The sequence below is a fragment of the Aeromonas sp. R2-2 genome (assembly GCF_040908355.1).
Lineage (GTDB): Bacteria > Pseudomonadota > Gammaproteobacteria > Enterobacterales > Aeromonadaceae > Aeromonas > Aeromonas veronii.
This window is the reverse complement of record NZ_JBFODQ010000075.1, coordinates 107,168-156,422: the sequence shown is the minus strand read 5'-3', so window position 1 is coordinate 156,422 and position 49,255 is coordinate 107,168. Positions and strand designations below refer to the sequence as shown.

At 59.2% G+C, this 49,255-nt stretch carries 60 protein-coding genes; 13 read left to right on the top strand and 47 right to left on the bottom strand.

The window, feature by feature from the left end:
* Positions 1–144: 144 nt before the first annotated feature.
* The 28 genes from rplQ to rpsJ form a co-directional block, all read right to left on the bottom strand.
* Positions 145–528, bottom strand: coding sequence for a 50S ribosomal protein L17 (rplQ, locus tag AB5Z09_RS16580; RefSeq protein ID WP_005307999.1), 384 nt, complete (start codon positions 526–528; stop codon positions 145–147).
* 43 nt (positions 529–571) lie between these two features.
* On the bottom strand, positions 572–1,561 hold the full coding sequence (rpoA, locus tag AB5Z09_RS16575; protein WP_005307997.1) for a DNA-directed RNA polymerase subunit alpha: 990 nt from the start codon (positions 1,559–1,561) through the stop codon (positions 572–574).
* Between the two features lie 25 nt (positions 1,562–1,586).
* Positions 1,587–2,207 carry a 30S ribosomal protein S4 gene (gene rpsD / locus AB5Z09_RS16570; RefSeq protein WP_005340600.1) on the bottom strand — a complete coding sequence of 207 codons (621 nt, stop codon included), beginning with the start codon at positions 2,205–2,207 and terminating at the stop codon, positions 1,587–1,589.
* Positions 2,208–2,246: 39 nt separating this feature from the next.
* Entirely contained in the window at positions 2,247–2,636 is a 390-nt protein-coding gene (gene rpsK, locus AB5Z09_RS16565) for a 30S ribosomal protein S11 (RefSeq protein ID WP_005307993.1), read from the bottom strand.
* A gap of 14 nt (positions 2,637–2,650) precedes the next feature.
* The gene (gene rpsM, locus AB5Z09_RS16560) at positions 2,651–3,007 is read right to left on the bottom strand and encodes a 30S ribosomal protein S13 (protein ID WP_005307991.1); all 357 of its coding nucleotides are present in this window, start codon (positions 3,005–3,007) and stop codon (positions 2,651–2,653) included.
* A 139-nt stretch (positions 3,008–3,146) separates the two neighbouring features.
* Positions 3,147–3,260 carry a 50S ribosomal protein L36 gene (rpmJ, locus tag AB5Z09_RS16555; RefSeq protein WP_005319705.1) on the bottom strand — a complete coding sequence of 38 codons (114 nt, stop codon included), beginning with the start codon at positions 3,258–3,260 and terminating at the stop codon, positions 3,147–3,149.
* 27 nt (positions 3,261–3,287) lie between these two features.
* Positions 3,288–4,616 carry a preprotein translocase subunit SecY gene (gene secY / locus AB5Z09_RS16550; protein WP_005340602.1) on the bottom strand — a complete coding sequence of 443 codons (1,329 nt, stop codon included), beginning with the start codon at positions 4,614–4,616 and terminating at the stop codon, positions 3,288–3,290.
* Between the two features lie 8 nt (positions 4,617–4,624).
* Positions 4,625–5,062: a 50S ribosomal protein L15 gene (gene rplO / locus AB5Z09_RS16545; protein WP_005340604.1), complete on the bottom strand. Its 438-nt coding sequence runs from the start codon at positions 5,060–5,062 to the stop codon at positions 4,625–4,627.
* Between the two features lie 2 nt (positions 5,063–5,064).
* Entirely contained in the window at positions 5,065–5,244 is a 180-nt protein-coding gene (gene rpmD, locus AB5Z09_RS16540) for a 50S ribosomal protein L30 (protein WP_005307985.1), read from the bottom strand.
* Between the two features lie 6 nt (positions 5,245–5,250).
* Entirely contained in the window at positions 5,251–5,751 is a 501-nt protein-coding gene (rpsE, locus tag AB5Z09_RS16535; protein ID WP_005340605.1) for a 30S ribosomal protein S5, read from the bottom strand.
* 14 nt (positions 5,752–5,765) lie between these two features.
* Positions 5,766–6,119, bottom strand: a complete 354-nt coding sequence (gene rplR, locus AB5Z09_RS16530; RefSeq protein WP_005340606.1) for a 50S ribosomal protein L18 — start codon at positions 6,117–6,119, stop codon at positions 5,766–5,768.
* A gap of 9 nt (positions 6,120–6,128) precedes the next feature.
* Positions 6,129–6,662 (bottom strand): 50S ribosomal protein L6, encoded by a 534-nt coding sequence (gene rplF, locus AB5Z09_RS16525; RefSeq protein ID WP_005340607.1) that lies wholly within the window; start codon positions 6,660–6,662, stop codon positions 6,129–6,131.
* Positions 6,663–6,675: 13 nt separating this feature from the next.
* Entirely contained in the window at positions 6,676–7,068 is a 393-nt protein-coding gene (gene rpsH / locus AB5Z09_RS16520) for a 30S ribosomal protein S8 (protein WP_005307980.1), read from the bottom strand.
* 21 nt (positions 7,069–7,089) lie between these two features.
* Complete coding sequence (gene rpsN, locus AB5Z09_RS16515; protein ID WP_005340609.1) at positions 7,090–7,395, bottom strand: 30S ribosomal protein S14; 306 nt, start codon at positions 7,393–7,395, stop codon at positions 7,090–7,092.
* Positions 7,396–7,405: 10 nt separating this feature from the next.
* Entirely contained in the window at positions 7,406–7,945 is a 540-nt protein-coding gene (gene rplE / locus AB5Z09_RS16510; RefSeq protein ID WP_005331162.1) for a 50S ribosomal protein L5, read from the bottom strand.
* A gap of 13 nt (positions 7,946–7,958) precedes the next feature.
* Complete coding sequence (rplX, locus tag AB5Z09_RS16505; RefSeq protein WP_005307977.1) at positions 7,959–8,276, bottom strand: 50S ribosomal protein L24; 318 nt, start codon at positions 8,274–8,276, stop codon at positions 7,959–7,961.
* An 11-nt stretch (positions 8,277–8,287) separates the two neighbouring features.
* Positions 8,288–8,656 (bottom strand): 50S ribosomal protein L14, encoded by a 369-nt coding sequence (gene rplN / locus AB5Z09_RS16500; protein ID WP_005307975.1) that lies wholly within the window; start codon positions 8,654–8,656, stop codon positions 8,288–8,290.
* Positions 8,657–8,803: 147 nt separating this feature from the next.
* Entirely contained in the window at positions 8,804–9,052 is a 249-nt protein-coding gene (gene rpsQ / locus AB5Z09_RS16495; RefSeq protein ID WP_005307966.1) for a 30S ribosomal protein S17, read from the bottom strand.
* A complete protein-coding gene (gene rpmC, locus AB5Z09_RS16490; protein ID WP_005307965.1) occupies positions 9,052–9,243 on the bottom strand; it encodes a 50S ribosomal protein L29 in 192 nt (63 codons plus the stop codon). The genes rpsQ and rpmC overlap by 1 nt, the downstream gene beginning before the upstream one ends.
* On the bottom strand, positions 9,243–9,656 hold the full coding sequence (rplP, locus tag AB5Z09_RS16485) for a 50S ribosomal protein L16 (protein WP_005340612.1): 414 nt from the start codon (positions 9,654–9,656) through the stop codon (positions 9,243–9,245). The genes rpmC and rplP overlap by 1 nt, the downstream gene beginning before the upstream one ends.
* Positions 9,657–9,669: 13 nt before the next feature.
* Positions 9,670–10,383: a 30S ribosomal protein S3 gene (rpsC, locus tag AB5Z09_RS16480; protein WP_005307962.1), complete on the bottom strand. Its 714-nt coding sequence runs from the start codon at positions 10,381–10,383 to the stop codon at positions 9,670–9,672.
* Between the two features lie 3 nt (positions 10,384–10,386).
* On the bottom strand, positions 10,387–10,731 hold the full coding sequence (gene rplV / locus AB5Z09_RS16475) for a 50S ribosomal protein L22 (RefSeq protein ID WP_005319741.1): 345 nt from the start codon (positions 10,729–10,731) through the stop codon (positions 10,387–10,389).
* Positions 10,732–10,741: 10 nt separating this feature from the next.
* Entirely contained in the window at positions 10,742–11,020 is a 279-nt protein-coding gene (gene rpsS, locus AB5Z09_RS16470; protein ID WP_005307960.1) for a 30S ribosomal protein S19, read from the bottom strand.
* Positions 11,021–11,042: 22 nt separating this feature from the next.
* A complete protein-coding gene (gene rplB / locus AB5Z09_RS16465; RefSeq protein ID WP_005340614.1) occupies positions 11,043–11,864 on the bottom strand; it encodes a 50S ribosomal protein L2 in 822 nt (273 codons plus the stop codon).
* Between the two features lie 15 nt (positions 11,865–11,879).
* Positions 11,880–12,179, bottom strand: coding sequence for a 50S ribosomal protein L23 (gene rplW / locus AB5Z09_RS16460; RefSeq protein WP_342690021.1), 300 nt, complete (start codon positions 12,177–12,179; stop codon positions 11,880–11,882).
* Positions 12,179–12,784: a 50S ribosomal protein L4 gene (gene rplD, locus AB5Z09_RS16455; RefSeq protein WP_005340616.1), complete on the bottom strand. Its 606-nt coding sequence runs from the start codon at positions 12,782–12,784 to the stop codon at positions 12,179–12,181. Before rplD ends, rplW begins: the two co-directional genes overlap by 1 nt.
* A 17-nt stretch (positions 12,785–12,801) precedes the next feature.
* Positions 12,802–13,434, bottom strand: a complete 633-nt coding sequence (gene rplC / locus AB5Z09_RS16450; protein ID WP_005340620.1) for a 50S ribosomal protein L3 — start codon at positions 13,432–13,434, stop codon at positions 12,802–12,804.
* A gap of 22 nt (positions 13,435–13,456) precedes the next feature.
* Positions 13,457–13,768, bottom strand: coding sequence for a 30S ribosomal protein S10 (gene rpsJ / locus AB5Z09_RS16445; protein ID WP_005307944.1), 312 nt, complete (start codon positions 13,766–13,768; stop codon positions 13,457–13,459).
* Positions 13,769–14,124: 356 nt separating this feature from the next.
* On the opposite strand from rpsJ, the gene AB5Z09_RS16440 reads away from it, so the two are divergent.
* On the top strand, positions 14,125–15,039 hold the full coding sequence (locus AB5Z09_RS16440) for a DMT family transporter (RefSeq protein WP_368195745.1): 915 nt from the start codon (positions 14,125–14,127) through the stop codon (positions 15,037–15,039).
* A 37-nt stretch (positions 15,040–15,076) separates the two neighbouring features.
* Here AB5Z09_RS16440 and envZ read toward each other — a convergent pair whose 3' ends face one another.
* On the bottom strand, positions 15,077–16,387 hold the full coding sequence (envZ, locus tag AB5Z09_RS16435) for a two-component system sensor histidine kinase EnvZ (RefSeq protein WP_064339174.1): 1,311 nt from the start codon (positions 16,385–16,387) through the stop codon (positions 15,077–15,079).
* On the bottom strand, positions 16,384–17,106 hold the full coding sequence (ompR, locus tag AB5Z09_RS16430) for a two-component system response regulator OmpR (protein ID WP_005340625.1): 723 nt from the start codon (positions 17,104–17,106) through the stop codon (positions 16,384–16,386). The genes envZ and ompR overlap by 4 nt, the downstream gene beginning before the upstream one ends.
* A gap of 249 nt (positions 17,107–17,355) precedes the next feature.
* On the opposite strand from ompR, the gene greB reads away from it, so the two are divergent.
* Both greB and AB5Z09_RS16420 read left to right on the top strand, forming a co-directional pair.
* Complete coding sequence (gene greB / locus AB5Z09_RS16425; RefSeq protein ID WP_005340627.1) at positions 17,356–17,829, top strand: transcription elongation factor GreB; 474 nt, start codon at positions 17,356–17,358, stop codon at positions 17,827–17,829.
* Positions 17,830–18,020: 191 nt separating this feature from the next.
* Complete coding sequence (locus AB5Z09_RS16420) at positions 18,021–20,330, top strand: Tex family protein (protein ID WP_368195744.1); 2,310 nt, start codon at positions 18,021–18,023, stop codon at positions 20,328–20,330.
* Between the two features lie 70 nt (positions 20,331–20,400).
* Here AB5Z09_RS16420 and AB5Z09_RS16415 read toward each other — a convergent pair whose 3' ends face one another.
* The 4 genes from AB5Z09_RS16415 to bioH form a co-directional block, all read right to left on the bottom strand.
* On the bottom strand, positions 20,401–20,679 hold the full coding sequence (locus AB5Z09_RS16415) for a hypothetical protein (RefSeq protein WP_005355353.1): 279 nt from the start codon (positions 20,677–20,679) through the stop codon (positions 20,401–20,403).
* 85 nt (positions 20,680–20,764) lie between these two features.
* Positions 20,765–21,532: a putative metalloprotease CJM1_0395 family protein gene (locus AB5Z09_RS16410; RefSeq protein ID WP_005356861.1), complete on the bottom strand. Its 768-nt coding sequence runs from the start codon at positions 21,530–21,532 to the stop codon at positions 20,765–20,767.
* Position 21,533: 1 nt separating this feature from the next.
* On the bottom strand, positions 21,534–21,767 hold the full coding sequence (locus AB5Z09_RS16405; RefSeq protein WP_005342675.1) for a flagellar basal body rod C-terminal domain-containing protein: 234 nt from the start codon (positions 21,765–21,767) through the stop codon (positions 21,534–21,536).
* A gap of 71 nt (positions 21,768–21,838) precedes the next feature.
* On the bottom strand, positions 21,839–22,603 hold the full coding sequence (bioH, locus tag AB5Z09_RS16400) for a pimeloyl-ACP methyl ester esterase BioH (protein WP_144715637.1): 765 nt from the start codon (positions 22,601–22,603) through the stop codon (positions 21,839–21,841).
* A gap of 38 nt (positions 22,604–22,641) precedes the next feature.
* Between bioH and AB5Z09_RS16395 the strand changes: the two genes are divergently transcribed.
* Entirely contained in the window at positions 22,642–23,370 is a 729-nt protein-coding gene (locus AB5Z09_RS16395; protein ID WP_368195743.1) for a ComF family protein, read from the top strand.
* Positions 23,371–23,450: 80 nt separating this feature from the next.
* Entirely contained in the window at positions 23,451–24,029 is a 579-nt protein-coding gene (nfuA, locus tag AB5Z09_RS16390; RefSeq protein WP_368195741.1) for a Fe-S biogenesis protein NfuA, read from the top strand.
* Positions 24,030–24,098: 69 nt separating this feature from the next.
* Here the strand turns inward: nfuA and gpsA are convergent, their stop codons facing one another.
* From gpsA to AB5Z09_RS16375, 3 genes are read right to left on the bottom strand one after another with little or no spacing between them, the layout of a single operon-like run.
* A complete protein-coding gene (gene gpsA, locus AB5Z09_RS16385; protein ID WP_005355367.1) occupies positions 24,099–25,103 on the bottom strand; it encodes an NAD(P)H-dependent glycerol-3-phosphate dehydrogenase in 1,005 nt (334 codons plus the stop codon).
* Between the two features lie 2 nt (positions 25,104–25,105).
* The gene (gene secB / locus AB5Z09_RS16380; protein WP_042054222.1) at positions 25,106–25,576 is read right to left on the bottom strand and encodes a protein-export chaperone SecB; all 471 of its coding nucleotides are present in this window, start codon (positions 25,574–25,576) and stop codon (positions 25,106–25,108) included.
* Between the two features lie 50 nt (positions 25,577–25,626).
* On the bottom strand, positions 25,627–26,058 hold the full coding sequence (locus tag AB5Z09_RS16375; RefSeq protein ID WP_005340640.1) for a rhodanese-like domain-containing protein: 432 nt from the start codon (positions 26,056–26,058) through the stop codon (positions 25,627–25,629).
* A gap of 246 nt (positions 26,059–26,304) precedes the next feature.
* On the opposite strand from AB5Z09_RS16375, the gene gpmM reads away from it, so the two are divergent.
* On the top strand, positions 26,305–27,834 hold the full coding sequence (gene gpmM, locus AB5Z09_RS16370; RefSeq protein WP_005356867.1) for a 2,3-bisphosphoglycerate-independent phosphoglycerate mutase: 1,530 nt from the start codon (positions 26,305–26,307) through the stop codon (positions 27,832–27,834).
* 9 nt (positions 27,835–27,843) lie between these two features.
* Positions 27,844–29,196 (top strand): murein hydrolase activator EnvC, encoded by a 1,353-nt coding sequence (envC, locus tag AB5Z09_RS16365; RefSeq protein ID WP_368195740.1) that lies wholly within the window; start codon positions 27,844–27,846, stop codon positions 29,194–29,196.
* 133 nt (positions 29,197–29,329) lie between these two features.
* Here envC and AB5Z09_RS16360 read toward each other — a convergent pair whose 3' ends face one another.
* Positions 29,330–29,980: a Qnr family pentapeptide repeat protein gene (locus AB5Z09_RS16360; RefSeq protein ID WP_368195739.1), complete on the bottom strand. Its 651-nt coding sequence runs from the start codon at positions 29,978–29,980 to the stop codon at positions 29,330–29,332.
* 89 nt (positions 29,981–30,069) lie between these two features.
* Between AB5Z09_RS16360 and AB5Z09_RS16355 the strand changes: the two genes are divergently transcribed.
* Entirely contained in the window at positions 30,070–31,077 is a 1,008-nt protein-coding gene (locus tag AB5Z09_RS16355; RefSeq protein WP_368195738.1) for a substrate-binding domain-containing protein, read from the top strand.
* Between the two features lie 84 nt (positions 31,078–31,161).
* On the opposite strand, the gene AB5Z09_RS16350 is transcribed toward AB5Z09_RS16355, so the two are convergent.
* Genes AB5Z09_RS16350 through AB5Z09_RS16340 form a run of 3 tightly spaced genes read right to left on the bottom strand, consistent with a single transcriptional unit; the run spans position 31,162 to position 34,115 of the window.
* Positions 31,162–31,803 (bottom strand): bifunctional 4-hydroxy-2-oxoglutarate aldolase/2-dehydro-3-deoxy-phosphogluconate aldolase, encoded by a 642-nt coding sequence (locus tag AB5Z09_RS16350; RefSeq protein WP_005342660.1) that lies wholly within the window; start codon positions 31,801–31,803, stop codon positions 31,162–31,164.
* Between the two features lie 9 nt (positions 31,804–31,812).
* Positions 31,813–33,609: a phosphogluconate dehydratase gene (edd, locus tag AB5Z09_RS16345; protein ID WP_201962787.1), complete on the bottom strand. Its 1,797-nt coding sequence runs from the start codon at positions 33,607–33,609 to the stop codon at positions 31,813–31,815.
* Positions 33,606–34,115 (bottom strand): gluconokinase, encoded by a 510-nt coding sequence (locus AB5Z09_RS16340; RefSeq protein WP_005340649.1) that lies wholly within the window; start codon positions 34,113–34,115, stop codon positions 33,606–33,608. The genes edd and AB5Z09_RS16340 overlap by 4 nt, the downstream gene beginning before the upstream one ends.
* A gap of 245 nt (positions 34,116–34,360) precedes the next feature.
* On the opposite strand from AB5Z09_RS16340, the gene gntU reads away from it, so the two are divergent.
* The 4 genes from gntU (at position 34,361) to AB5Z09_RS16320 (ending at position 41,637) form a co-directional block, all read left to right on the top strand.
* Positions 34,361–35,701 (top strand): gluconate transporter, encoded by a 1,341-nt coding sequence (gene gntU, locus AB5Z09_RS16335; protein WP_005355418.1) that lies wholly within the window; start codon positions 34,361–34,363, stop codon positions 35,699–35,701.
* A gap of 150 nt (positions 35,702–35,851) precedes the next feature.
* Positions 35,852–37,201, top strand: coding sequence for a CDP-diacylglycerol--serine O-phosphatidyltransferase (gene pssA, locus AB5Z09_RS16330; RefSeq protein WP_021230775.1), 1,350 nt, complete (start codon positions 35,852–35,854; stop codon positions 37,199–37,201).
* 190 nt (positions 37,202–37,391) lie between these two features.
* Entirely contained in the window at positions 37,392–39,461 is a 2,070-nt protein-coding gene (gene recG, locus AB5Z09_RS16325) for an ATP-dependent DNA helicase RecG (RefSeq protein WP_368195737.1), read from the top strand.
* 58 nt (positions 39,462–39,519) lie between these two features.
* The gene (locus AB5Z09_RS16320) at positions 39,520–41,637 is read left to right on the top strand and encodes an AsmA family protein (RefSeq protein ID WP_368195736.1); all 2,118 of its coding nucleotides are present in this window, start codon (positions 39,520–39,522) and stop codon (positions 41,635–41,637) included.
* 54 nt (positions 41,638–41,691) lie between these two features.
* On the opposite strand, the gene AB5Z09_RS16315 is transcribed toward AB5Z09_RS16320, so the two are convergent.
* On the bottom strand, positions 41,692–42,600 hold the full coding sequence (locus AB5Z09_RS16315; protein ID WP_368195735.1) for a YiiD C-terminal domain-containing protein: 909 nt from the start codon (positions 42,598–42,600) through the stop codon (positions 41,692–41,694).
* Positions 42,601–42,651: 51 nt separating this feature from the next.
* Between AB5Z09_RS16315 and AB5Z09_RS16310 the strand changes: the two genes are divergently transcribed.
* Positions 42,652–43,332 (top strand): spermidine synthase, encoded by a 681-nt coding sequence (locus tag AB5Z09_RS16310; protein WP_368195749.1) that lies wholly within the window; start codon positions 42,652–42,654, stop codon positions 43,330–43,332.
* Here the strand turns inward: AB5Z09_RS16310 and dtd are convergent.
* The 5 genes from dtd to AB5Z09_RS16285 form a co-directional block, all read right to left on the bottom strand.
* Entirely contained in the window at positions 43,321–43,758 is a 438-nt protein-coding gene (dtd, locus tag AB5Z09_RS16305) for a D-aminoacyl-tRNA deacylase (RefSeq protein ID WP_033138812.1), read from the bottom strand. The genes AB5Z09_RS16310 and dtd overlap by 12 nt on opposite strands.
* A 92-nt stretch (positions 43,759–43,850) precedes the next feature.
* Complete coding sequence (locus AB5Z09_RS16300) at positions 43,851–44,723, bottom strand: virulence factor BrkB family protein (protein ID WP_150997876.1); 873 nt, start codon at positions 44,721–44,723, stop codon at positions 43,851–43,853.
* Positions 44,724–44,899: 176 nt separating this feature from the next.
* Entirely contained in the window at positions 44,900–46,141 is a 1,242-nt protein-coding gene (locus AB5Z09_RS16295; RefSeq protein ID WP_368195734.1) for a malic enzyme-like NAD(P)-binding protein, read from the bottom strand.
* Positions 46,142–46,395: 254 nt separating this feature from the next.
* Positions 46,396–47,622, bottom strand: coding sequence for an aromatic amino acid transporter (locus AB5Z09_RS16290; RefSeq protein ID WP_100652317.1), 1,227 nt, complete (start codon positions 47,620–47,622; stop codon positions 46,396–46,398).
* Positions 47,623–47,790: 168 nt separating this feature from the next.
* Positions 47,791–49,224 (bottom strand): DUF2867 domain-containing protein, encoded by a 1,434-nt coding sequence (locus tag AB5Z09_RS16285; protein ID WP_201990887.1) that lies wholly within the window; start codon positions 49,222–49,224, stop codon positions 47,791–47,793.
* Positions 49,225–49,255 lie beyond the last annotated feature (31 nt).

Genomic DNA, 49,255 nt, shown 5'->3' with positions numbered 1-49,255 from the left:
GCAGTTGAGGCAGTTGAGGCAGTTGAGGCAGTTGAGGCAGTTGAGGCAGTTGAGGCAGTTGAGGCAGTTGAGGCAGTTGAGGCAGTTGAGGCAGTATCAGAATGGATTAAAAGAAAAGCCGGGACAAGCCCGGCTTTTTCTTTATCACTCAGCAGCTGCTTCAGCAGCGGCCGGGCGGTCTACCAGCTCAATATAAGCCATAGGGGCGTTGTCGCCTGCACGGAAACCGCATTTCAGAATGCGAGTATAACCGCCGGCGCGCTCCAGGTAGCGCGGGCCCAGTTCATTGAACAGCTTAGCCACGATCGCGTTATCGCGAGTACGGGCAAATGCCAGGCGACGATTAGCAACGCTATCAGTCTTGGCAAGGGTGATCAGCGGTTCAACTACACGACGCAGCTCTTTTGCCTTAGGCAGAGTCGTCTTGATGATCTCATGACGAACCAGGGAGCTGGCCATGTTGCGGAACATTGCCTGACGATGGCTGCTGTTCCGGTTCAGTTGACGACCACTCAAACGATGGCGCATGACCTTATCCTTCTAACTAAATCTGTGAAACCCGTAATCTGGATTACTCGTCAGCGATGCTGGCGGGCGGCCAGTTCTCAAGGCGCATGCCAAGAGACAGACCACGGGAGGCCAACACGTCCTTGATCTCAGTCAGGGACTTCTTACCGAGGTTAGGAGTCTTAAGCAACTCAACTTCGGTACGCTGTACCAGATCACCAATATAGTGGATAGCTTCTGCCTTCAGACAGTTCGCAGAACGAACTGTCAGCTCCAAATCATCGACAGGACGTAGCAGAATCGGATCAAACTCGGGTTTCTCTTCTTTCTTCTCGGGCACGCTGACATCGCGCAGATCCACGAAGGCTTCCAGTTGCTCGGCCAAGATAGTGGCAGAACGACGGATGGCTTCTTCAGGATCCAGGGTACCATTGGTCTCCATGTCGATGACCAGCTTGTCCAAGTCGGTACGCTGTTCCACACGCGCTGCCTCAACATTGTAGGCAATACGAACGATGGGGCTGAACGCGGAGTCCAGCAGCAGGCGACCAATAGGACGCTCTTCGTCATCGTTGTGAACACGAGCAGAAGCAGGCACATAACCACGACCGCGCTGAACTTTCAGGCGCATGCTGATTTCAGCATTGGCACCAGTCAGATGGCAGATTACGTGCTCCGGGTTTACGATCTCGACTTCATCACCGTGAGTGATATCACCAGCGGTAACGGGGCCTGTTCCAGACTTGGTCAGGGACAGAGTTACCTCGTCCTTGCCTTCCAGCTTCACAGCGATACCTTTCAGGTTGAGCAGGATTTCAAGAATGTCTTCCTGTACACCTTCTTTGCTGCTGTACTCATGCAGTACCCCGTCAATTTCGACTTCAGTAACTGCACAACCGGGCATAGATGACAGCAAAATACGACGCAGGGCGTTGCCCAGCGTGTGACCAAAGCCACGCTCGAGTGGCTCAAGAGTCACTTTCGCATGAGTCGGGCTAACTTGCTCGATGTCAACTAGCCGCGGTTTAAGAAAATCTGTTACAGAACCCAGCATTGTGTCCTCTCTTTAGAAGCTAGCTTTACTTGGAGTAAAGCTCGACGATCAGCTGTTCGTTAATGTCGGCAGACAGGTCGGAACGCTCTGGCAGACGCTTGAAAGCACCTTCCATTTTAGCGGCGTCAACCTCTACCCAAGTCGGCTTCTCACGCTGACCAGCAACTTCCAGGGAAGCTTTGATACGCGCTTGCTTCTTAGCCTTCTCACGAACGCAGATCACGTCCTCAGGGGAAACCTGGAAAGAAGGAATGTTCACAACGCGACCGTTTACCATGATGGCCTTGTGGCTCACCAGCTGACGAGATTCAGCACGGGTAGCGCCGAAGCCCATACGGTAAACAACGTTGTCCAAACGACCTTCCAGCAGCTGCAACAGGTTTTCACCGGTGTTACCCTTTTGACGGGCAGCGTCGCGGTAGTAGTTGCGGAACTGTTTTTCCAATACGCCGTAGATACGACGAACTTTTTGTTTCTCGCGCAGCTGAACACCGTAGTCGGACAGACGCGCTTTACGCGCACCGTGCTGACCAGGGGCGGTGTCAATCTTGCACTTAGAATCAATCGCACGAACACCTGACTTCAGGAAGAGGTCGGTGCCCTCACGACGGCTAAGCTTAAGCTTAGGACCGATATATCTTGCCATCTTCTTTCTCCAACAATCCTAGACCAAGTAGCTACAGCGTTATACGCGGCGCTTCTTGGGAGGACGACAACCGTTGTGCGGGATCGGAGTCACATCAGTAATGTTAGTGATGCGGAAACCAGCCGCGTTCAGGGCGCGGATGGAAGACTCACGACCGGGACCCGGACCTTTGACCATGACTTCCAGGTTCTTGACGCCATATTCTTTGGCCATCTCACCAGCGCGCTCTGCAGCTACCTGAGCAGCGAACGGGGTGGACTTACGAGAACCACGGAAACCGGAACCACCAGAAGTAGCCCAAGACAGAGCATTGCCCTGACGGTCAGTAATGGTCACGATTGTGTTGTTGAAAGATGCATGAACGTGCGCAATACCGTCGCTCACTTGCTTTTTAACGCGCTTGCGAGCACGAGTCGGAGTTTTAGCCATTTTCTACCTTCCCGTTACTTCTTGATAGCCTTGCGCGGACCCTTACGGGTACGAGCGTTGGTCTTGGTACGTTGACCACGAACAGGCAGGCTACGACGGTGACGCAAACCACGGTAGCAACCCAGATCCATCAATCGCTTGATGTTCATGGAAATCTGACGACGCAGGTCACCTTCAACGGTGAATTTACCTACTTGTTCACGCAGACTCTCGATCTGAGCTTCGTCCAGGTCTTTAATTTTCACATTCTCAGCGATACCGGCTGCGGCACAGATGGCCTTGGAGCGGGTACGACCGACGCCATAAATCGCAGTCAAAGCGATGACTGCATGCTTATGGTCAGGAATGTTAATGCCAGCGATACGGGCCACTATTCACTCCTACATATAGTAGATTACGACCACCACAAAGCCCGTGAGCGGATACGTGGCGGTCAACCAATACACAACAAAAGTTGGCTGGCTATATTAGCCAGCACAACTATTTGTTGCAAGTACTAACCGTAAAAAATTAGCCTTGGCGCTGTTTATGCTTTGGCTCGCTGCAAATCACACGCACCACACCGTGACGCTTGATGATTTTGCAGTTACGGCAGATTGCCTTAACGGAAGCACGAACTTTCATTGCTTAACTCCGTAACTACGCCGACCTTTAGCGGCCGTAGCCCTTCAGGTTGGCCTTCCTCAGGACGTCGCCATATTGATGAGACATCATATGGGTTTGTACCTGAGCCATGAAGTCCATGATAACAACCACGATAATCAGCAGCGAAGTGCCACCGAAGTAGAACTGTACGTTCCAGGCAGTCATCAAGAACTGGGGTACCAGACAGATAAAGGTTATATAGAGCGCACCTGCCAATGTCAGGCGAGTCATAACCTTATCGATGTAACGTGCTGTCTGCTCGCCCGGGCGAATCCCCGGGATAAAGGCTCCACTCTTCTTCAGATTATCTGCTGTCTCGCGGGGGTTGAACACCAGCGCGGTATAGAAGAAGCAGAAGAAGATAATGGCTGCTGCATACAGCATCTCGTAAAGCGGTTGACCCGGCTGCAGGACCATAGAGACCTGTTGCAGGATATCAGCTACTTTACCCTCGCCCTGACCAAACCAAGAGGTAATGGTCCCCGGGAAAAGGATGATACTGGATGCGAAAATCGCAGGAATCACACCAGCCATATTCACTTTCAACGGCAGGTGTGTGCTTTGCGCGGCAAATACCTGGCGGCCTTGTTGACGCTTGGCATAGTTAACGACGATACGACGCTGACCACGCTCCACGAACACCACAAAGTAAGTCACTGCGAAAACAATCAAGCCCAGCAACAACAACAGCAGGATGTGCAATTCCCCTTGACGTGCCTGTTCGGCCGTAGCGCCAATGGCATGCGGCAGACCAGCAACGATACCTGTGAAAATAATCAACGAGATACCATTACCAATCCCACGCTCGGTAATCTGCTCACCCAACCACATCAAAAACATGGTACCGGTGACCAGACTCACAACCGCTGTGAAATAGAAGCCCAGACCCGGATTAGTCACGAGTCCATGCATCATATTCGGCAGACCGGTTGCAATACCAATGGCCTGGAAAGTTCCCAAAACCAGCGTGCCCCAACGGGTATATTGGCTAATCTTGCGACGGCCGGATTCACCTTCTTTCTTGAGTTCAGCAAGAGCGGGGTGAACCACTGTCAGCAGCTGGATAATGATCGACGCCGAAATGTACGGCATGATCCCCAACGCAAGAATAGAAGCACGCGAGAGTGCACCACCACTGAACATGTTGAACATCTCAATGATGGTGCCCTTCTGTTGCTGGAACAACTCGGCCAGTACGGCGGCGTCAATACCAGGAATCGGCACATAAGAGCCTGCACGGAAAACGATAATCGCCCCGAGAACGAAGAGCAGACGGCTCTTCAGTTCACTCAGACCACCCTGTGCTTTAACATCCAATCCTGGTTTCTTAGCCATTGTACTGATTATTCCTCGATTTTACCGCCAGCGGCCTCGATGGCTGCGCGTGCACCTTTGGTGACGGACAGACCACGAACAGTCACAGCACGGTCAATGTTGCCTGACAGAACAACTTTAGCGAACACGATGTTCTTAGTAACAACACCGGCTTGCTTCAGAGTGCTCAGGTCGACCACATCACCTTCTACCAGGGCGATTTCGTTCAGACGCACTTCGGCAGAAACCAAAGATTTGCGAGAGAAGAAACCGAACTTCGGCAGACGGATTTTCAAAGGCATCTGGCCGCCTTCGAAACCGTTGCGGACTTTACCGCCACCGGAACGAGAGGTTTGGCCTTTAACACCACGACCACCAGTCTTGCCCAAGCCGGAGCCGATACCACGACCACGACGTTGTTTTTCAGGCTTGGAACCAGCGGCCGGAGACAGAGTGTTCAGACGCATGCTTAGCCCTCCACCTTAACCATGTAATAAACCTGGTTGATCATGCCGCGTACGCAAGGAGTATCTTCCAGCTCAACGGTGTGACCAATGCGACGCAGACCCAGACCACGCAGAGTCGCCTTGTGCTTTGGCAGACGGCCGATAGAGCTGCGAGTTTGAGTTACTTTTACAGTGTTAGCCATGTCGCATTACCCCAGAATTTCTTCAACGCGCAGACCACGCTTGGCAGCGATCTGTTCCGGTGATTGACCGTGAACCAGAGCGTCTACAGTAGCGCGAACAACGTTGATTGGGTTGGTGGAACCGTAGGTCTTGGCCAGCACGTTGTGGATACCGGCAACTTCCAGAACAGCACGCATAGCGCCACCTGCAATGATACCAGTACCTTGGGAGGCCGGCTTCATGAACACGGTGGAGCCAGAGTGAACACCACGCACCGGGTGGTGCAGAGTGCCGTTGTTCAGCTCAACCTTGTTCAGGTTACGCTTAGCCTGTTCCATTGCTTTTTGAATAGCAGCCGGAACTTCACGGGCTTTACCGTAACCGTAACCTACACGGCCGTTACCATCACCCACCACGGTCAACGCGGTGAAGGACATGATACGACCACCTTTAACAGTTTTCGAAACACGGTTTACTGCAATGAGCTTTTCTTGCAGTTCGCCGGCTTGAGATTCGACTTTAGCCATCTTCGACTCCTAGCTTAGAACTGAAGACCAGCGTCACGTGCGGCAGCTGCCAGGGCAGCGATGCGACCGTGATACTTGAAACCGGAACGATCGAAAGATACGTTCTGAACGCCTTTGGCAATAGCACGCTCAGCGATAGCCTTACCTACAGCGGTAGCAGCATCTGCGTTACCGGTGTATTTCAGAGCTTCACTGATGGCTTTCTCTACTGTGGAAGCAGAGGCCAGAACTTCGGAACCGTTGGCTGCAATAACCTGCGCATAGATATGACGCGGGGTACGGTGAACAACCAGACGGGTAGCTCCCAGTTCCTGCATCTTTTTCCGAGCACGAGTAGCACGACGGAGACGAGCTGCTTTCTTGTCCATAGTGTTACCTTACTTCTTCTTAGCTTCTTTAGTACGCACTTGCTCGTTGGCATAGCGTACACCCTTGCCCTTGTAGGGCTCCGGAGCGCGGTAAGCACGGATATCGGCGGCGACTTGGCCAACCAGCTGCTTGTCGACGCCACGCAGAACGATTTCTGTAGCAGTCGGGCACTCAGCGGTCACACCAGCCGGCAGCGCATGCTCTACCGGGTGAGAGAAGCCCAGAGCCAGCGCAACAGCATTGCCCTTGATGGAGGCTTTATAACCTACACCAACCAGCTGCAGCTTGCGCTCGAAGCCTTGGGTAACACCGATTACCATGTTGTTGACCAATGCACGGGCAGTACCGGCCTGAGCGTCAGCACCAGCGATGCTGCCGCGCGGGGCGAACTTCAGTACATTGTCTTCTTTGGTCACTTCTACACCGGCGTGAATAGAGCGAACCAGAGAACCTTTACCACCTTTGATGGTCAGTTCCTGGCCGTTCAGAGTCACCTCTACGCCAGCAGGAATAGTGACGGGTGCCTTAGCAACACGAGACATTTCCTACCTCCTATTAAGCGACGTAGCAGATGATCTCACCGCCCATGCTTGCTTTGCGAGCAGCACGGTCAGTCATCACACCTTTAGACGTGGACACGATAGCAACACCGAGACCGCCCATAACTTTCGGCAGATCAGTAGTGCGCTTGTAAATACGCAGGCCTGGACGGCTTACGCGTTGGATCAGTTCTACAACTGGCTTGCCCTGGAAATATTTCAGTTCAATTTCCAGTTCCGGCTTCACGTCACCAGCTACGGAGTAGCCAGCGATGTAACCTTCTTCTTTCAGCACTTTGGCGATAGCCACTTTCAGCTTGGAAGAAGGCATGGAAACCGCAACTTTGCTCGCCGCCTGACCGTTACGGATGCGGGTCAGCATATCCGCGATCGGATCTTGCATGCTCATAAGTCTAACTCCCGAGATTCGTTACCAAGAAGCCTTCTTCAGGCCCGGAATTTCGCCCTTCATGGCATGCTCACGCACCTTGATGCGAGACAGGCCAAACTTGCGCAGGAAACCGTGCGGACGACCAGTAATATTGCAACGGTTACGCTGGCGGGACGGACTGGAATCACGGGGCAGCTGTTGCAGTTGCAGTACAGCATCCCAACGCGCTTCTTCAGAAGCGTTCATGTCAACGATGATAGCTTTCAGCTCGGCACGCTTGGTCGCGTACTTGGCTACCAGCTTGGCACGCTTTGCTTCGCGCGCTTTCATGGATGTTTTAGCCATAACCCTAACCTTACTTGCGGAATGGGAAGTTAAAGGCAGCCAGCAGAGCACGGCCTTCTTCATCGGTATTCGCGGAAGTGGTGATGGTGATATCCAGACCACGGACGCGATCGACTTTGTCATAGTCGATTTCCGGGAAGATGATCTGCTCACGCACGCCCATGGAGTAGTTACCACGACCGTCGAACGCTTTAGCGTTCAGGCCACGGAAGTCACGGATACGCGGTACGGAGATGCAGATCAGCCGTTCCAGGAACTCCCACATACGCTCGCCACGCAGGGTTACTTTACAACCTATCGGGTAGCCTTCACGAATCTTGAAGCCCGCAACAGATTTGCGAGCTTTGGTGATCAGCGGCTTCTGACCGGAAATGGCAGCCATATCGGCAGCAGCATTTTCCAGCAATTTCTTGTCAGAGATCGCTTCACCAACACCCATGTTCAGGGTGATTTTCTCGATCCGAGGGACTTGCATGATAGTCTTGTAACCGAACTGCTTGGACAGTTCATTTACTACATCGGATTTGTAGTAATCATGCAGTTTCGCCATCGTTAAACTCCAATTACTTCACAAGTTCGCCGGTGGATTTGAAGAAACGGACTTTTTTGCCGTCTTCAATCCGGAAACCAACGCGGTCAGCTTTGCCAGTGGCAGAGTTGAACAGCGCTACGTTTGATACATCGATGGGGGCTTCTTTGGTGACGATACCGCCAGCCTGACCCAGTGCGGGTACCGGCTTCTGGTGTTTCTTCACCTGGTTGATGCCTTCCACGATTACCTTACCTTTTGCAATCAGGACTTGAGTGACTTTGCCACGCTTGCCCTTGTCTTTGCCGGTAAGAACAATCACTTCGTCTTCGCGACGGATTTTAGCTGCCATCGTTCGACTCCTTACAGTACTTCGGGTGCCAGGGACACAATCTTCATGAACTTCTCATTACGCAGTTCACGGGTCACCGGGCCAAAAATACGAGTACCGATTGGCTGTTGGTTGTTGTTAAGCAACACAGCCGCATTGTTGTCGAAACGGATGACAGAGCCGTCCGGACGACGAACGCCTTTACGGGTGCGTACGACCACCGCGTTATACACATCACCTTTCTTCACTTTACCGCGAGGAATGGCTTCCTTGATGGAAACCTTGATGATGTCGCCGATGCCGGCGTAACGGCGGTGCGAGCCACCCAGAACCTTAATACACATTACACTGCGAGCGCCGGAGTTGTCGGCAACACCCAGCATACTTTGCATCTGGATCATCTTAGTGCTCCGCTTTGTTTACTTCTTATCCCTAATGGGATCTGGCTGCCTTCAAAAGGCGCGAAACTATAACACAGGATTTTCAGAAAAGGTAGCCTAAAAAACAAACGGCCCCTGAAAGGGGCCGCTTGGACTACAAAGTACCGATTAGGCCTTTTCTACAACGGCAACCAGGGTCCAGGACTTGGTCTTGGACAGCGGGCGGCATTCGCGGATTTCCACGAGGTCACCAGCTTTGCACTCGTTGTTTTCGTCATGCACGTGCAGCTTGGTAGTGCGCTTGATGATCTTACCGTAGATCGGGTGCTTTACCTTGCGCTCGATAGCAACAGTGATGGACTTGTCCATCTTGTCGCTGATTACACGACCTTGCAGAGTACGGATCTTGTCAGTCATTACGCACCTGCCTTCTCAGTCAGTACAGTCTTGATACGTGCGACGTCACGACGCACTTGTTTCAGAGTGTGAGTCTGAGCCAGCTGGCCGGTGGACGCTTGCATGCGCATGTTGAATTGCTCACGCAGCAGGCCCAGCAGCTCCTGGTTCAGTTCTTCGACGCTCTTTTGACGCAGATCTTGGGCTTTCATCACATCACCGTCTTAATTACGAAAGTGGTCTGAACAGACAGCTTAGCTGCGGCCAGGGCAAACGCTTCACGCGCCAGAGCCTCAGGTACACCGTCCATCTCGTACAGAACCTTGCCAGGCTGGATCGGGCAAACCCAGTATTCCACGTTACCCTTACCTTTACCCATACGAACTTCGAGGGGCTTTTCGGTGATGGGCTTGTCCGGGAACACACGGATCCAGATCTTACCTTGACGCTTAACGTGACGGGTCATGGCACGACGGGCTGCTTCGATTTGACGAGCAGTCAGTTGACCACGGGATGTCGCCTTCAGGCCAAAGGTACCGAAGGATACTTCGTTACCAGAGGTGGCCAGACCGCGGTTACGACCCTTGTGGGTCTTGCGGAATTTAGTACGCTTAGGTTGCAACATTTACCGAATCTCCTTACTTAGCAGCGCGGCGCTTGTTGTCACGCTTGGGCTTTGCAGGAGCTTGCTCTTGAGCAGCGGCAGCGTTAACAGCAGCCAGACCGCCCAGAACTTCGCCCTTGAAGATCCAAACTTTAACGCCGATCACACCGTAAGTGGTGTGGGCTTCAGAAGTTGCGTAGTCGATGTCGGCACGCAGGGTGTGCAACGGCACACGACCTTCACGGTACCATTCGGTACGCGCGATTTCAGCGCCGCCCAGACGACCGGAAACTTCCACTTTGATGCCCTTGGCACCCAGGCGCATTGCGTTCTGTACGGCGCGCTTCATAGCACGACGGAACATTACACGACGCTCCAGCTGGGAAGTGATGCTGTCGGCAACGAGTTTGCCATCCAGCTCCGGCTTGCGGACTTCGGAAATGTTGATCTGAGCAGGCACGCCAGCAATAGTGGCTACAGCTTTGCGCAGCTTCTCAACGTCTTCGCCTTTCTTACCGATGACAACACCCGGACGAGCGGTGTGAATGGTCACACGGATGCTCTTGGCCGGACGCTCAATGGTGATCTTGGACAAGGACGCGTTTTTCAGTTCCTTGGTCAGGAACTGGCGTACTTGAAAATCGCTGTACAGGTTGTCAGCGAAGTCTTTGGTGTTCGCGAACCAGGTAGAATTCCAAGGCTTGGTAATACCCAGGCGAATGCCATTAGGATGTACTTTCTGACCCATTGCTTATCTCCCAGCCTTAGCGTCGGATACCACTACAGTGATGTGAGCGGTACGCTTGAGGATACGATCCGCACGACCTTTGGCACGCGGACGGATGCGCTTCATGGAGGGACCTTCGTCGACCATGATAGTAGCAACACGCAGCGCGTCGATATCGGCGCCTTCGTTGTGCTCAGCGTTTGCAATGGCAGATTCCAGCACTTTCTTAACCAGCACTGCAGCCTTTTTCGGGCTGAAGGTCAGGATATTCAGAGCCTTGTCTACGGACAGACCACGTACTTGATCGGCTACCAGACGAGCTTTCTGGGCAGAAGTACGGGCATAACGGTGTTTAGCGATAGCTTCCATCATTTATCCCTTAGCGCTTCTTAGCCTTCTTATCAGCAGCATGGCCGCGATAAGTACGAGTCGGTGCGAATTCACCCAGTTTGTGACCGATCATTTCTTCGGTAACGAAAACCGGAACGTGCTGACGACCATTATGGACAGCGATGGTCAAACCGATCATGTTCGGGATGATCATTGAACGACGGGACCAGGTTTTAACCGGCTTTTTATCCCCGCTTTCCACCGCTTTCTCTACCTTCTTCAGCAAGTGCAGGTCAATAAATGGACCCTTCTTGAGAGAACGTGGCATGGTGATTCCTCTATGTTAACAATTACTTGTTACGACGACGTACGATGTACTTGTCGGTACGCTTGTTCTTACGGGTCTTGAAGCCTTTAGCCTTCTGGCCCCATGGGGACACAGGCTGCATGCCCTTGTTACGACCCTCACCACCACCGTGCGGGTGGTCAACCGGGTTCATCGCCATACCGCGAACGGTCGGACGAATACCACGCCAGCGGTTTGCACCGGCTTTACCCAGTTGACGCAACATGTGCTCGGAGTTACCGACTTCACCGATGGTAGCGCGGCACTCGGCCAGAACTTTACGTACTTCGCCGGAACGCAGACGCAGAGTTACATAGTTACCTTCACGAGCCAGGATCTGGATGAAAGTACCAGCGGAACGAGCCAGCTGGGCACCTTTACCAGGCTTCATCTCTACAGCGTGAACGGTAGAACCAACCGGGATGTTGCGCATCGGCAGGGCGTTACCTACCTTGATGGCTGCATCAGCACCAGAAGCGATCGCGTCACCAGCTTTCAGGCCTTTCGGAGCCAGGATGTAACGACGCTCACCGTCTGCATACAACACCAGAGCGATGTTAGCGGTACGGTTCGGATCGTATTCCAGGCGCTCTACTTTAGCCGGGATACCGTCTTTGTCGCGCTTGAAGTCGACGATACGGTAGTGCTGCTTGTGACCACCACCGATATGACGGGTAGTGATACGGCCGTTGTTGTTACGACCACCGGACTTGCTTTTGCTGTCCAGCAGAGCGGCGAAGGGCTTGCCCTTGTACAGCTCTTGATTGACGATCTTGACGACGTGGCGGCGGCCCGGAGAAGTAGGCTTGCACTTAACGATTGCCATTTTTGAGAACTCCTCTTACTCGGCTGCGCCCATGAAGTCGATGTCCTGACCAGCTTTCAGGGTCACATAAGCCTTTTTCCAATCGGAACGACGGCCTACGCGTGCACCTGCGCGCTTGGTCTTACCCTTCATGTTCAGGGTACGGACGGTCTCAACTTCGACCTCGAACAGTTTCGCAACTGCAGCTTTGACTTCCGCCTTGGTAGCATCAACAGCAACTTTGAACACGATAGTGTTCTGCTTTTCTGCAACCATGGTGCTCTTTTCAGAGATGTGCGGAGCCTTCAGAACTTTCAGCAGACGCTCTTCACGGATCATGCCAGCATCTCCTCGATTTGCTTAACTGCGTCAGCAGTCATCAGAACCTTGTCGAAAGCGATCAGGCTGACCGGGTCGATACCGGCAACGTCACGCACGTCAACTTTGTACAGGTTGCGAGCAGCCAGGAACAGGTTCTCATCGACTTCAGCAGTCACGATCAGAACGTCAGTCAGTTCCATTTCTTTCAGCTTGGCGATCAGTTCTTTGGTCTTCGGAGCTTCGATGCCGAACTTCTCAACAACGATCAGGCGCTCTTGACGTACCAGCTCGGACAGAATGCTACGGATAGCGCCGCGGTACATCTTCTTGTTTACTTTCTGGCTGTGATCTTGCGGCTTAGCAGCAAAAGTCACACCACCGGAACGCCAGATGGGCGAACGGATGGAGCCAGCACGGGCACGACCAGTACCCTTCTGACGCCACGGCTTTTTGCCGCCACCAGACACTTCAGAGCGAGTCAGCTGCGCACGAGTACCCTGACGGGCACCAGCGGCATATGCAACGACGACCTGGTGAACCAGAGCTTCGTTGAATTCGCGCCCGAAGGTAGTCTCGGAAACTTCAAGAGCGCTCTTGGCGTCTTTCATTACCAATTCCATTACTATCTCCTCAGACGTTACGCTTTGACGGCAGGTTTGACGATCACGTTGCCGTTGGTTGCACCCGGTACTGCACCTTTGATGAGCAGCAGGTTGCGTTCAGCGTCAACACGAACCAGTTCCAGGTTCTGAGTCGTTACACGCTCAGCACCCATGTGACCAGCCATCTTTTTGCCCTTGAATACACGACCCGGAGTCTGGTTCTGACCGATAGAACCCGGAACGCGGTGAGACAAGGAGTTACCGTGGGTCATATCCTGGGTGCGGAAGTTGTGGCGCTTAACAGTACCAGCAAAGCCCTTACCTTTGGATGTGCCGGTAACGTCTACCAGCTTAACGTCAGCGAGAAGATCTACTTTCAGCTCGCTACCAACAGTGAAAGTTTCACCGTTGTTCAGGCGGAATTCCCACAGACCGCGACCGGCTTCTACACCAGCTTTGGCGAAGTGGCCAGCTTCCGGCTTGGTCACACGGCTGGCTTTCTTGGCGCCAGTGGTAACCTGAATAGCGTTGTAGCCGTCGGTTTCTACAGATTTGACCTGAGTTACACGGTTAGCTTCAACTTCGATAACAGTCACCGGGATAGAAACGCCATCTTCAGTGAAGATGCGAGTCATACCCACTTTGCGACCTACAAGACCGATTGTCATTGTTATCAACCTCTTTCCGTAATTAACCCAGGCTGATCTGGACGTCTACACCAGCTGCCAGATCCAGACGCATCAGGGCGTCTACGGTCTTGTCAGTCGGCTCAACGATGTCTACCAGACGCTTGTGAGTGCGGATCTCGTACTGATCACGCGCATCTTTGTTGACGTGCGGGGAGATCAGGACGGTGAAGCGCTCTTTGCGAGTCGGCAGCGGAATAGGACCGCGAACCTGCGCGCCAGTGCGCTTAGCAGTTTCAACGATTTCCGCAGTGGATTGATCAATCAGGCGATGATCAAAAGCCTTCAGGCGGATACGGATTCTTTGGTTCTGCATTGACAGAGCTCCAATAGATAAAAGAACATAAATCAACACCGCCCGACCGAGATTTCTCCCGCCAGAGGTGTGATTTTTCACGTTTCCCCCCATATCGGGAGGACTGTATGGCTGGCTCCTGTAGACAGGAAACTCAGCAGCAGACATATCGTCTGGCTTACCTCATGGGTAAGCGGAGGGGATTATACGGATTTTTCAAATTTGCGCAAGGGAGAGCGAACAGATTATGCGCAGTTTTATGTGACAGATGGATCTCGCCTGCGGCAACACACTCTGCTGCCGACACCAAGGTAACGACAATGTTACAAGCAGACTGGTAGACTGTGCGCTTGCCTCTGTCAGTGGAACGACATCCCATGCTCAAAGATCAAAAGAAAGCCTATCAGTATGGCCTTTGCGCCGTTGCCCTCTGGTCGACGGTCGCCACAGCCTTCAAGATCTCCCTCGCCTATTTCGAACCTGTGCAACTGTTGCTTGTGGCTGCCTTCACCTCGACTCTCACGCTGACAGCCGTCGTCGCCAAACAGGGCAAACTGCCGCTGCTGGGGAGCTACATCAAGGCCCGCCCTTTCTACTACCTGACTCTGGGCGTGCTGAACCCCTTTCTCTATTACCTGTTGCTGTTCAAGGCCTATGACCTGCTGCCTGCCCAGCAGGCACAGACCCTCAACTACACCTGGGCCATTACCCTCAGTCTGCTGGCCGTCCCCTTCCTCGGCCAGAAGCTGCGTCGGCGCGATGGCGTCGCTATCGTGCTGGGGTATTTTGGCGCACTGGTGATCGCCACCAGAGGGGATGTATTCGGCCTTCAGTTCGACAGCCCCCTCGGCGTGACGCTGGCGCTGGTCTCGACCCTCATCTGGGCCAGCTACTGGATCCTCAACACCCGCAATCAGGGCGATCCCATCGTCAGCCTGTTGCTCGGCTTTATGATCAGCCTGCCTTTTATCGTCGTTGCAACCTGGTTGCTCTCCGATTTTGCCATGACCGCCTGGCAGGGATGGGCTGGAGCCATCTATGTGGGACTGTTCGAAATGGGCTTCGGTTTCGTGCTCTGGCTGATGGCGCTGCGCCATGCCACCAACACGGCCCCCATCAGCAACCTCATCTTTATCTCGCCGTTTGCCTCACTGGTGCTGCTCAACCTGTTGATCGGCGAAGCCATCCATCCGGCCACCCCAATCGGGTTGGCGCTCATCGTTGCCGCCCTGCTGATCCAGCAGCTCAAGTACGGCAAACGCTATCGTGCATCAGTCGAAACCAAGAACTGACCATGCAGAAGGGCGTATCCACGGATACGCCCTTCTCTCAATCCATCCACTCCTGTGGCTGATGTTTCGGCAGCCGCATCTCGACCAGCAGGCCGCCGAGATCCGAACTTCCCAACCGGATAGTGCCATGGTGCTGGGCGACGATCTTGGCCACGATAGCCAACCCCAAGCCACTACCGCCGACGGTCCGCGCCACATTACCCTGAGTAAACGGCTTGAGCACCCGGGAGTAGTCCTGCTCCGGAATGCCGGGACCATCATCGGAAAGGCGCAGGCGCACCCAGTGTCCATCGTCCTTCAACTCGGCATACAAGCGGCTCGCCCCATAACGCTGCGAGTTGCTTGAGAGGTTGTTCAACACCCGCCGGATACTGACCGGATTGCAGGCCACCCGCACCGCCTCTTGCGGCAGCGCCAGATCAACTTCCAGCCCCTGCTCCGAGTAGATCAGCAAGGTATCGTGCACCAGCTGGGTCAGGTCGATCGGCTCCAGATCTTGGCCCTCATCCGGGCGGATGTAATCGATGAACTGATCGATGATGGCATTGGACTCATCGATGTCGGCATTGATGCTCTCCTTGAGGTACTCGTCACCGGAGGACATCATCTCGGTCGCCAGCCGGATGCGGGTCAGCGGGGTGCGTAGATCGTGGGAAACCCCCGCCATCATCAGGTTACGCTCTTCGATCAGGCTCTTGATGGAGTGCGACATGTGGTTGAAGGTGCGGGTCAGTCGCCGCACTTCCCGTGATCCCAGCTCCCCCAGCGCCTCGGGGAAATGACCCCTGGCAACAGCAACGGCACCAGCCTCGAGATCCTCGAGCGGGCGCACCAGCTGCCGGGCAAAGCGCCAGGCCGCAAACAGGGTGATCACCAGCAGCACGCTCAGATAGATGATGAGGGGTTCGATATCGTCATCTTCGATCTCGGTCAGCGGGATCCGCACCCAGATTTTGCTGGCCTGCGGCGGCTGGATCCAGATGATGTAGTGATCCTGGATCTCGACCCGCACCTTGGCCGGGCCACCCAGTTCGCGACTGATGTTCTCCTCCAGATAGGGGTATGGCTTGGCCTCGTTGAAGCCATGCTGCACCGCCTCGCTCTGGGTATAGATATCGGTACCGGTCGTCACATAGACCAGCGCCTCGGCATCTTCGCTCAGCGCCAGTTGTTCCGTGTTGACCGGAAAGATCAGCTTGACCTGATTGGCCAGCAAGTGACTGATCTGCTTGACGGTTGGCGCCAGCAGATAGTTATAGAAGGTGACGTAGGAGACTGCTTGATAGACCACCAGAACGGCAGCCAGAAACCAGAGCATGCGCGAGAACATGCTGCCGACCTTTTTCATGCACCGTCACCATCTGGCACGAACACATACCCCAGACCCCAGACGGTCTGCAGGTAGCGGGGCTGGGCCGGATCCTGTTCCAGCAGGCGGCGCAGGCGGGAAACCTGCACGTCGATGCTGCGCTCGGTGGCGGTGTATTCGCGGCCACGGGCCAGATTCATCAGCTTGTCGCGGGAGAGCGGCTCGCGCGGATGGCTGACCAGTACCTTGAGCACCGCAAATTCACCGCTGGTGAGCGCCATCGGCTCACCATCCCGGCTCAGCTCGCGGGTCGCCAGATTGAGCTGGAAGGCACCGAAGTTGACCACCTTCTCTGCAGCAGAGGGTGCCCCCGGCAGCTCGACGGTATGGCGGCGCAGCACGGCACGGATCCGCGCCAGCAGTTCGCGGGGGTTGAACGGTTTGGGCAGATAGTCATCAGCCCCCATCTCGAGCCCGACGATGCGATCCACTTCATCCCCCTTGGCGGTGAGCATCAGCACCGGGATCTGGTTGCCCGCTTCCCGCAGACGGCGGCAGATGGAGAGTCCATCCTCCCCCGGCAACATCAGGTCGAGCACCATCAGGCTGAAGTTTTCACGAGTCAGCAAGCGATCGGCCTGCTCGCCATTGGCCACGCCGCGCACTACGAATCCCTGCTCGGTGAGATAGCGCTCCAACAGGGAACGTAATTTCAGGTCATCGTCCACGACCAGGACCTTGTATTGCTGCTGACTCATTGCTTTGCCTCTTCATTCTTTAGCTGCCCCCAATACTAGGGGGGGATATAGCGGGAGCAAAGCACAAATATGTTACCGGTTATTACCCATCCCGAGAGCGTGACGGCCATCAAGTCACTGCGCTGGCCATCCACTCCCTGAATGGCGCCAGCCGAGCCATCACGATTTCCCTCGACAGCAAGAGGACAAAAGCTAATATTCCCGAGCAGTTAGCGATGAATACCCCTCTTTGACCAGGTCCGGATCACCATGAAGACAAAGCTGATCACTCGCGAAGGCTACAACAAGCTGAAAGAAGAGCTCGATTTCCTCTGGCGCCAGGAGCGCCCCGAGGTCACCAGGAAGGTGGCATGGGCCGCCAGCCTGGGGGATCGCAGCGAAAATGCTGACTACCAGTACAACAAGAAGCGGCTGCGGGAGATCGATCGGCGGGTGCGTTACCTGCGCAAATGTCTCGAAGAGCTGGGGATCGTCGACTATGCCCCGGCGCAGGAGGGCAAGGTCTTCTTCGGCGCCTGGGTCGAGGTGGAAAACGATGAGGGCGAGACCAAGCGCTTTCGCATCGTCGGCTATGACGAGATCTTCGAGCGCAAGGATTACATCTCCATCGACTCCCCCATGGCCCGCGCCCTGCTCAAGAAAGAGGTCGGTGATGAGGCCATCGTCCGTACGCCAGTTGGTGACGTCTGCTGGTATATCAACGAGATCAGCTACCCCAAATAGCCGGACTGCTTGCCACAGGCACATCCTGAGTCACAGGTGCAATGGCAAGATAAACGCCCTCCCCTGCGACTTTATCAGTCTGACTGGTGCAGACCCCGGCGCAGGGTGGCATCCCGCAACACGACCCCATATAGTGCTCACACTTGGCGCCTGATGGCGCGGACTCGACCACAGAGGCCCTCAACAACATCATGATGCAAACCATAGAGAGACAGATTGCCGGTGAGCTCAATGCTCGCCCGGAGCAGGTGCAGGCCGCAGTGCGCCTGCTGGATGAAGGCTCGACCGTGCCCTTTATCGCCCGTTACCGTAAAGAGGTGACTGGCGGTCTGGACGATAGCCAGCTGCGTACTCTGGAGAGCCGCCTCGGCTATCTGCGTGAACTGGAAGATCGCCGTCAGGTGATCATTCGCTCCATCGAAGAGCAGGGCAAACTGACCCCCGAGCTGATGCGCGAATTGAATGGCGCCGACAGCAAGACCCGACTGGAAGACCTCTACCTCCCCTACAAGCCCAAGCGCCGCACCAAGGGGCAGATGGCGATCGAAGCCGGGTTGGAGCCGCTTGCCAACCTGCTGCTCAGCGACCCGATGCAGGATCCCGAGCAAGCTGCAGCCACCTTCCTCAATCCCGAACAGGGCATTGCCGACAGCAAGGCTGCCCTCGACGGCGCCCGCTATATCCTGATGGAGCGCTTCGCCGAGCAGGCCGACCTGCTGGAGAAGTTGCGCGACTACCTGTGGCAAAATGCCACCCTGCGCGCCCGCGTGGTGGCAGGCAAGGAGCAGGAAGGGGCCAAGTTCAAGGACTATTTCGAACACGACGAACCACTGCACAAGGCCCCCTCCCACCGGGTGCTGGCCATGCTGCGCGGCCGCAATGAGGGGATCCTCAATCTGGCGCTGGTCACCGGTGACGACGAGAGTGCCAGCCCCTGCGAAGGGATCATTGCCCACCACCTCAAGCTCAATCTGCAGAACCGCCCGGCCGACAAATGGCTGCAGGGGGTAGTGAGCTGGACCTGGAAGATCAAGTTGTCGCTTCAGATGGAGACCGAGCTGATCGGTCGCATCCGCGAGTCGGCAGAGGAGGAGGCGATCAAGGTGTTCGCCATGAACCTCAAGGATCTGCTGATGGCGGCCCCGGCCGGCATGCGCTGCACCATGGGGCTGGATCCGGGCATCCGCACCGGGGTCAAGGTTGCCGTGGTGGATGCCACCGGCAAGCTGGTCGATCACGCCACCATCTATCCGTTCGAACCGAAACGCCAGATTGATCAGAGCCTCAAGACCCTGAGCGAGCTGTGCCAGAAACACAAGGTCGAGCTCATCAGCATCGGCAACGGCACCGCCTCGCGGGAGACCGACCGGCTGGTGAGCGACCTGTTCGAGCGCTACCCCGCCGCCAAGGCGCAGAAGATAGTGGTGAGCGAAGCAGGAGCCTCGGTCTACTCCGCCTCCGAACTCGCCTCTCAGGAGTTCCCGGACCTCGACGTCTCGATCCGTGGCGCCGTCTCCATCGCCCGCCGCCTGCAAGACCCGCTGGCCGAGTTGGTCAAGATCGACCCCAAGAGTATCGGGGTAGGTCAGTATCAGCACGACGTCGGCCAGAGCCAGCTGGCCCGCCGGCTGGATGCCGTTGTCGAGGATTGCGTGAACGCGGTCGGTGTGGATGTGAATACCGCCTCGGTCGCCCTGCTCAACCGGGTTTCCGGCCTCTCCCAGACGCTGGCCCAGAACATCGTCGCCTATCGGGATGAGCACGGCGCTTTCAAGAGCCGTCAGCAGTTGCTGAAAGTGAGCCGACTCGGCCCCAAAGCCTTCGAACAGTGCGCCGGCTTCCTGCGCATTCGCGGCGGCAGCAATCCCCTCGACAGCTCGGCGGTGCACCCGGAGTCTTATCCGGTCGTGGAGCGGATCCTCGCCAAGCTGGAGCAGACCGTGGAGAGCCTGCTCGGCAACAGCAGCCTGCTGCGCAGCCTGAAACCGGCCGATTACACCGATGAGCAATTCGGCGTACCTACCATCACCGACATCATCGGCGAACTGGACAAGCCGGGCCGCGACCCGCGCCCCGAGTTCAAAACCGCGACCTTCAAGGAAGGGGTGGAGCAGATCAGCGACCTGGTTCCAGAGATGGTACTGGAAGGGGTGGTCACCAACGTCACCAACTTCGGCGCCTTCGTCGATATCGGTGTTCATCAGGACGGTCTGGTGCACATCTCCTCCCTGACCGACCGTTTCGTCAAGGATCCCCGTGAGGTGGTCAAGGCGGGCGACATTGTGCGGGTCAAGGTGTTGGAAGTGGACGCCCCGCGCAAGCGGATCAGTCTGACCATGCGTCTCGACGAAAAGGCAGGGCAACCCGCCCGCAAGCCGGCTGAAGCGCGCAACAGCAGTGCCGGCAACACCAAACCAAGAAATGAGCCGCGCCAAAGCCCCCCTATGGGTGGTGCCATGGGCAACGCCTTCGCGGCGGCGCTCTCCAAAGCGAAAAAGTAACGACACCGTCCGGAACGCCTCTGAATGCAAAAAGCCCCGCAAGGGGCTTTTTTACACGCGAAGCTCAGGATCACTGCGTCAGGGCAGCAAGAATGCTCTCGGGCTCTCCATGCTGGGCCAGCACCTCCCGCAGCCGGTTGAATGCCTTGCAGGCCTCTTGCGGATACTTGCCGTAAGAGACGACGCCGGTGTGGCTCCAGCCAGCCGCCAGCATCACTTTCTTCTTGAAACTGGTTCCTTCAGTTCCCCCTCCCCCGAGCTGCATCAGAAACTGCTCCATCTGCAGGTGGGGGGGCGGTACACGGGAGAAGGTGGTGAAATCTTCCGCTTTGACTTCATCGAAATGCATGACAGCTCCTGTGAAATTGGAATGGGCCTGATCTTCAGGTTAGTTGCAAAACAGGCAACGCAGCTGAAAGTTTGGCGAGGGTGATTCAGATATGCAGACTGAGGGACTGGGTCGAGGCCGGGCTGACAGCCTGTCGATAGTGGCCCGCGATGACGCTGTTGCGCTTGTCCATATAGGCACTCAGCACGCCGCCCGATTTTGCGCTCTGCTCGGCCATCAGCTCTTTGCGCGCCTTGGCTTCACTGGCGGCGGCGCTGCGCGCGACGGCCAGATCCTGCGCAGAAGGCTCGGCAGGCGCCAGCGCGGCAGAGCGGATCTGCTGCATCTTGGCGATGGTAGCGGCAGGGTCACCGGGGACGACACTGGTATCAATCTGGACTTCGCCACCCGTCGCATAACGCTTGCCATCCGGCCCTTGCGTAAACTGATAGGTGGGCGAGCTGGCGTACTCTCCGCCCGCAGACTGGTGAGCCTGCTCGTGAGTACGCACCTCCTTGTCACGCTCGACAAGATCCTGAACCTGCTGCTCTTGCCGCTGTTGCTGCTCCTGCTGTTTAGGATCTTGCTGCTTGCGCTGCCCATCCTCGCCGGTGGCCTCGACAAAGCGATTATCTGGCAGTGTCGTCGGGGCTAATTGCCCGGTTTCACGGCTGTTCTGGGAGGTCTGATTGCTGGAGGCCTGAGCGGCTTTGGATTTCTCTTTCTGGGAGCCGACTTCAGATTCGGCAACGGAGGCTTGGCCCGCACGGGCCTGCGGGATCAGTTCTGCCCGGCGATTATCCGTCCTCGCCGCTTCCACCTGGGGTTGCAGCTGTGTCGGGATAAGGGGAGGCAGACTGACATTGATGTTCATCTCACACCCGGATGTCGATCAGGGTTCCCATCATCTCGCTGGCGGTCTGCACTACCTTGGCGGAAGCGCCAGCCTGCTGCTCGGCCACCTTGAGATTGACAAGCTCATCGGTCACTTGCACCTGATCCCCGCTGGGGGTGTTGAGGCGGGCGATCTGATTGGATGCCTTGTCGGCAATCTGCTCGGCTCGCTGAAATCCCTGAACCCCGCTGTTGAAAGCAGAATCAATACGCATGATGTTACTCCTCTGGTCACAGCTTAATTATCCGCCAGACCAGAGGATTAATGAAGCTTGTCGGCTGTTTTTTAGCCAACAAAATCTCGAACGATTTCAATGAATTCGTCCGGGTGGGAGATAAAAGGCGCGTGTGAGGCCTTGTTGAGGGTCACGCTGCGGCTGGCAGGGTAGAGATCATCCAGCAGGGGAATGGCCGCCTTGGGTACCAATGAATCCAGTCGGCCATAGATCCGCAACCAGGGCAAATCCAGCTCCCGCAGCGGTTCGCGCAGGTCAATGTCGGCCAACAGCGTCAGCCCGGCCTCAAGTGCGGCAAACTGGGGCGCCGGGCGCTCGGCCAGCCAGTGGCGCAACTGACGGATATCGTCCCGGGCGTGTTCACTGCCCATGGCCTGGATCGCCAGAAAGCGCTCTATGGTCTGGCGAAAATCCCCTGCCAGCATCTGGTTGAAACCGGTCAGCACTTTGGGGGCGATCCCCGGCCACTCATCGCGGGCCATGAAACAGGGAGAGCTGGCTACCGTGATCAGGGAGTGCAACCGATCGGGATGCGTCAGCGCCAACTGGCTTGCCACCAGACCGCCGAGCGACCAGCCAAGCAGATGGCACTTCTGCGGCAAGATGGCGGCCACCTGCTCGGCAAGCCAGGGCAGGCTGTAATCCACCTCGTCTGCCAGCGGGCTGTTGCCAAAGCCGGGCAAATCCACCAGATGAACCCGATAGTGGGGCGCCAACTGTTGGGCAACACCATGCCAGACCGCACCGTTCATCCCCCACCCGTGCAACAGCACCAGATCTGGCCCCTGGCCAAACTGCTCTACCGATATGCTCATCTAGACTCAAGATCCCTGTTCATGCTCTTGGGGTCAGCATGTTAAAGCGACTGCTCGCTAAAGCAAGCCCGCTGCTCGGCAACCACGGCGACTGGCAAGGGAGTTGCCTCCTCTGTCATCAGCCTTGTGACAACGAGCCCCTGCTCTGCAGCTGGTGTCGGCAGGCGCTGCACCAGTCACAGCCGAGATGCCACCTCTGCGCCGCACCGCTGGCTAACTATATAGAAGAGAGCATACCGGTCTGCGGCCGCTGCCAGCGCAGACCTCCCCCCTGGGAGCGGTTGCAGGTGATCGGCGACTACCAGGCTCCCTACCCCATGCTGATCCCCCGGCTCAAATATTCCGGCCAGATCCTGCTGGCGCCGCTACTGGCACGCCTCTTGGCCGATCATCTGGATGGCTGCGAGCCGCCGGAGGCGATCATTCCGGTTCCCCTGCACTGGTGGCGGCAGTGGCGGCGCGGGTTCAATCAGGCGGAGGAGATCGCGCAAGCCCTTGGCGAGTTCACCGGCATTCCCTGCGACAACACCCTGTTGCAGCGCATCAAGGCAACACCGCAGCAAACAACCCTGAGCGCCGGGCAGCGGCGGCGCAATCTGCGCGGGGCATTCCGGATCCGCCCCCACCACTATCGCCATGTCGCCCTGCTCGATGACGTTGTAACCACAGGCGCCACCGCCGGTCAGCTCAGCCGTTTGCTCCATGAGAGCGGCATCACAAAGGTAGAAGTGTGGGCAATCTGTCGAACCCTGCGGCACAGCAAGTAGCCATCGGCATGCTACCCAAGCATTAATAACCGCGTTATCATGAATACCCTAGTCGTACACTCAGGTTTATGAGGATAGTGATGATCAGCATTTCCGACGCCGCCCAGGCCCATTTCCGTAAACTGCTGGAAAAACAGCCTGATGGCACCAATATCCGGGTGTTTGTGGTCAATCCGGGAACCCAGAATGCCGAGTGTGGCGTATCGTATTGCCCACCCGATGCCGTGGACCCGGAAGATCAACACCTGCCCTTCAGCGGCTTCGACTGCATGGTCGATCCCCTGAGCGCCCCCTTCCTGGTGGATGCCACCATCGACTTCGTGACCGATCAGATGGGCTCCCAGCTCACCCTGAAAGCACCGAACGCCAAGATGCGTAAAGTGGCCGATGACGCGCCGCTGATCGAGCGTATCGAGTACGTGTTGATGTCCGAAGTAAACCCCATGCTGGCCGGTCACGGTGGCAAGGTCACCCTGGTCGAGCTGACTGAAGACAAACTGGCCATCCTGCAGTTTGGCGGTGGTTGCAACGGTTGCTCCATGGTCGATTACACCCTTAAAGAGGGGATCGAGAAGCAGCTGCTGGAGAGGTTCCCGGGTGAGCTCAACGGCGTGAAAGACGCCACCGAGCACCAGCGCGGCGACCACTCCTACTACTGATTTGCAGCCCTTGCCGCAAAGAAAAGGCCCCGCCATCTGGCGGGGCCTTTTGCATGGGCAATCGGCAGATTACTCGTCCTTCTTGTCTCGCGACAGCAGGGCGATGGCCGCCTCTTTCGGGTTCTTACCCTCGTAGAGCACCTTGAAGATCTGCTCGCAGATGGGCATCTCGACGCCGCAGCGGGCCGCCAGCAGATGCACCTCTTTGGTGTTGCGATACCCCTCCACCACCTGACCGATCTCGGTCATGGCGGTGTTCACATCCTTGCCAGCCCCGAGGGCCAGCCCGAAGCGACGGTTGCGCGACTGGTTGTCGGTACAGGTGAGCACCAGATCCCCGAGCCCCGCCATCCCCATAAAGGTTTTGGCATCGGCACCCAGCGCCGCACCCAGACGCTGCATCTCCACCAGACCCCGGGTGATGAGCGCGGTTCTGGCATTGGCGCCAAACCCGAGCCCGTCGGAGAGACCGGCACCGATGGCGATGACGTTCTTCACCGCCCCACCCAGCTGCAGACCGACGAAGTCCGGATTGGTATAGACCCGGAAGGAGCGGCCACAGTGCAGCAGATGGGAGAGATCGTCGGCGAACTCGTCGTGGGTCGAAGCGACCGAGATGGCGGTCGGCAAACCGGCAGCCAGCTCCTTGGCGAAGGTGGGACCAGAGATCACCGCCAGTGGTATCTCGTCACCCAGCACTTCACGGGCCACGTCCTGCAGCAGACGGCCACTGTCCGGCTCCAGACCCTTGGTGGCCCAGGCGATACGGGTATCGGGGCGCAGGAAGGGTTTGATCCGGGTCAGCACATCGCCAAATACATGGCTCGGCACGACCAGCAGCAGCACGGGGGCAGCTTGTACCGCACGTTGCAGATCCGCAGTCAGCTGCAGATCGGCGGGAAAAGGGACATCAGGCAAAAATGCCTTGTTGCAGCGGTCTTGTTCCAGCTCGGCGACATGAACAGGGTCGTGACCCCACAGCAGGGTCGGATGACCGTTGCGCGCCAGAGAAATGGCAAGGGCGGAGCCATAAGACCCCGCCCCCAAGACCGAGATAGCGATCTGGTCAGCCATTATCAGGCTTCCGCAGTCGCCTGCTGGGCCTGTGCTTGCGCCATGTGCTGGGCAAACAGGGCATCGAAGTTGACCGGTGCCAGGTTCAGCTGCGGGAAGGAACCCTTGCTCACCATGTTGGCCACGGCTTCGCGGGCATACGGGAACAGGATGTTCGGGCAGAAGGCAGCCAGGCAGTGAGCCAGTTGCGGCTCCGGCAGGTTACCGATGGTGAAGATACCAGCTTGCTGTACTTCGCACAGGAAGGCAGTTTCGGTTTCCAGTTTGCAAGTCACGGTCAGGGTCAGGACAACCTCGTACACGCTCTCAGCCAGGATGTTGGTCTTGGTATCCATATCCAGCTTGACGTCCGGCTGCCACTCTTTCTGGAAGATGTGCGGGGTGTTCGGCGCTTCGAAAGAGACATCCTTGGTGTAAACACGCTGGATGTGGAATTCCGGTTGTACTTCCTGGTTGTTGATCTCGTCAGCCATTTCGTTTGATTCCTTGTTATATGGATAAGTGGGCTCAGGCCCTGCTTAAATCAGCGTTTCTTGGTTACCGGCAGATTTTCTGCACGCCATTGGGCCATGCCACCGCCGAGCACATAAACCTGCTTGAAGCCAGCTTTGCTCAGCTGACGGCCCGCGCCGCCCGCAGTCATTCCCGACTCGCACACCACTATGATGGGGGCATCTTTATGCTTTTCAACCGGGCCCAGATTATTGCTCTGGATCTGGGTCAGCGGCAGGTGCTGGGCACCGGCCAGATGGCCCTTGGCATACTCTTCCTGACTGCGAATATCCACCACGGTGGCATTCTCGCGGTTGATCAGCAGGGTCGCGGTGTGGTTGTTGACGGTTTTTACCGGGGACAAACGGGCACGCACAGTGGTGTAAACCAGGGTGCCAGCCAGACCCAACCAGGCTGCGGTCAGCAGCGGGTTACGGGCCGCAAAATCCAAATACTCTTGCATCTTCTACTATCCAGGGACCAAGACAAGGGCCCGAGTATACATGGGGGTATTGATAAGATCAGCCATCTTGGCGGCAAAGCGCGAGCAGGCTCCCATCATCATTGGGCAGCGAGCATGGCAGGAAGGGCGTGGCTTGCGGGGCCGCGGGAGCGCCCCTTGGCTATCAGGTGACTATTTCGGCAGATGTAGTAATATTACGCTAGTTTCATTTCCCGCATTTTTTCCAATCCGAGAGGACATAGTCTTATGTCAACAGCTAAGAAACCTTTGGTTCTGGTCATCATGGACGGTTGGGGCTACAGCACCAAGCAAGAGCACAACGCCGTCGCCGCCGCCAAGACTCCCAACCTCGATCGTCTGGCCCGTGACTACACCAGCACCCTGATCTCCGGCTCCGGTCTGGACGTCGGTCTGCCGGATGGCCAGATGGGCAACTCCGAAGTGGGCCACGTCAACATCGGTGCCGGTCGCATCGTCTATCAGGAGCTGACCCGCATCTCCAAAGACATCCAGGACGGCGAATTCTTCCAGAACGTCGAGCTGGCCAAGGCTGTTGACGCTGCCGTGACCAACGGCAAAGCCGTTCACATCATGGGCCTGATGTCCCCGGGTGGCGTACACAGCCACGAAGAGCACATCATGGGCATGATCGAAATGGCTGCCAAGCGTGGCGCCGAGAAGATCTACCTGCACGCCTTCCTGGATGGCCGCGACGTTCCGCCGCGCTCCGCCCAGTCCTCCATCGAGCTGTTCGATGCCCTGTTCGCCAAGCTGGGCAAGGGTCGTTTCGCTTCCATGATCGGTCGTTACTTCGCCATGGACCGTGACAACCGCTGGGATCGCGTGCAGCAAGCCTATGACCTGATGACCCAGGGCAAGGGCGAGTTCACCGCCGAGAGCGCCACCGAAGCGCTGGCTGCCGCCTATGCCCGCGACGAGAACGACGAGTTCGTCAAAGCGACCCGCATCGGCGAAGCTGCACCGATGGAAGATGGTGATGCGCTGATTTTCATGAACTTCCGTGCCGACCGTGCCCGTGAAATCACCCGCGCCTTCGTTGACACCGACTTCACCGGCTTCGCCCGTGCAGTCGAGCCGAAGCTGAACTTCGTGATGCTGACCGAATACGCGGCCGACATCAAAACTGCCTGTGCCTACCCGCCGACCGCTCTGGTCAACACCCTGGGTGAGTGGCTGGCCAAGCAGGGCAAGACCCAGCTGCGCATCTCCGAAACCGAGAAGTACGCTCACGTCACCTTCTTCTTCAACGGTGGCGAAGAGTCCTGCTTCACCGGCGAAGATCGCGAGATCGTGGCCAGCCCGAAAGTGGCGACCTATGACCTGCAGCCGGAGATGAGCTCCGAAGAGCTGACCGACAAGCTGGTTGCGGCCATCAAGAGCGGCAAGTACGACGTCATCATCTGTAACTACCCGAATGGCGACATGGTTGGTCACACCGGTGTGTTCGATGCCGCCGTCAAAGCGTGTGAAGCCGTTGACCACTGCATCGGTCGCGTCACCGACGCCCTGGCCGAAGTGGGTGGCGAGTGCCTGATCACTGCCGACCACGGCAACGCCGAGAAGATGCTGGACGAAGAGACTGGTCAGGCCCACACCGCCCACACCAATCTGCCGGTTCCGCTCATCTATTTCGGTCGCAAAGCCGAGGTAGTTGAAGGTGGCAAACTGTCCGATCTGGCCCCCACCATGCTGACCCTGATGGGTCTGCCGGTGCCGCCGGAAATGACTGGCAAGCCCCTGATGATTCTGAAATAATCCTTCCCCATGCGGGGATGCGAAGTTATTTCACAGAAAACCAGTCGCGTCGGCCTGTTGGCCGGCGCGCTGTTTTTTTGCCTGTCGTTTGGCGCCAGCAAACCGGCTTTGGCCGCCAATCAGCAGCTGGGCACCATGCAGTCCCAGATCAAAGAGCAACAGAAGACCATCAAGCTCAGCAAGCAGGAGCTTGCCAAGCTCAATACCCAGCTCAAGGCTGACGAGCAGGCTATCTCGGCTGCCGCCGCCAAACTCAACCAGACCAGGCAACAGTTGAAGCAGAACCAGCAGACGCTGGCGACCCTGCAAAAAGACAAGCTGGCGCTGGAAGTTCAAGCCAAACATCAAAAGCAGTTGCTGGCCAAACAGGCGGAGAGCGCCTTTCAGGCGGGCAACCACGACTACCTGAAACTGCTGCTCAATCAGCAGGATCCGGCCAAACTGAGCCGCTCCCTCGACTACTACGACTACCTCAACAAGGCCCGCATCGAGGCCATCGACGCCCTGCGCGCCACCCGCGACAAGCTGGCGAAAAACCAGCAGGCAACCAAAGAGACCGAAACCAGACTGCAGACCCTGCTTACCGAACAGCAGGAGCATCACCAGACCCTGCTGGCCAGCCAGCAGAGCCGGGCCAAGGTGCGCAACCAGTTGCAGCAGTCGGTACAGGATGACGAGCAGAAGCTCACCAAGCTGGTCAAGGCGGAGAAGGCGCTGAAAGCCCGGCTGGAAGAGTTACGTCGCAAGCGTGAAGAGCAGGAGCGCCGTGAACGGGCCGAGCGGGAGCGGTTGGCCAAGCTGAAAGCGGAGCAGGAGCGTCAGCGCAAGCTGGCCGAACAGCGCCGCGCCGAGCAACAACGACTCGCCGCCCAGCAGAACAAAACCGTCAAACCGGCAGAACCGGCCGAAGAGGTAGCCAGCACCAAACCAGAGCGCGGCTCGGGCATCAGCAGTGCCGGTCACTACAGCGGTCTCAAAACCAATGGCAGCCTGCGCTGGCCGGTACAGGGGCCGATCCTCATCTCCTACGGTTCACCGCGCACCGCCCAGCTCAAGTGGAAAGGCACCCTGATCGGCGCCAGCGAAGGGACCCAGGTCAAGGCGGTTGCGCCGGGACAAGTGGTCTACGCCGACTGGCTCGACGGCTTCGGTATGCTGCTGGTGATCGACCACGGCAAAGGCTATATGAGCCTCTACGGTCACAATCAGTCGCTGCTGCGTCAGGTTGGCCAGAATGTGGAACAGGGTGAACCGGTGGCACTGGTCGGTGACAGTGGCGGTCAGGACAGACCGGGCCTCTACTTCGAAATTCGCTATCAGGGCGAGGCGATCAACCCAACCAAATGGCTGGCCAAGGGTTGAGTTAACCCGGCCGACAAACGCGTCACACGCTCACTAGCAAAAGCCTGCCTCACGCAGGCTTTTGTCATTTCAGGAGCATAGCCCCCCACAGTCGGTCCCATTTGATGAAAAATTACCTATTTTTTCGCTCGGCTCAGGGGAAGACAACCAGACCGATCTGCTCCAGCAATGTCTGCTGCTGATCCTCGTTGATCTGTACTCCCTGCAGATCGACCCGGCGCAGATCCAGCCCCGGCAGATCGCACTGGCGCAGATCGCAGCCCTGCAGCTTGAAGCTGGTCCAGTCAATCTGGCCAAACTCGGAGCCGCTAAGATCGGAACCCGCCAGCGAGGCACCAAACAGGTTGGCCTCCTGCCAACGGTTGCCGGTCAGCTCGCACTTCTCCAGCAGGCAGCCCTCGAAGCTGGCGTAGCTGAAGTTGTTGCCGGTCAGATGGGCCTCGCAGAAGTAGCTTTTCGCGGTGATCTGGTTGGCGAAGCTGGCATGGCCGAAGTTGATGCCGACCGCCTGACAGTCGCGCATCTCCAGCCCCAGACACTGGCTGCGGCTGCAGTCGGCCATGGTGAGATCGCAGCGCAGGAAGCTGGCCTCGCGCAGCTCGCAACCCTGCAACAGGCAGCCCCGTTCACTCTCCCGATCGTAGAAGCTGCAGTCAATGAAGCGGCTATCGCTCAGATCCAGCCAGGAGAAGTTGCAGCCGATAAAGCGGCACTCCGAGAACTGTTCCCCCTCCACATCCTGTTGCTCGAACCGGACATCCACGAACTGCTTGCCTCTGATCATCGGAAAACTCCTGCAAAAACGGCTTCATATGCTGACTTTATCCGCCAAAAACGGTAATGTTACATGTAACATCCACGCTGGACACCCCTATGAGCACCACCCGCAAGCGCCGCCCCACCCTGCAAGATATCGCCGACCAGACCGGCGTGACCAAGATGACTGTCAGCCGCTATCTGCGCGACCCGCAGACCGTGGCGGAGGGGACCCGCGAGCGGATCGCAGCTGTGGTGGAAGAGCTGGGTTATATCCCCAACCGGGCGCCGGATATTCTCTCCAACGCGACCAGCAAGGCGATCGGCATCCTGATCCCCTCCCTCTCCAACCAGGTCTTCTCGGCGGTGATCCACGGCATCGAGTCGGTGACCCGACCGGCCGGTTACCAGACCCTGCTGGCCCACTACGGCTACAGTCCGGAGAGAGAGGAGGAGCAGGTCGCGTCCCTGCTCTCCTATCACGTGGATGGGCTGATCCTCTCCGACAGCCAGCATACTGAACGCACCCGCAAGATGATCGCCACCGCCGGCATTCCGGTGGTGGAGACCATGGATCTGCCGCAAACCCCCATCGACATGGTGGTCGGCATGGACCATAGAGCCGCGGCCCGGGCCATGGTAACAGAGATGCTGCGCCGGGGCCGACGCAAGGTGGTCTATCTGGGAGCGCGGCTCGACGTGCGCACCCAGCTGCGGATGGAGGGTTACTATCAGGCGATGACCGACTTCGGCCTCACCGGCCAGCATCTGCTGACCGAACAATCCTCCAGCTTCACTCTGGGGGGCGAGCTGCTGGATCAGGCGCTGGTACGCTATCCCGACCTCGACGGCCTGTTCTGCACCAACGATGACCTGGCGGTGGGCGCCCTGCTGCAGTGTCAGGCCAAGTGGATCCCGGTACCCCAGCAGATCGCCATCGCCGGTTGCAACGCTCTCGACATCGGCCACGCCATGACCCCCAAACTGGCCAGTATCGCCACCCCGCGGGAAGCGATCGGTCGGGAGGCGGCCACCATGCTGCTGGCGCGTCTCAACGGCCAATCCCAACCCGATACCCGCAAGGATATCGGCTTCTCCCTCTATGTCGGGGAGAGTCTGGGGTAATCCCTTCCCTCACCCACATAAGTCACGCCGATAACAAACAGGCCACCCGAGGGTGGCCTGTTTGGTTTTCTGCACAACTGATGCTTAGCGTTTTACCAGCTCAACCGCTTCGCGAGAGAGGCGAGTCACCTCTTCCCAGTTGCCGCTCTTGACCGCATCGGCCGGCAGCATCCAGGAGCCGCCGACGGTGGCGACGCACTTGAGCGCCAGATAGTCGGCCACGTTTTTCGGGCCGATACCGCCGGTCGGGCAGAACTTCACCTGGGGCAGCGGCGCGGCAATGGCGGAGAGCGCCTTGGTGCCGCCGTTCGCTTCGGCCGGGAAGAACTTCAAATGGTCATAGCCTGCTTCCAGCGCCTGCATCACTTCAGACGGAGTAGCCACACCCGGGATCAGCGGTGCAGTGCTCTTGGCTGCGTGAGCCAGCAGGGCCGGAGTCATCCCCGGGGAGATGACGAAACGGGCACCGGCAGCGACGGCGGCGTCAAACTGCTCGCAGTTGAGCACGGTACCGGCACCAACCATGGCATCCGGCATCGCCTTGGCGATGAGGGCGATGGCATCGAGCGCCACCGGGGTGCGCAAGGTGATTTCGAAGACAGAGATGCCGCCGTCGAGCAGCGCCTTGGCCATCGGCAGGGCCTGATCCAGCTCGTTGATAACCATCACGGGTACCAGCGGGGAGGCGGCAAACACCTCGGCCGGGGTCACTTTCCAGTTCTGCATAGCTCTTCCTTAGTCAAAGATGGTAGCGCCACACTCGGCGCTCGATACCGCGCGACGCATCACGCTGAACAGTTCACGGCCCCACCCCTCTTGTTCCAGAGTGAGGTCAATCTCGGCCTGGGTACGGCCACTCAAATCGGTCAGGCAGTCGAGGCTGCCGTTTACCGCGTCAACCCGCAGCAGGTCACCGTCAGCAAGCAGGCCAATGGCCCCGCCGTGCAGCGCTTCCGGGGTGACGTGGATGGCGGCCGGGATCTTGCCGGAGGCGCCGGAGAGACGGCCATCGGTGACCAGCGCCACCTTGTAACCCGCCTTCTGCAGGTTGCCGAGCACCGGCATCAGCTTGTGCAGCTCCGGCATGCCGTTAGCGGCCGGACCATTGTGGCGCACCACGATAACGGCATCCTGATTGAGATCGCCCGCCTTGTAGGCCGCTTCCACCGCATGCTGGGAGGAGAAGACCCGCGCTGGCGCTTCGATAACCCGATACTCGGGAGCCACGGCGGAGACCTTGACCACGGCGCGGCCCAGATTGCCCGCCAGCAGCTTGGTGCCACCAGTGGCCTGGAATACGCTGCCGGAAGGTGACAACACGCTCGCATCGCCGCTCTCGCCCACCGGCTGCCATACCAGCTGGCCATCGACCAGAGCCGGACGGCTGAGGTAATCCTGCATCTCGCCAAAGACCGGGGTAGCATCCATATGGATCAGCCCCTCTTCGGCCAGACGGCGCATCAGGCCGGGCACGCCGCCTGCCTGTTCGAAGGCGTTGACGTCGGCCGGGCCGTTCGGGTACATGCGAACCAAGAGCGGCACCACGTCGGAGAGATCGCTGATGTCATCCCAGGTCAGTACCAGACCGGCCGCACGAGCCAGCGCCACCATGTGGATGCTGTGGTTGGTGCTGCCGCCGGAGGCGAGCAGGGCCACCAGACCGTTGACCAGCGAGCGCTCGTCCAGCACTTCGCTCAACGGGCGATAGGCCGGGGAACCCGGGATCATGGCGCTGATGCGGCGTGCCGCCTCAACGGTCAGGGCATGGCGCAGCTCGCTGTGCGGGTGCACAAAAGCAGAGCCCGGCAGCATCAGGCCCATGGCCTCGAACACCAGCTGATTGGTGTTGGCAGTGCCGTAGAAGGTGCAGGTGCCCGCCGCATGGTAGGCGCCGCACTCCATCTGCAGCAGGGCGTCGCGGCCCACTTCACCCGCGGCGTACTGCTGGCGAACCTTCACCTTCTCGTCGTTGCTGATGCCGCTCGCCATCGGGCCGGCAGGAACAAATGCCGTCGGCAGATGGGCGTGGGAGAGGGCCCCCATGATCTGGCCCGGGGCGATCTTGTCGCAGATACCGAGCAGCAGGGTGGCATCGAAAGTGTTGTGAGAGAGTGACAGCGCGGTCGCCTGAGCGATCAGGTCGCGGGAGAAGAGGGACATGTCCATCCCCGGCTGCCCCTGGGTCACGCCGTCGCACATGGCGGGCACGCCACCGGCAACCTGAGCACTGTGGCCCAGTTCGGCCAGCGCGCCCTTGATGATATCCGGATAGCCCTGATAGGGCTGATGGGCACTCAGCATGTCGTTGTAGGCGGTGACGATGCCGACGTTGGCGCGGGTCATGTCGAGGATGCGACCCTTCTCGTCACTGCTGCAGGCGGCCACAGCGTGGGCCAGGTTGCCACAGGCCAGTGCGGCACGGGTCTTGCCCTGCTCGGCCTGACGCTGGATGCGGGCCATAAAGGCCTGACGGCGGGCGGCACTGCGCTCGCGGATGCGGGCAGTGACGTCGGAAATTACCTTATGAATCATTGGGCTTGCTCCAATGCTGTGACGGCGCGGTCAACCACCTGTTCGAAGGTGCCGTCGATATCGATGTGGAATACACCGGCTTCGCCATCCGGGCGCTCCAGGGTATCGAACTGACTTTGTACCATGCTTTCGCGCATGAAGTGGCCCTTGCGGGCACGCATCCGCTCGAGGATCAGCGGCTGGCTGCCATCGAGGAAGATAAAGCTGACCGACTCGTTGCCTTCGCGGATCTGGTCGCGGTACTTCTTTTTGAGGGCGGAACAGACGATGATGCCGGTCTCGTTCTTCTGCTCGAGACTGTAGGCGGCGTCGCGGATCCGCTCCAGCCAGGGGGCTCGATCCTCATCGTTGAGGGGGTTGCCGCCAGCCATCTTCTGGATGTTGGCCTTGGGGTGCAGGTCATCACCATCGATGAACTTGGCGCCCAGCGCTTCGGCCACTTTCAGACCCACGCTGGATTTGCCGCTACCACACACACCCATCACGATAATGCACTTACCCGCCATAATTTGACCTCTGTCCCACTTTTCAAAAAACCAGCTGTTGATGGGTTCTAATCTAACACGTTACCGGTAACATGTTACCGGTAACGATTGAAAATGTGAAGTCTGCCACAGACTGAGCAAACCCATAGTCACCTGGGCATATGATGTTGAGCCCTTGCCATAAATCTAAATAAATCATAAAGATATGGTTTGCCGACGGATCGGCAAGGTGTCACGACTGAACTTGGAAAAAGGAACGCATAACAATGTCTGACCTCTCCCTGATCATGACAGCCGCCGGCTCGATTGTGCTGCTGCTCTTCCTGGTGATGAAGGCCCGGCTCCACGCCGTGGTAGCCCTGATCCTGGTCTCCATGGTGGCGGGTCTCGCCGCCGGCATGAACCCGGCCGATATCGCCAACACCATCCAGAAAGGGATGGGTGGCACCCTAGGTTTCGTCGCGGTAGTGGTGGCGCTGGGCGCCATGTTCGGCAAGGTGATGGAAGTGACCGGTGCCCTCGACCGGGTAGCCCACACTCTGCTCGGCAAGTTCGGCGTCAAGCGCGCCAACTGGGCCATGGCCCTGACCGGCTTTGTCTGCGCCCTGCCGCTCTTCTTTGATGTGGCCGTGGTGCTGCTGATCGGCGTCGCCTTCGCCATCGTCCGTCGTGGCGGCGGCAGCGTGGTGAAGATCGGTATCGCCCTGCTGGCCGGTATCGCCACTTGCCAAGCCTTCCTTATCCCGGCGCCAGGCCCGATCCTGGTGGCATCCCAGCTGGGTGCCGACTTCGGCTACATGATCCTGTTCGGCCTGATCGCTGCCGTACCGGCGCTGATCCTGGCTGGCCCGCTGTTCGGTGACTTCATCAGCAAGATCGTCGATGTGCCGCTGCCTGCCGATGCCCAGAACAGCGTCCACGATGACAGCAAATCCTTGCCCTCCTTCGGGCTGGCCATGGGCCTCATCGGTCTGCCGCTGCTGCTGATCGGCCTCAAGACCATCGTCGGTCGTTTCGTCGAGGCGGGCTCCACCCTGCACAACTGGCTGGAGTTCATCGGTCACCCCTTCACCGCCATCATGGTCGCCTGTCTGGCCGCCTTCTATCTGCTGGGTATTCGCCGCGGCATGTCCCGTGACGAGGTGATGAGCGTCTGCAACAGCGCCATCCAGCCGGCAGGCGTCATCATTCTGGTGACCGGTGCCGGTGGCGTGTTCAAGCAGGTGCTGGTTGATTCCGGCGTGGGTGCCGCCCTTGGCAACATGCTGGCCGACTCCGGTCTGCCCATCGTCGCGCTGGCCTTCATTCTGGCCGCTGCGGTACGGGTGATTCAGGGCTCTGCCACCGTCGCCATGCTGACCGCCTGCGGTCTGGTGCTGCCGATGCTGGAGCCGCTCGGCCTGAACGGTGCCCAGCTGGCGGCCGTCACCATCGCCATCGGCGGCGGTGCCATCGTGCTCTCCCACGTCAACGACTCCGGTTTCTGGCTGGCCAACCGCTACCTCGGCCTGACCGAGAAGCAGACCCTGCAGACTTGGACCGTGATGGAAACCATCATCGGCACCACTGGCGGCGTGATGGCGATGATCATCTACAGCTTCCTCTGACAAGGGCGAAATGCTGACAAAAAGGCCTCACTCGTGAGGCCTTTTTCATCTTTCTGATGATTCTTTCTTTGGCTGAGAGGGCGAGATTGCTAGAATCGCCTATTCATCGCTCCGAGTGGAACGCTTAACCCCGTGATTTCAGGTTTATCTATGCATTCATCGGCCCATTATCGACAACTGCTGGCGCGCCTGCCCCAGATCGCCGTCGCAGCGGATCAGTTTGAAGTGCTCTACAGCGCCCAGGATTTCAAACGCCGTATTCTTGCGCTTATCGCCAGTGCCACCCGGCGCATCTATCTGGTCGCGCTCTATCTGCAGGATGACGAAGCGGGCCGGGAGATCCTCTCCGCCCTCTATGCTGCCAAGCAGCGCAATCCGGCCCTCGACATCAAGCTGTTCGTCGACTTCCACCGTGCCCAGCGCGGCCTGATCGGCAAAGGCAAGCAGGGCGGCAACCACCTGATGTATCAGGCCATGGCTGCCGAACACGAGCACCAGATCGAAATCTACGGCGTGCCGGTCAAAGGGCGCGAGCTGCTCGGCGTGCTCCACCTCAAGGGCTTCATCTTTGATGATGTGGTGCTCTACTCCGGCGCCAGCCTCAACGACATCTACCTGCACCAGCAGGATCGCTACCGCTTCGATCGCTATCACCAGATCACCAGCCCGGAGCTGGCCCGCAGCATGGTCAACTATGTGGATGACCTGTTCGTGAAGAGCGACGCGGTGCAGCGACTGGATCACAGCGACATCCCCAGCGCCAAACAGCTGAAGGGGCCGATCCGCCGCTTCAAGCAGAGCCTGCGCCAGAGCCAGTACCGTTTCAGCACCATGCCGGTCAACACCCAGGAAGTGGCCGTCACCCCCATGGTGGGTCTGGGCAAGCGCAACAATCAGCTCAACCTGATGATCCGCAATCTGGTGCGCGCCACCGAGCGGGAGATCTTCATCTGCACCCCTTACTTCAACCCCCCCAAGGAGTTGAGCAAGGATATCGAGGATCTGCTGCAGCGCGGTTGCAAGGTGACCATCGTAGTGGGCGACAAGACCGCCAACGACTTCTTCATTCCGCCGGAAGAGAAGTTCTCCACCATCGGTGGCCTGCCCTATCTCTACGAGACCAACCTGCGCAAGTTTGCCGAGCGCAACCAGCGCCACATCGACGACGGTCGTCTCAACCTGATGCTCTGGTGCTGCGAGCGCAACTCCTACCATCTCAAGGGGATCTTCGTGGATGACGAGTGGGCGCTGCTCACCGGCAACAACCTCAACCCCCGCGCCTGGGCGCTGGATCTGGAGAACGGCCTGCTGGTACACGATCGTCGCCACCTGCTGCGTCCCCAGTTCAACGCGGAGCGGGAGAACATCCTGACCAACACCAAGCGGATCAGCCACTTCGATCAGGTGGAACAGATCCAGGACTACCCGGAACAGGTGCGCAAGCTGCTGGGACGGATCCACAGGGTCAAGGCCCACCTGCTGCTCAAGCGGATCATCTGACCTTGGGCGCCATGCGCCCGCACCTTGCCTGTTGGCAGCCGCACAAAGGCCTCCCGTTTTCGGCAGGCCTTTGTTCTATACACCGTTTCCCCCGCTTTGACGGCCCAGCCAGCAGCAACTCGGCTTGCATCAGCCCCTCAACAACCCCTATCATCTGGACATATTTACAGTGTTTTCGGGCATCTAATTGATGAAATTGGATAAAATTCCTCTCGATAGCCTCAAGGGTGTCGGCAGCAAGATGCTGGAGAAGCTCGAGCGGCTGGGGCTGGCCACGGTACAGGATCTGCTGTTCCACCTCCCCCTGCGCTACGAGGACCGTACCCAGGTGTGGCCCATCGGCGATCTGCCGCCCGGCCTGCACGGCGCCGTCGAGGGCGAAATCCAGGACACTCAGCTGGTGATGGGGCGCCGCCGCATGATGGTCTGTCGCATCAGCGATGGCACCGGCACCCTCACCTTGCGCTTCTTCAACTTCACCGCCGCCCAGAAAAACAGTCTGGCGGCGGGCCGTCTGATCCGCTGCTTTGGCGAAGTGCGTCCCGGCAAATACGGGCTGGAGATGGCCCACCCCGAGTACAAGCTGCTCGGCGAGGAGCAGGCCGGTCAGACCGAAGAGGCGCTCACCCCCGTCTACCCGACTACCGAAGGGCTACGCCAGCTCACCCTGCGCAACCTCACCGATCAGGCGCTGGCCCAGCTCGACCTCTATGGCGTGGAGGAGCTGCTGCCCGCCGGCCTCTATCCCCACCAGATTGAACTGGCCGCCGCCCTGAAACTGCTGCATCGCCCGCCCCCATCGGTAGCGCTGCCGCTGCTGGAAAGCGGCCAACATCCGGCCCAGCAGCGACTGGTACTGGAGGAGCTGCTGGCGCACAACCTCTCGGTACTCAAGGTGCGCGCTCAGGCGCAAACCCAGCTGGCCCGCGCCCTCAAACCGGCGCCCGCGCTGGTTGAACAACTGCTCGGCGCCCTGCCGTTCAAGCCCACCGGTGCCCAGAGCCGGGTAGTGGCCGAGATAAGCAAGGATCTGCAACAGAGCCACCCCATGATGCGGCTGGTGCAGGGTGACGTGGGTTCCGGCAAGACGCTGGTCGCGGCGCTGGCGGCCCTGCAGGCTATCGGCAATGGCTGTCAGGTGGGCTTGATGGCACCGACCGAGCTGCTGGCGGAACAGCACGCCATCAACTTCGCCAAGTGGCTGGAACCGCTCGGCATCGGAGTCGGCTGGCTGGCGGGCAAACAGAAAGGCAAGGCGCGGGAAGAGTCGCTGGCCGCGATCAAAGATGGCAGCGTCAAGATGGTGGTGGGCACCCACGCCATCTTTCAGGAGCAGGTGGTGTTCCAGCGCCTCGCCTTGGTCATCATCGATGAACAGCACAGATTCGGGGTGCATCAGCGCCTCGCCCTTCGTGAGAAAGGGGAGCGTGAAGGGGTACATCCCCATCAGCTCATCATGACCGCCACCCCCATCCCCCGCACCCTGGCGATGACCGCCTATGCCGACCTCGACACCTCGGTCATCGACGAACTGCCACCGGGCCGAACCCCCATCACCACGGTAGCGATGCCCGACAGCCGTCGCGGCGACGTGATCGAGCGGGTCAAACTCGCCTGCACCGAGGGCAAGCAGGCCTACTGGGTCTGCACCCTGATCGAGGAGTCGGAGGTGCTGGAGTGCCAGGCCGCCGAGGATACCGCTGCCGAGCTGCAGAACCTGCTACCTGGCCTGCACATCGGGCTGGTGCACGGCCGGATGCGTCCGGTGGAGAAACAGCGGGTGATGGAGGAGTTCAAGGCAGGCATACTGCAACTGCTGGTCGCCACCACCGTCATCGAGGTGGGGGTGGATGTGCCCAACGCCAGCCTGATGATCATCGAGAATCCGGAACGGCTCGGGCTGGCGCAGTTGCACCAGTTGCGCGGCCGGGTTGGCCGGGGGGCGGTAGCCTCTCACTGCGTGCTGCTCTATCATGCCCCCTTGTCCAAGACGGCCCAGAGCCGGCTCGGGGTGCTGCGGGAGACCAACGACGGCTTCCTCATCGCCCAGCGCGATCTGGAACTGCGCGGCCCGGGGGAACTGCTCGGCACTCGCCAGACCGGTCTAGCCGACCTCAAGATCGCCGATCTGGTGCGGGATCAGCCGCTTATTCCACAGGTGCAAAAGATGGCGCGCTTCCTTATGGATAGGCATCCGAGTCATGTCGAACCCTTGATACGGCGCTGGCTCGGCTTACGGGATCACTATTCCAATGCTTGACCTGCGGAATCACACTGCCAACACCTGATCACTCAACCAATACAGGAGGAAAGCACCCATGAATTCCTGGCTACGCGGCCTGCTCTACACCTTCGCCTTCCTGCTGCTGTTTGTCTGGGTTGCCCTCGGCCTGTTCGACGCCGAGCGCGCCAAAGGCCCCATCGCCAGCTGGATCAGCCAGCAGACCGGCGTGCCGGTCACCATAGGGCGACTGGTGTTCAACCCGCTGCACCCCTACACCCTGCTGGCTGAGCAGGTGCGTTACGGCGATGCGGTCTCCCTCGACAAGATCTATCTGGAGATCGAGAGCATCGACTGGCTGAGCCGCGACGTGCGCATCGCCCATCTCGATCTCATTCGTCCCGCCATCAAGCTGCCGCTGCCCAACCAGCTACCGAGCCTGCCGGTGCACTCCCTCACCATCAGTGACAGCACCATAGACCGGCTCAGTCTGGAAAGCCCCGAGCTGACCCTGCGCGGCCTCAATGCCACCCTGAGCGACTGGGAGCTGATCGATCCGAAACGCCAGCCACAGGCCAACCTGAGCCTCAATATCGGCCAGCTGGAGACTCCGCAGTTCACCTTCGCCCGTCTCAACCTGCAAGGGCGGCTGGAAGGAGAAGTGCTGCGCACCGACAAGCTGGTGACCAACCTGTTCGACGGTCTGCTGGAGACCGGCATGGTGCTGGACTGGCCCGCCCGCACCCTGCAACTGCATGACCTCAAGGCGCGCGGCATGCGGGTGGAGCTGGGGGATCTGACACAACAAGGCTTCCCGCAGCGCTTCCCGTTGCAAAGCGTGTCGCTGGATCGCGGCCAGCTGGACGGCGTCAGCCTCAACGACATCAATCAGGAGCTCTCCTTCAACAACTTCAGTGGCCAGCTCACCGCCTTCAACTGGCAGGCGGGCAACCAGCCCACCGGCTATCTGAGCGGCACTCTGGGCGACATGGGCCGTGGCCTGTTCCAGCTGGAGGAGATCAAGGGCAAGCTCGCCTTCTCGCCCCAGCAGATCGACGCTGAACTGCGGGGCAAGGCCTATGAAGGGGAGTTCAACGTCGAGCTCTCCCTCGATAGCCAGCAGCAGAAGCTAACCCTGAAAGACGTGGCGCTGAGCGGCATGGATATCAGCCTGCCCCAGGGGTGGTGGCAGGATTGGCAGAGCTGGCGCCCGCAGCAGGTCGATATCCGCAAGCTGGCGTTCGACAAGCTCAAGGTGCTCTCCTTCGACGATACCCTGCCCCTGTCACTGACCGGCTGGCAGCTCTATCTGAGCGATCTCGTCCTGCGCGATAACCAACCCGGTCCGCTGCTCGGCCGTGCCCGTATCGAGAGCAAGTGGTTCGAGCTGGTGTGGGATGGCCTCAGCGCCCGCAACGGCGAGCTGGATGGGGAGCTGACCCCCAGCTCCTGGCAACTGGGCAAACTCACCAGCTCGCTGCCGGATGAGGGCACTCTCAGCCTGAGTGGCCAGTGGGGCCGCGAACCGGGCCAGAGCAGCCGCCTCCAACTGCAGGCGACCAAGCTGGATCTGCAGCAATGGGGCAAGATATTCCACTCCCCTGTCTCGTTCGCTGGCAAGGCGGACGTGAGCGCCGATCTGCAAGCCGAACACGGCAAAACGGCGGGCGAGTGGCGCCAGACCCTGCAGGGCAGCTTTGCCCTCGATGCCGACGAGCCGTTCTGGGACAAGGTGAAGATAGATCCGCTGCTGGATGAGTGGTTCAAGGGGGCGACCCCGCCCACCCTGACGCCGGATCAGCTGTGGCAGGCGATGCAGGAGGGTGACACCCCCTTCTACCGTATCAGGATGCAGGGCAAGATCGATAAGGGACAGCTGCAGCTCGAACAGGCTGGCGCCTCCACCATCACCCATCTGCTGGCGCTGCAAGGGGGGATCGATCTGGTCAACGAGCAGTGGCAGCTGGATCTGGGGATCCTCAACGGCAACCGCTGCGCCGAGCTGCTCGGCCAGTGGCGCGGGCCGCTGACGGAACCCACGCTGGCCTGGAGCTTCCCGCAGAAGCAGGACGCCTGCGGCTGGGAAGTGGGAGTGCGCTATCCGCCGCAAGGCTACAGCGCCCCGCTCTGGCGACCGGCTCCCGCAACGAAAGCCCAAAACCAGGCCCAAGTGCAGACCCAAGCCGGGCAGACAAACGACAGCCAGCAAGGGTAAAAACAGACAAGGCCTCATGATGAGGCCTTGTTGTTTGATGGGGAAACGACGCGGTTACTGGCCCGGACGGCGGGGCGGCTGCACCACGTAGTGACCGCTGAACTCCGCCGCCAGCTTGCTGCCGCTGAACAGCTGGATCTTGAGGCTGAAGGTGGCAGGCTCGCCCCGTTTGAGCGGCTGCAGCACGGCGGGCATCCCCTCGCGGGCCACTCGCGCCTCGGGCTCCTCATCGACCGGGCCATGATATTTGATGGTGCTCTCGGCAAGCACCGGCTCGCCCACCAGCCCCTCCTCTTTAAGCTGCAGCCAGATCAGCCCCCAGCCCGCCAGCACGCACTGGCTGTAGACACTGCCGGCAAACATGCTGCCATGCACGTTGAAGTTGGCCGCCAGATTGGCCTTGAGGTGGAAAGTCTGGCCATCGTAGTGGCTGATGTGCATCCCCATCTTCTCGCTGATGGGTACCCCGCGCGACCAGCGGGTGGTGAGATCCTGACACCACTCCGGCCGGTACTGGATAGTCTGCAACGGGCTCAGGGATTTGATCATCTGGCGATGGGGAATCCGACCAAAGGAGACGGGGCCGCCCCCCACTTCGAGAAAGCCGCACTTGCGATAGAACTCCACCGCTTCCTGACGGGCGTTCATCACCAGCCGTTTCACCTTCTCGCTGCGGGCCAACTGCTCGAGATCTTCCACCATTTGGGCACCCAGCCCCTGGCCGCGATATTCGGGCCGCAGCGCCATAAAGCGGATCTGCGCCTCGTCACCGCCGATAAAGAGGCGGCCTACCGCGATGGGAGTACCATCGGGTGCCAGCATCAGCCGGTGAATGGCGACCGTATCGTACTCGTCCCGCTCGGAACCGACGGGCAGATTGAAGGGCTTACGCAGAAGTTCCCAGCGCAACTGGTAGTAGGCATCCAGCTCGGCGACTGTCTGAGGGGTGACTACCCGGTACATAGTTTCATCCTTGAGTTACACTGGTCGGAAACCATCTTGCCGTGCAAATTCATGGACTTCAATCTGCAAGCGTACCAAGCCGATCACTTGCTGCACCTCAGCGTCAAACCCCAGCGCCGCCTCACCGTGCAGGAAAATGAGCAGCACCGCTGGCTGGAGATAGACGGCGTGGTGCAATCCGCCATGTCGCTCGCCGACCCCGCAGCCCTCTGTCTGCCCCATCAGCGGGTCATCGCCTGCCTGCTGCCGGAACAGGCCGGGCAGATCCTCGAACTGGGGCTGGGTGGCGGCGATCTCACCCGCCATCTGAGTCAGCGCTGGCCCGATGCACACCACGAGTGCGTTGACCTCGACGAAGAGGTGCTGACCGTTTATCAGCAGTTTTTCCAGCATCAGGAGAGCGATGAACGCGCCGCTCCGGCACTCCATCAGGCCGATGCCCTCGCCTTTCTGGAGCAGAGCGAGCAGCAGTACGACCTCATCCTGCTCGATCTCTTCAGTCAGGATGGCAACCCGCTGCTGCTGTTTCAGGAGCGGCTCTACCGGGCGCTGGCCCCTCGCCTAGGCGGTACTCTGGTCATCAACCTGCTGCCGCGCACCGAACGGGAGCTAACCCACGCCCTGACACTGATAGAACAGTGGATTGGCCCGGCTACCCCCTATCCAGTCGCGGGGCTCATCAATGTGATCGTCCACGTCATACCGCGGGATCAGGCATCCTCAGACCTGTAGCCAGAAGGTAACCGGGCCATCGTTGACCAGCGCCACCTTCATGTCAGCGGCAAAACGCCCGGTTGCGGTCGGGATGCCGCTGGCAGCAGCCTTCGCCACGAAGTAGTCATAGAGGCGTTCGGCCTCGCTCGGGTGGGCACCGCAGGAGAAGCTCGGGCGCATCCCGCTCTTGGTATCAGCCGCCAGGGTAAACTGGGAGACCACCAGCAGGCTGCCACCGATCTGGCTGACATTGAGGTTCATCTTGCCATTCTCGTCGGAGAAGACCCGATAGCCGCTCACCTTGTGCAGCAGTTTGTCGGCCTTGGCCTCGTCATCCCCCTGCTCCACCCCGAGCAGCACCAGCAGCCCCTGACCGATGGCGCCGGTCACCTCCCCCTCGACGGTCACGCTGGCCTCGGAGACCCGCTGAATCAGTGCAATCACATCCCTCTCCTCTCAAAACAGAACGACCGCCCCGGCTCGATTGCAGGGGCGGTCGTCGATGCTACCAATAAACCGGTGGGCAAGGCGATGGCTTAGCCAAGCTCCTCACTGGCCGGTTTCTCATATTCACCGAGGCAGGCCGTGGTTTCAGCCCCCAGCAGCACCACCAGCCAGCTGAGATAGACCCAGACAAACAGGATCGGGATGGTGGCCAGCGCGCCGTAGATGGCCTGATAGGAGGGGAAGTTGGTGATGTAGATGGCAAAGCCGCGCTTGGCCAGCTCGAACAGGGTCGCCGCTACCAGCGCACCGATAAAGGCGTGGATCAGCCGCACCTTGCAGTTCGGCACCACGGTATAGACCAGCAGGAAGGTGAGCACCGAGAAGAGGAACGGCAAACCGCGCAACAGCAGATAACCGATACCGAACAGGCTCTCGGCGCCAAACAACCGCAGCGAGAGGATATAGGAGGAGATGGCGATACTGGCCCCGATAAGCACGGGCCCCAGGGTCAGGATCATCCAGTACATGGCAAAGGCCTGCGCCAGCGGGCGGCCCTGGGTCGAACGCCAGATGTAGTTGAGGTTCTTGTCGATGGCGGAGATCAGCATCAACGCCACCACCACCAGCGCCCCAATCCCCACTGCCGTGGTGTTGGTGGCATTGGCGACGAAGCCGTCGATGTACTCCTTGAGCATGTCGCCCGCGGTCGGCACGAAGTTGTGGTAGACGAACTGCTCCATCGCCTGCTTGAGGCTCTGGAACACCGGGAAGGCGGACATCATGCCAAAGACCACGGCGATCATCGGTACCAGCGAAAGCAGGGTGACATAGGCCAGATAACCGGCGGTAACCGTCAATCTGTCCTGCTGGAAACGGCCCCAGACAAACTGGGCAAAGTGGCGACCATCATGGCGCAAGAAGGAGAGGGCGTGGGCCAAACGGCCGCTGACAGGCTGCTTCATCTTGATTCTCGTTAGCGTCATAGTGGCAATATTGTGTCAGAGGAGAGCGCTGTTTGACCACCTTTGCACCCGATTTGCCTCCATCTGCCCCAACCTGTCACCCGACTGGCGTCTCTGGCTGTCGCCAGAAGCAGAAATCAAAACGGCCCCGCTATGGGGCCGTTTGCAATGCCGGATTACAGCATGTAGTCCGCAGGCAGCTCGATGCGGGCGACGCCGGAGGCCACCGCCGCCAGCGCCACGGCGCGGGCTACGCGCGGCAGCAGACGGGCATCCATCGGCTTGGGAATGACGTAATCCTTGCCGAAGGCGAGCTCGCTCACCCCGGCGGCGGTCAGCACCTCGGTCGGCACCGGCTCCTTGGCCAGCGCGCGGATCGCCTCGACCGCGGCAATCTTCATGGCATCGTTGATGCGGCTGGCGCGGGCATCGAGGGCACCGCGGAAGATGAAGGGGAAACAGAGCACGTTGTTGATCTGGTTCGGGTAGTCGGAGCGGCCGGTACCCATGATAAGGTCACTGCGTACCGCGTGGGCCAGCGCCGGCTTGATCTCCGGGTCCGGGTTGGAGCAGGCGAAGATCACCGGGTTGGGCGCCATCAGGGCGACCGCTTCGGCGGGCAACACGTCGGGGCCTGAAACACCGACAAACACATCAGCCCCTTCGATGACATCCATCAGGGTGCGCAGCGAGGTCTCGTTGGCGAAGCGCTGCTTGTACTTGTTGAGATCGCTGCGGCCGGTGTGAATCACCCCCTGACGATCCAGCATGAAGATGTTGTGCGCCCTGGCACCGCACTTGATCAGCAGATCCATACAGGCGGTGGCGGCAGCCCCCGCCCCCATGCAGACGATGCGGCTGTCACTGATCTGCTTGCCCTGCACTTCCAGCGCGTTGAGCAGACCGGCGGCTGTGACGATGGCGGTACCATGCTGATCATCGTGGAACACCGGAATGTCGCAGCGCGCGATCAGCGCCTCTTCAATCTCGAAACACTCAGGCGCCTTGATATCTTCCAGATTGATGCCACCGAAGGTATCGGCGATGGCCGCCACCGTGTCGATAAACTGCCGGCTGGTCTCGTGCTTCACCTCGATGTCGATGGCGTCGATACCGGCGAAGCGCTTGAACAACAGGGCCTTGCCCTCCATCACCGGCTTGGAGGCCAGCGGCCCCAGATTGCCCAGACCCAGAATCGCGGTGCCGTTGGAGATGACGGCCACCAGGTTGCCCTTGCCGGTATAGCGGTAGGCATCGGCCGGGTTGGCGGCGATCTCGCGCACCGGCTCGGCAACACCCGGGCTGTAGGCCAGCGCCAGGTCGCGGGCGGTTTCGGCGGGTTTGGTCAGGGCGATGGCAATTTTGCCCGGTACGGGCTGGGCGTGGTAATCGAGTGCTTCTTGACGCAGATCGGACATGGGGGACCCCGATGTGGTTGGTGCAAATGAGGTGCCGACAGGGGGCACGCAGAAGGGCGGGGATCATAAAAGAAAGCGGTGGGCATGCCCAGCAGATCATGCTGCTGCCAGCCAGATCAGACCAGTTATTTCAGCACCTTACCCCACCCACACCTACCACTTTAGTTATAGATCCTGCTATATGGGGTAAAAATGGAGCAAAAAGGGCGGCAAGTTGGCCTTGCCGCCCTTTCTGTCAGTGCTGTAGACCTGACTCAGTTGCCCAGATAGACCGGCAGCAAATTCGCCATCGACAGGAAGTGGAACAGTGCGGTCGCCAAACCGAACAGGATCAGCAACCAGGCCATCAGCTTGCCGCCGGGGGTGACGAAATGGGGGGTCACTTCGCCCCGCTCGGCCCGCGCCCGGGTGCGCAGCACCAGCAATGCCGGGATGATGCAGGTCCAGATGGTGGCGGCGGCACCGGCATAGCCGATGGCCAGCAGGAAGCCGAACGGGAAGAGTAGGGAGAGCAGCAGCGGCGGCAGGAAGGTGACCGCCCAGGTCTTGCAGCGACCGGCGCGGCTGTTGTCGAACTTGAACAGATCAGCCAGATAGTCGAACACCCCGAGCCCCACCCCGATAAAGGAGGAGAGGATCGCCGCCATGGAGAAGCCGTTGATGGCGCTGGCCACCTTCTCCGATTCAATGACCCCGGAGAGGGCGGAGAGCAGCACGCTCACATCACCTCCCTTGGCAATCACAGGGGCAAAATCCTGACGGGGCAGGTTGCCGAAGATCCCCAGCAGCCAGAGCACGTATAGCGCCAGCGCGATCAGGGTTCCCCCCAGAATGGCCCATCTGGCCTGCTGCTCGTTCTGGTAATAGGCACGCAGGGAGGCAACAGAGTGGTGATAGCCGAACGAGGTGAGCGCCACCGGCAGCATCGCCATGGCATAGGGGGCGTAGCGACTCTCGCTGCCCGCCAGATCGAGCAGGGTCGGCAGCTTGATACTGCCGAGCAGACCGGCCACACCGAGAGCGAAGCTGAGGATCATAAAGGCGATCAGCACCACCGAAATACGGTCAACGGCGCGAGTCGAGTGCCACACCACCGCAGAGAAGAGCGCCACGAACAACACGGATGCGAGCTTGCTGTCGATCCCCAGAATGCCCTGCAGGATGGCACCAGAGGAGGTGATATAGGCGTAGAGCAGAATGCCGCCAACAAAGTAGACCGAGAGGTTGTTGAGGAGATTGAGCTTCTCCCCCAGCAGCTCGCGAGTCACGGTATTGAAGGAGACCCGCATGTCGTGGTGCTGGAAGGATTCCAGCAGCATCCAGCCGGAGAGAGTCATCATCACCATGGTGACGGTCAGCGCCAGCACCGACCAGAGGGTCCAGGCCCCCGCCCCCGAACTCGGCAGACCGAGCATGCCGGCTCCCACGCAGACGCTGGCAATGATGCAGGCGCCCCCCAAAATTGACGGTTTTTTCTTCATAATCCCTTCTTTTTCTGACTGATTATCTATCCGCGGTAAACAAGACCGCGGCATGATGCCAGCCTTTGCCATGAGACGCCTACCACTATCTGCCATAACCGGGCATGGCCGCCGCATAAAAAGTGCCCCGAACGGGGCACTCTATCAGCGGGAATGATGTGAAGAGGGTTAATCCATCACCGGGATACCTGCCCTCGCCTCGGCCTGACGGGCGATGGCCTCGGTCATCCCCTGAAAGATAAAGAGGTGGAACGGCAGCATGGCAAGCCAGTAGGCCAGCCCCCAGGCGCCCTGCGGGTGCCAGTGAGCGGTGACCCGGATGCGGGTCAACCCGGACTCCTCCGGTAGGATGTTGAACTCCAGCCGCCCGACGCCCGGGGCCTTCATGTTGAACAAGAGATCGAGCCTGCGCCCCTCATCCACCCCGAGGATCTGCCAGGAGTCGAGCATATCCCCCTTCACTAAACGATCCGGATTGGTGCGGCCACGGGTGCGGGCCGGGCCGCCGATCAGGTGATCCATCCATTCGCGCACCACCCACAGCTCGTTCATGTAGAAGTAGCGCTGCTCCCCCCCCAACTGCTGCAACACCTGCCACACCACCTCGGGAGAGGCGAGACAGATGGCCTCGCCGCTGGCGGTGCGGTCGTAGAAGCCATATTCGGGATGACGCCAGCGCAGGCCGAGCGGCGTCTCCTGCCCCTGCTGTTCGGCACCCAGCTTCTGCTCCAGCGCCAGACTCTCCGCCAGCGCCTCGTCGAAGCTGAGCAGGGTCTGCGGCAGCAGGGCGCGCAGCGGGCCATCGTCGGCCGGAATATCGTGCTTGAGACCACCCACCAGCGCCTTGGCCACCGGCTGCGGGACCGAGGTGACAAACTGCAGCCACCAGGCAGAAAGACGCGGGCTCAGAAACGGAATGGGAATGATGGGGCAGCGCTTGCCGATATGGGCGGCGAACTTCTGCAACTGCTGCTGATAGCTGAGCAGCTCGGGGCCGACCGCATTGAAGATGCGGCCATCCACCTCGTCGGCTTCCACCAGCCCGCCCAGATAGTGCAACAGGTTGGACAGCGCAATCGGCGGCGTGCGCGAGCGCACCCATTTGGGCGTCACCATCATCGGCAGGTTGAACACCAGATCCCGCATCACCTCGAACGCCGCCGAACCGGGCCCGATGATGATGCCGGCACGCAGCTCCACCGTCGATACGCCGGATTCGCGAAACAGCTCGCCACAGTAGCGGCGGGAGTTGAGATGGCGGCTGTTGCAATGCTCGGGCTGGATTGCCCCGAGATAGATGATGCGGCGCACCCCGGCGGCGCGGGCGGCGGCAGCAAAATTCTTTACCCCCTGCTGCTCCAACCGGTGAAAATCGGCCCCCGCCCCCATGGCATGGACCAGATAGAAGACGGTATCGATGCCCGCCAGCGCAGGCAGCAGGGTGATGGGTTTGAGGCTGTCGGCGAGGCGAAACTCCACCCCCTCAGGCAAGCGGCAGGGACGGCGCGCCCCGGCAATCACCCTGTAGCCCAGGGTCTGCAGGTGAGGCACCAGATAGGAACCTATGTAGCCCGCAGCCCCCATCACCAGACAGTTTCTCATCCTCTCTCCCCTTTCCATTGTCGTCCCAGCC

What these genes read in the sequence shown, in the direction of transcription:
- rplQ (WP_005307999.1), bottom strand. Translation starts at nt 528, where the DNA reads ATGCGCCATCGTTTGAGTGGTCGTCAACTGAACCGGAACAGCAGCCAT.
- rpoA (WP_005307997.1), bottom strand. Translation starts at nt 1,561, where the DNA reads ATGCTGGGTTCTGTAACAGATTTTCTTAAACCGCGGCTAGTTGACATC.
- rpsD (WP_005340600.1), bottom strand. Translation starts at nt 2,207, where the DNA reads ATGGCAAGATATATCGGTCCTAAGCTTAAGCTTAGCCGTCGTGAGGGC.
- rpsK (WP_005307993.1), bottom strand. Translation starts at nt 2,636, where the DNA reads ATGGCTAAAACTCCGACTCGTGCTCGCAAGCGCGTTAAAAAGCAAGTG.
- rpmJ (WP_005319705.1), bottom strand. Translation starts at nt 3,260, where the DNA reads ATGAAAGTTCGTGCTTCCGTTAAGGCAATCTGCCGTAACTGCAAAATC.
- secY (WP_005340602.1), bottom strand. Translation starts at nt 4,616, where the DNA reads ATGGCTAAGAAACCAGGATTGGATGTTAAAGCACAGGGTGGTCTGAGT.
- rplO (WP_005340604.1), bottom strand. Translation starts at nt 5,062, where the DNA reads ATGCGTCTGAACACTCTGTCTCCGGCCGCTGGTTCCAAGCCTGAAAAA.
- rpmD (WP_005307985.1), bottom strand. Translation starts at nt 5,244, where the DNA reads ATGGCTAACACTGTAAAAGTAACTCAAACTCGCAGCTCTATCGGCCGT.
- rpsE (WP_005340605.1), bottom strand. Translation starts at nt 5,751, where the DNA reads ATGGCTAAAGTCGAATCTCAAGCCGGCGAACTGCAAGAAAAGCTCATT.
- rplR (WP_005340606.1), bottom strand. Translation starts at nt 6,119, where the DNA reads ATGGACAAGAAAGCAGCTCGTCTCCGTCGTGCTACTCGTGCTCGGAAA.
- rplF (WP_005340607.1), bottom strand. Translation starts at nt 6,662, where the DNA reads ATGTCTCGTGTTGCTAAGGCACCCGTCACTATTCCTGCTGGCGTAGAG.
- rpsH (WP_005307980.1), bottom strand. Translation starts at nt 7,068, where the DNA reads ATGAGCATGCAAGATCCGATCGCGGATATGCTGACCCGCATCCGTAAC.
- rpsN (WP_005340609.1), bottom strand. Translation starts at nt 7,395, where the DNA reads ATGGCTAAAACATCCATGAAAGCGCGCGAAGCAAAGCGTGCCAAGCTG.
- rplE (WP_005331162.1), bottom strand. Translation starts at nt 7,945, where the DNA reads ATGGCGAAACTGCATGATTACTACAAATCCGATGTAGTAAATGAACTG.
- rplX (WP_005307977.1), bottom strand. Translation starts at nt 8,276, where the DNA reads ATGGCAGCTAAAATCCGTCGCGAAGACGAAGTGATTGTTCTTACCGGC.
- rplN (WP_005307975.1), bottom strand. Translation starts at nt 8,656, where the DNA reads ATGATCCAGATGCAAAGTATGCTGGGTGTTGCCGACAACTCCGGCGCT.
- rpsQ (WP_005307966.1), bottom strand. Translation starts at nt 9,052, where the DNA reads ATGACTGACAAGATCCGTACTCTGCAAGGTCGTGTAATCAGCGACAAG.
- rpmC (WP_005307965.1), bottom strand. Translation starts at nt 9,243, where the DNA reads ATGAAAGCCCAAGATCTGCGTCAAAAGAGCGTCGAAGAACTGAACCAG.
- rplP (WP_005340612.1), bottom strand. Translation starts at nt 9,656, where the DNA reads ATGTTGCAACCTAAGCGTACTAAATTCCGCAAGACCCACAAGGGTCGT.
- rpsC (WP_005307962.1), bottom strand. Translation starts at nt 10,383, where the DNA reads ATGGGTCAGAAAGTACATCCTAATGGCATTCGCCTGGGTATTACCAAG.
- rplV (WP_005319741.1), bottom strand. Translation starts at nt 10,731, where the DNA reads ATGGAAGCTATCGCTAAACACCGTTATGCCCGTACTTCTGCCCAGAAA.
- rpsS (WP_005307960.1), bottom strand. Translation starts at nt 11,020, where the DNA reads ATGCCACGTTCTCTCAAGAAGGGTCCATTTATTGACCTGCACTTGCTG.
- rplB (WP_005340614.1), bottom strand. Translation starts at nt 11,864, where the DNA reads ATGGCAATCGTTAAGTGCAAGCCTACTTCTCCGGGCCGCCGCCACGTC.
- rplD (WP_005340616.1), bottom strand. Translation starts at nt 12,784, where the DNA reads ATGGAATTGGTAATGAAAGACGCCAAGAGCGCTCTTGAAGTTTCCGAG.
- rplC (WP_005340620.1), bottom strand. Translation starts at nt 13,434, where the DNA reads ATGACAATCGGTCTTGTAGGTCGCAAAGTGGGTATGACTCGCATCTTC.
- rpsJ (WP_005307944.1), bottom strand. Translation starts at nt 13,768, where the DNA reads ATGCAGAACCAAAGAATCCGTATCCGCCTGAAGGCTTTTGATCATCGC.
- AB5Z09_RS16440 (WP_368195745.1), top strand. Translation starts at nt 14,125, where the DNA reads ATGCTCAAAGATCAAAAGAAAGCCTATCAGTATGGCCTTTGCGCCGTT.
- envZ (WP_064339174.1), bottom strand. Translation starts at nt 16,387, where the DNA reads ATGAAAAAGGTCGGCAGCATGTTCTCGCGCATGCTCTGGTTTCTGGCT.
- ompR (WP_005340625.1), bottom strand. Translation starts at nt 17,106, where the DNA reads ATGAGTCAGCAGCAATACAAGGTCCTGGTCGTGGACGATGACCTGAAA.
- greB (WP_005340627.1), top strand. Translation starts at nt 17,356, where the DNA reads ATGAAGACAAAGCTGATCACTCGCGAAGGCTACAACAAGCTGAAAGAA.
- AB5Z09_RS16420 (WP_368195744.1), top strand. Translation starts at nt 18,021, where the DNA reads ATGATGCAAACCATAGAGAGACAGATTGCCGGTGAGCTCAATGCTCGC.
- AB5Z09_RS16415 (WP_005355353.1), bottom strand. Translation starts at nt 20,679, where the DNA reads ATGCATTTCGATGAAGTCAAAGCGGAAGATTTCACCACCTTCTCCCGT.
- AB5Z09_RS16410 (WP_005356861.1), bottom strand. Translation starts at nt 21,532, where the DNA reads ATGAACATCAATGTCAGTCTGCCTCCCCTTATCCCGACACAGCTGCAA.
- AB5Z09_RS16405 (WP_005342675.1), bottom strand. Translation starts at nt 21,767, where the DNA reads ATGCGTATTGATTCTGCTTTCAACAGCGGGGTTCAGGGATTTCAGCGA.
- bioH (WP_144715637.1), bottom strand. Translation starts at nt 22,603, where the DNA reads ATGAGCATATCGGTAGAGCAGTTTGGCCAGGGGCCAGATCTGGTGCTG.
- AB5Z09_RS16395 (WP_368195743.1), top strand. Translation starts at nt 22,642, where the DNA reads ATGTTAAAGCGACTGCTCGCTAAAGCAAGCCCGCTGCTCGGCAACCAC.
- nfuA (WP_368195741.1), top strand. Translation starts at nt 23,451, where the DNA reads ATGATCAGCATTTCCGACGCCGCCCAGGCCCATTTCCGTAAACTGCTG.
- gpsA (WP_005355367.1), bottom strand. Translation starts at nt 25,103, where the DNA reads ATGGCTGACCAGATCGCTATCTCGGTCTTGGGGGCGGGGTCTTATGGC.
- secB (WP_042054222.1), bottom strand. Translation starts at nt 25,576, where the DNA reads ATGGCTGACGAGATCAACAACCAGGAAGTACAACCGGAATTCCACATC.
- AB5Z09_RS16375 (WP_005340640.1), bottom strand. Translation starts at nt 26,058, where the DNA reads ATGCAAGAGTATTTGGATTTTGCGGCCCGTAACCCGCTGCTGACCGCA.
- gpmM (WP_005356867.1), top strand. Translation starts at nt 26,305, where the DNA reads ATGTCAACAGCTAAGAAACCTTTGGTTCTGGTCATCATGGACGGTTGG.
- envC (WP_368195740.1), top strand. Translation starts at nt 27,844, where the DNA reads ATGCGGGGATGCGAAGTTATTTCACAGAAAACCAGTCGCGTCGGCCTG.
- AB5Z09_RS16360 (WP_368195739.1), bottom strand. Translation starts at nt 29,980, where the DNA reads ATGATCAGAGGCAAGCAGTTCGTGGATGTCCGGTTCGAGCAACAGGAT.
- AB5Z09_RS16355 (WP_368195738.1), top strand. Translation starts at nt 30,070, where the DNA reads ATGAGCACCACCCGCAAGCGCCGCCCCACCCTGCAAGATATCGCCGAC.
- AB5Z09_RS16350 (WP_005342660.1), bottom strand. Translation starts at nt 31,803, where the DNA reads ATGCAGAACTGGAAAGTGACCCCGGCCGAGGTGTTTGCCGCCTCCCCG.
- edd (WP_201962787.1), bottom strand. Translation starts at nt 33,609, where the DNA reads ATGATTCATAAGGTAATTTCCGACGTCACTGCCCGCATCCGCGAGCGC.
- AB5Z09_RS16340 (WP_005340649.1), bottom strand. Translation starts at nt 34,115, where the DNA reads ATGGCGGGTAAGTGCATTATCGTGATGGGTGTGTGTGGTAGCGGCAAA.
- gntU (WP_005355418.1), top strand. Translation starts at nt 34,361, where the DNA reads ATGTCTGACCTCTCCCTGATCATGACAGCCGCCGGCTCGATTGTGCTG.
- pssA (WP_021230775.1), top strand. Translation starts at nt 35,852, where the DNA reads ATGCATTCATCGGCCCATTATCGACAACTGCTGGCGCGCCTGCCCCAG.
- recG (WP_368195737.1), top strand. Translation starts at nt 37,392, where the DNA reads ATGAAATTGGATAAAATTCCTCTCGATAGCCTCAAGGGTGTCGGCAGC.
- AB5Z09_RS16320 (WP_368195736.1), top strand. Translation starts at nt 39,520, where the DNA reads ATGAATTCCTGGCTACGCGGCCTGCTCTACACCTTCGCCTTCCTGCTG.
- AB5Z09_RS16315 (WP_368195735.1), bottom strand. Translation starts at nt 42,600, where the DNA reads ATGTACCGGGTAGTCACCCCTCAGACAGTCGCCGAGCTGGATGCCTAC.
- AB5Z09_RS16310 (WP_368195749.1), top strand. Translation starts at nt 42,652, where the DNA reads ATGGACTTCAATCTGCAAGCGTACCAAGCCGATCACTTGCTGCACCTC.
- AB5Z09_RS16300 (WP_150997876.1), bottom strand. Translation starts at nt 44,723, where the DNA reads ATGAAGCAGCCTGTCAGCGGCCGTTTGGCCCACGCCCTCTCCTTCTTG.
- AB5Z09_RS16295 (WP_368195734.1), bottom strand. Translation starts at nt 46,141, where the DNA reads ATGTCCGATCTGCGTCAAGAAGCACTCGATTACCACGCCCAGCCCGTA.
- AB5Z09_RS16290 (WP_100652317.1), bottom strand. Translation starts at nt 47,622, where the DNA reads ATGAAGAAAAAACCGTCAATTTTGGGGGGCGCCTGCATCATTGCCAGC.
- AB5Z09_RS16285 (WP_201990887.1), bottom strand. Translation starts at nt 49,224, where the DNA reads ATGAGAAACTGTCTGGTGATGGGGGCTGCGGGCTACATAGGTTCCTAT.